The sequence below is a fragment of the Buchnera aphidicola (Cinara piceae) genome (assembly GCF_900699035.1).
Classification (GTDB): domain Bacteria; phylum Pseudomonadota; class Gammaproteobacteria; order Enterobacterales; family Enterobacteriaceae; genus Buchnera_F; species Buchnera_F aphidicola_AV.
Window position 1 is genome coordinate 346,028 of sequence record NZ_LR217739.1, and the last position, 57,671, is coordinate 403,698.

Genomic DNA, 57,671 nt, shown 5'->3' on the forward strand with positions numbered 1-57,671 from the left:
ATTTATAATTTTTTTATGCATAGACATATGTTTATTTTCTACTTTTTTTATAATTTTTCGAGAAATAAAATATCCTTTATCAATTATAAATGATATAAGTAAAATACTATACAATATTCCAATTATTGAAAAAAAAACTAACCACCAAATATGCCATATCATAGAAAAACCAAAAATTGTAGCAAAAAAACTAATTAATACACCATAATAGGAATTATTAGGCATATGAATATATTTAGGAATATCTTTTTGTATATTATATTTTTTATTTACTTTTTTATACCAAAAATCATCTATTTTTTTTACAATCGGTATACTTGAAAAATTATATATAGGAGGTGGTGATGAAACAGACCATTCTAATGTTCTCCCGTTCCAAGGATCTCCATTATTATCTTTGTACTCATGAGTATGACGATTTTTAATAGAAATAAATAATTGAATCAATTGAGAAATAATACCTAAAAAAATGAAAAAAATACCAATAGTAGCTATTGTTAATAAATAATGATATTCATAATTAATATTTTGACTCAATCTACGAGTCATTCCCATAAAACCTAATATATATAAAGGAATAAAAGCTATAAAAAAACCGATTATCCAAAATATAAATGCACATTTTCCCCAATATTCATTTAATTTAAAACCAAACATCTTTGGAAACCAATAAGTAATTCCAGCAAAACACCCAAAAACTACCCCCCCAATAATAACATTATGAAAATGAGCAACTAAAAATAAACTATTATGTAATATAAAATCTACTGGAGGTATAGATAATAATACTCCCGCCATTCCACCTATAGTAAAACTTATTAAAAAACCGATAGTCCATAACATTGAAGAGTGAAAAATAATACGACCGCGAAACATAGTAAATAACCAATTAAATATTTTTACACCAGTAGGAATCGCAATAACCATTGTAGTAATGCTAAAAAAAGAATTTACATCAGGTCCAGCACCCATAGTAAAGAAATGATGTAACCATACAAGAAAAGATAATATTGTAATAACGATAGTTGCCCATATTAAAGAAATATAACCAAATAATGATTTTCTTGAAAAAGTAGAAACTATTTCAGAAAAAACACCAAATATTGGTAATATTAATATATAAACTTCTGGATGCCCCCATATCCAAATTAAGTTAACATACATCATCATATTTCCACCTAAATCATTAGTGAAAAAATGAAATCCAAAATATCTATCAAGAGATAAAAGTAACAAAGTAACAAATAAAACAGGAAAAGATATTAATATAAGAATATTAGTACATAATGTTGTCCATGTAAAAACAGGCAATTTAAACATTGACATACCTGGTGCACGTAAATTAATAATAGTTACTATAAAATTAATAGAAGTTAAAATAGTACCTAATCCTGAAATTTGTAAAATCCAAATCCAATAATCTACACCAACTCCAGGGCTATATTCAATCCCAGATAATGGCGGATATCCTAACCAACCTGTTTTAGCGAATTCACCTACTCCTAAAGATAACATCATTAAAATAACTGAACTTACTGTTAACCAAAAACTTAAATTGTTTAACATAGGAAAAGCTAAATCTCTAGAACCTATTTGTAAAGGAATAACAAAATTCATTAATCCAACAACTAAAGGCATAGCAACTAGAAAAATCATAATAACACCATGAGCAGTAAATATCTGATCATAATGATTAGCTGGTAAAATATTTATATGATTTGGTAAAGAAGAAAAAAATTGTTGGAGTCGCATCATTATTGCGTCTGAAAAACCTCGAAAAAACATCAAAAAAGCTAATATAAAATACATAATAGCAATTTTTTTATGATCAACTGATGTAAACCACTCATTCCATAAATATAACCATTTTTTAAAATATGTAATATATGCAAAAACTAGAAAAGAAAATAAAAAAATTAAAATATATGTTACTAAAATAATTGGTTCATTGTATGGGATTGAATTAAAAGTCAATTTTCCAAACACTATCATTTATCCTTAAAATATTGAATATATATAAAAGATTACTGATTTTTTATTGATATAAATATAACCGTTAAACATTATGTAAAACATTAAACATATCAATTATTTTATAAAATAATAAAGGATCAACATATGAAAAATATTGTATATGATGCTGTTTACTATTACGTGATAAATTCAAAAATTGTTCTTTAGAAAATAAAACATTTTTTTTTGATTTTATTTTTTTTATCCATTTATGAAAATTATGCATATCATTTTGTACATATACTTTAAATTTCATATTAGAAAAACCATAACCACTATAATTCGATGAAATACCTTGATAAATACCACTATTTATTGCAATTAAATTTAAATTAGTTTTCATTCCAGCCATAGTATAAATTTGACTACCTAAATTAGGAATAAAAAAAGAATTCATAACAGATTGAGAAGTAATATTAAAATGTATAGTAACATTTTTAGGAAAAGATATTTCATTAATAGTAGCAATTTTATAATCAGGGTAAATAAATAACCAACGCCAATTTAAAGATACTACTTCAATAGTAATTGGTTTATTAGAATTAAATTTTAATGATTTACTAGGATCTAATTTATGTGTAGTTATCCATGACAAATTTGCTAAAAAAAATATTATTATAACTGGTATTAACCAGCATATGATTTCTAAAAAATATGAATGTTTCCAATTAGGTTTATAGGTTGCAAAAACATTAGACTGATGATAGTAACAAACTATAAATATAATTAAAAAAATTACAGGAAGAACAATAATTAACATAAATTTAAAAGCTATTAATACTAATTTAAGTTCTTCTCTTAATATATATCCATGAGAATGTATACATATTTTATTACTTAAATAAAATATGAATAATATTATCATGAAAATAAAAGAAAAAAATAAAAATTTAAATATATTATATTTATTAAATATTTTCATTATTTTTAAACCTATATAAAAAAATATATTTATTTTGTATTTTTTATTTTAAAAAATATAATAAAAAATACATTAAAAATAAGAATAAAAATTCTATGATATTTATAAAAATCATATTGCTGTTAAAAACAGCAAAAATATATAAAATATATTTTTATTCAATATAACTATTATAGTTAATATATTTAATAATTCTAAATTGACAGAAACAATAATTATATTGTATATTAAAAATAAAATTATTTTTATTTATACTAATTTTTTTTAAAGAAAAATTCATAATATTTATTAAATTTTATTTTCAATAATATAAAGATATAGACGTTTATATAAAAAAATAAATATTTTAAATATTAATAAATTTTTAAAATAAAAAAAATAATTTTAATTACAAAATCGAAATATAAACATCATTAAAAATAAAATAAATTTCATATTTAATGTTTTATATCTAAGAACAATAATAATAATAATTTATATTAAACTATAAGGATTAAATAATTATTAGTATTAATATACTACTAAATGTATCAATTTAATAATCTATCTTCATTAAAATAATACAAATATAATTTATAAAATATCCTTTAAATATGCTTCTAAAAATTATTTAATGTTATATGTATAATACATTTTATTATAATAAAATAAAAAAAATATTTTTTAAATATAAAATATACATAAAAAATATCTATTTTATTAAAAATTGTCATATCTACATATATATCTCATAACTATTAAATACTCTTTAAAAATAAATATATATTCACATATAAAAAAAGTATAATTATTTTTCATAAAAAATAACAATATAAAAAATTAATATTTATTAAAAAAATAACAGAGCTAATTATAATAATTACTATTTTCTATCTTTATAGAATATTGATTACTATATACTATTATTTTGAGTAATTTTATATTTATAAAAATTTATTTTTTTTAAACATAAATTATTATTAAATTTAAATTTAAATATTTTTATATATAAACTACAAAAAATATAACATACAATACCATATCCATAATAGATTATTATATTAATCTATATATATTATAGACATAATTATCATTTTATAATTTAAATAATTAAAAAAAATAAAATCAATAATATCAATATAAATAAAAAATAATTATTTTTTAAAAAAAGGATAATAAAATGACATTGGTTCAAAAAATAAAAAAAAATATTTCTTTAATACCTTTTGTAATTGATAAAGATTCTCAAGGAGAAAGATCATATGATATTTTTTCACGTTTATTAAAAGATAGAATTATTTTTATAACTGGAACAATTAATGATCATCTTGCTAGTAATGTTGTATCTCAAATATTATTTCTAGAATCAGAAAACAAAAAAAAAGATATTTTTTTATATATTAACTCACCTGGAGGAATAATTACTTCTGGTTTATCTATTTATGATACTATGCAATTCGTTCAACCTAATATCAATACAATATGTCTAGGACAAGCTTGTTCAATGGCCGCTATATTATTATGTGCTGGAAAAAAAGGCAAACGTTTTTGTTTACCTCATGCAAGGGTTATGCTGCATCAACCATTAGGTGGATTTCAAGGACAGGCTTCAGATATTATAATACATGCAAAAGAAATAAAAAAAGTAAAAAAAATAATCAATAAATTATTGTCCTACCACACTAATATACCTATTAAAAAAATAATAAAAGATACAGAAAGAGATTTTTTCTTTTCTCCTAAAGAAGCTATTAAATATGGACTCATAGACTCAATTTTAAAAAATAGATAATAATATTTACTATAAATTATATAAAAAAATTATAATAGAGAAAAATATGGATAATACTATAAATAAGAAAAAAATTATATTTTGTTCTTTTTGTAAAAAAAAAGAAAACAAAGTAAAAAAAATAATTAGCGGATTTTCAGGGAATATTTGTGATCAATGTATTTTATTATGTAATGATATTTTAAATAAATATAATTTTCAAAAAAATAATCAAATAATTCCATTAAAAACGCCAAAAGAAATAAAAAAATATTTAGATAAATTTATAATAGGCCAAAAAAAAGCTAAAAAAATAATTTCAGTTGCAGTATATAATCATTACAAAAAATTAAATTATTTATTACAGGATGATCATAATATCAAATTAGAAAAAAGTAATATTTTATTAATTGGACCAACCGGTACGGGAAAAACATTAATTGCTGAAACATTAGCAAAATATTTAAAAGTACCATTTTCTATTGCTGATGCTACAACATTAACAGAAGCTGGTTATGTTGGAGAAGATGTAGAAAATATTTTAAGAAGATTAATAGAAAATAGTAATTATAATGTTAAACAAGCAGAAAAAGGAATTATATATATTGATGAAATAGATAAAATTACAAAAAAATCAGAAAATATTTCCATTACTCGTGATGTATCAGGAGAAGGTGTACAACAATCTTTATTAAAAATAATAGAGGGAAAAATAGCTTCTGTACCTATTAAAGGCGGGAGAAAACATCCTGAACAAGAAACCTGGAAAATTGACACTTCAAAAATTCTATTTATATGTGGAGGAGCATTTTTTGGATTAGAAAATATTATATCTAATCGTATATATAATAAATATAAAATTGGATTTAATATAAAAAATAAAAAAAATATTCATAAAAAAGAAAAATTTAATCACACGAGTTCTCTACAACCTACAGATTTAATTAAATATGGTTTAATACCAGAATTTGTTGGTAGATTACCAATAACTGTTATGCTTAAAAATTTAACAAAAATAGATTTAATTAACATACTTTATAAACCAAAGAACGCTTTAATAAATCAATATAAAAAGTTATTTTCTTTAGACAATATTAAATTAAAAATTGATAAATCAGCTCTAACGGAAATAGCAAAACAAGCAATTAAAAAAAAAACTGGAGCAAGAGGATTACGGTCAATTTTAGAATCAATTTTGTTAGATACAATGTATAAAATACCTACGTTGAAAAATGTAACTAGTATTTATATCAATAAATCTGTCGTACAACGAAATAGTTCGCCGAAATTATTTTTTTTAGAAAAAAAAACAGATAAAAACATATGATATGATAATCTATTATGAGAAATAAATATAAAATAAAAAAATATTCACTATATATGAATACTATGATTAAAAAAAGATAATTATAAAAATTTTTGTATATTAAAAAACTAAAAAGAGAGATATATATGAATTCTGGGTATTCAGAAAATATTAGTATTCCAATACTACCCTTACGTGATATTGTAGTGTACCCGTATATGGTTACCCCTTTATTTATCGGTCGAAAAAATTCCATTAAATGTATAGAATTTTCTATGAAAAGTGATAGAAAAATACTCCTAATTACACAAAAAGAAGCAAAAACGGAAAATCCAAAAAAAAATGATTTATTTAACATTGGAACGGTTGCAAAAATTTTACAAATTTTACATTTACCAGACGGAACAATCAAAATAGTTATTGAAGGAAAAAAAAGAGCAAAAATAAAAAATATAAAAAAAAATGATAATTACTATTTAGCTAAAATTAAATATATAAAACCTAAAAAAATAAAAGAAATAGAAAAGAAAGTATTAATTAAAACTACCATCAATCAATTTAAAAGATATATTGAGTTAAATAAAAAAATACCAATAGAAATTTTTGATTCATTAAAAAAAATTAATAATATAGAAAAATTAAGTGATATTTTAGCATATCATATGCCTTTAAAAATAAATGAAAAACAAACATTATTAGAAATGTCATATACCAAAAAACGTTTAGAATTTTTAATAGGAATAATGGAATCTGAAATTGATTTATTAAAAATAGAAAAAAACATAAGAAATAGAATAAAACAACAAACGGAAAAAAATCAAAGAGAATATTTTTTAACGGAACAAATTAAAGCAATTCAAAAAGAATTGGGTGATTCAGAAAGTTCTATTGATGAAAATGAAAAATTAAAAAAAAAAATAAAGTTAGCAAAAATGCCTAAAGAAGCAAGAAAAAAAACACAAGCAGAATTAAAAAAACTACAAATGATGTCACCTATGTCAGCTGAAGCTACAGTTGTTAGAAACTATGTAGAATGGATGATACAAGTTCCATGGAATAAAAAAAGTAAAATTAAGAAAAATATTCAAACTGCTCATAAAATTTTAAATATTGATCATTTTGGATTAGATGATGTAAAAGAACATATTTTAGAATATTTAGCAGTTCAAAATAGAATAAGAAAAATTAAAGGTCCAATTTTATGTCTAGTAGGCCCACCAGGAATTGGAAAAACTTCACTAGGAAAATCAATTGCTAGAGCAACAGGCAGAAAATATATTCGTATGGCATTAGGAGGAATAAGAGATGAAGCTGAAATAAGAGGACATAGAAGAACATATATTGGATCTATGCCTGGAAAGTTAATGCAAAAAATAACAAAATCAGGTGTAAAAAATCCTCTTTTCTTATTAGATGAAATTGATAAAATGGCATTTGATATACGTATAGATCCAGCAGCTGCTTTATTGGAAGCGTTAGACCCTGAACAAAATAATTCTTTTAATGATCATTATTTAGAAATAGATTATGACTTATCAGAAGTAATGTTTATTGCTACTTCTAATTCGATGAATATACCCGCTCCTTTATTAGATAGAATGGAAGTTATTAGATTATCTGGATATACTGAAGAAGAAAAAATAAATATCGCAAAAAAATACTTACAACCAAAACAAATGAAAGAAAATGCTTTAAAAAAAACAGAATTGTCTATCCAAGATAATGCATTAATAAATATAATACGGTATTATACAAGAGAATCAGGAGTTAGAAATCTTGAAAGGTCTATATCAAAAATTTGTAGGAAATCTGTTAAAAAAATTTTATTAGATAAAAACAGTAATAATATTATTATTAATCAAAAAAACTTAAAAAATTATTTAGGTATTAAAAAATATACATATGGAAAAATAAATAAAAATAATCAAATTGGGCAAGTAATAGGATTAGCTTGGACAGAAATGGGAGGTGATTTATTAACTATTGAATGCACATGTGTTCCAGGTAAAGGTAAACTACTATATACTGGATCTCTCGGAAAAGTTATGCAAGAATCTATCCAAACTGCTTTAACAGTCGTTCGATCACAAGCTAAAAAATTAGGTATTCATAAAGATTTTTATCATAAAAATGATATTCATGTACATGTTCCGGAAGGCGCTACACCAAAAGACGGGCCTAGTGCAGGGGTAACTATGTGTACAGCAATAGTATCTTGTTTAACAAATAATCCAGTTAAATCTGATATTTCTATGACCGGTGAAATTACTTTACGAGGTCAAGTATTAAATATAGGCGGTTTAAAAGAAAAATTAATAGCAGCGCATAGAGGGGGGGTTAAAAAAGTTTTAATTCCTTATGGAAATAAAAGAGATTTATCAGAAATACCTAAAAATATTCTTTCTAATTTAGATATATGTCCTATAAAAAACATAGAAGAAATATTAATACTTTCTTTAGAAAGAAATCCTTATATTCATAATAAAAATAAATAAAAAAATGTGAAAAAAAATTTGAATAAAGTTGTAATATCTATAATATAGCTAGAAGAATCTTATATTCTTACTAGCTAAGAAAAATATTAAACAATAAAAAAATGTCTATAATCAATAAATGATATAATTAAAAGGTTAATGTTACTATGTCTTTATCAAACAGTTTTTATAAAAAAAATATTTTAATAACTATTACTACTATCATTATATCATCTATAATATTAAGTAATATTGCTGGAATTCTTATAAATAAAAAAGAATTACCTTTTATCACTATTAATAAAGAAAAAATATATTATAAAATATTACAATTAAGTTATAATATTATTAAAAAAAAAACAACCGCTGATATTAAAAATATTCTACACGACCAAATAAAAAAAAAAGAATATAAACAATATGTTCTTCAACAAATAATTATAAAAATAATTAATGAAGTTCTTTTAAAACAATATGTAAATCTTATTAATCTAAATATGTTAGAAAAGTATGCAAAAGATATAATTTTTTCTTCAAAATATTTTAATATTAATAATTCTTTTAATTATAAAAAATATGTGAAGTTTATTAATTTTATTATGCATTCACATAGTCAATATATTAATGCACTAAAAAAGAAAATAGCAGTTCAATATTTGATAAAATTATTATTAAAATCAATTATAATTTTAAAAGAAGATATAAAAAATAAATTTAAAAAAATAATTAATAAAAAAAATATACAAATTATTAATTTTAAAATTGATTTAAAAAAAATAGAAAAAAAAAATAATATTAATGATATTGAAAAATATTTTCATTTAAATAAAGAAAAATTTTACAAACCTGAGTCTAAAATTATTAAAGTAACTCACTTAAAAAAAAAACAACATATAAAAAATAATAGTACACAATTAACTTTAAAATATATAAAAAAAAAAATAAAAAAACAAAAATATAATTTTAATTTAATTAAAATTAATTGTTTAAAAATAAAAAATTTTTTTTTAAACATGCTTCAAAAAAAAAAAATATATACAGCAATAAAAAATAAAATATTTAAAAAAAAAAATAAAAAAATACGTTTAGGATGGATTCAATTTAAAAATATACCTAAAATTATAAAAAAATTTCAATTAAAAAAAATAGGAGATTATACTAAAATAATATTTTATAAAAATAATTTTTTTATTTTTAAGTTAAATTCTGTAAAAAAAATAAATAATAAAAATATGTGTATGATTAAAAATCATATTATAAAAAAAAATAAACACCAAAAAAATGTTTTCAAAAATATTATTTTAAATAATATGTTGTCTATTCTATTAAATGAAAATAATTTAAAATTAAAAAACTTATTACCAAAAAATTCTATAAAAACATATACAAAAAAAATAATTCAATCTTCTCGAAAAATTAAAAATGACTACTTAAATACATTTAATAAATATATAAAAAAAATTTTTTTCTCTAAAAAAAAATCAAGTATTAATCAAAAAATACAAACATATACAAATAAAAAAAAACATATTTATTTACTACAAATGAAATCATATATTACAAAATCTTTACCAGAAAAAAAAATAATTTATAAAAAAATATTAAATAATTTTGCTTTAAAAAAAATGTATAAAAAAAATTATATATATATAAAAAATTTATTACTCGAAAATTACAATAAAAAAAATTTTTTTTTCAATAAAAATCCTATATATACTTATAATCCTCAAACATTATTATTTAATAATAATAATGAAATAAAACAAATCATCAAACAACTACCACCTATAAAAAATAATAAGTGTATATATATTTTTTTTAAAACACCTAAACAACAAAACTATCTAATAGTTTTTAAAAAAGAATTTTTTGAAAAAATTGATAAAACAGAAAAATACTTAATTTATCCACAAATTAAACAACATTTAAAAATAAAAGTAATAACAACAATTTTACAAAATTTATATAAAAAATCTAAAATTACATTTAATTCTAATTAAAAAGAAAATATTTTAAAAAAATATACATTAAATAAAAATAATAAAATAATTATTTATATATCTTATTTTATATAATAAAATATTATTTTATTTTTTCAAAAACTATCCTATTTATCATATAAAACAAGGTAATTTTGTGGACTTATTTAAAGAATTAAAATGGTATTTTATAAATGAATGGAAAAGATATGTAGGAACGTTTCTTCTACTAATAATAATCACATTACTACAGTTACTACCTACACATATTATAGGCTCTACTATTGATTTAATTTTAAACAATCAAACTTCTAATCAAGAGATATTAATTAAAACAACACAAATAATTTTAATATCTGTAATTATTTATATACTAAAATATTTTTGGAAAATTTTATTATTTAGTTCATCATATCAACTAGTTTCTCAATTAAGAATAAAATTTTGTTCTGCTTTATTAAAAAAAAATTCAATATTTTATTCAGAATATAATAATGGAGATCTAATCTCTAGAGCTACAAATGATATTGAAAGAGTAGTTTTCTCTATAGGAGAGGGAGTATTAACACTAGCAGATTCTTTCATTACAGGACTTTCAATTTTTATTGTTATGTGTATACATATCAATTGGAAGCTATCTTGTTTTTCATTAATTCCAATGCCAATTATGGCTATAATTATTAAAAAATGTGGAAATCAATTATATTTAAAATTTCAAAAATCACAAAAATATTTTTCTATTTTAAATAATCAAGCTCAAAATAGTTTAAATAATATACATATGATACGAAATTTTAAATTAGAAATAACAGAAATAAAAAAATTTTCTACTGCCGTAGAAAATTCCGGAAAAAAGGAATTTCAAGTATCAAAAATAGATGCTCAATTTAATCCAATTATTCATATATCAATTGCTATATCTAATTTATTTGCAATATTAGGTGGGAGCTTTCTAATTACTACAGAACAAATAACTTTTGGACAATTGACAAGTTTTATTTTATATTTAGGGTCTATGATTTGGCCTATACTAGCATTTGCATGGATGTTTAATATTTTAGAAAGAGGTAATGTATCCTGGAGGAGAATACAAGAAATTATAATAAATAACAAAAAAGTAGATAAAAATAATAAAATTAACAAAATAAATATAAAAAATAATATCTTTATAAATATAAACAAATTCTCTTATCCTAATAGAAAAAAAAAATCATTAAAAAATATAAAATTAACTATACCAAATAATTCAACAATTGGTATTTGCGGGCCCACAGGATCAGGAAAAACCACTTTAATACGCTTAATTCAAAAACACTTTGAAATCTCTTCAGGATTTATAAAACATAATGAAAATGATATAAAGGATATATGTATAAAAAGATGGAGAAAAACAATATCAGTAGTTAATCAAACACCATTTTTATTTTCTGATAGTATTTTAAATAATATTAGATTTGGAAAACCAGAATCTTCAATACAAGAAATTAAAAATGCAGCAAAATTAGCATGTATACATAATGATATAAAAAAATTATCTCAAGGATATAATACTCAAGTTGGAGAAAAGGGGGTTAAATTATCAGGAGGGCAAAAACAACGCATTACAATTGCAAGAGCTTTTTTAATTCAATCGAAAATTTTTATTTTAGATGACCCATTATCATCTGTTGATCATGATACAGAACATAAAATTATTAAAAATATTCAAAAATATACTAAAGAACATAAAATAACAACCATTGTAGTTACTCATAGATTGTCTATATTAGAAAAATTTAATAATATTCTTGTTTTAAAAAAAGGAATAATTTTACAACAAGGTACACATAAAAAATTATTGTCTGAAAAAAATTGGTACCATAAAATGTATAATTATCAAAAATTTAAATAATAAAATATACATTTTTATGTATTTTAATTAAAAATAGGAAAAAAAATGGAAGATCAACAATATTCTTCATGGAAGATAATAAAACGATTATTATCTTATTATAAAAAAAAAAAATATTTATTATTAATATCATGTATATTAATTTTATTAGCAACAGTAACAGAAATTGCTTGCCCTATTATACTTAGTAATTTTATTAATAATGTTTTAAAATATCATGTATTAAAGATGAAAAAAAATTTATATTTAATAAGTTTCTTTATAATCTTACAAATATTATCATCATTGTTTAATTATCTTTATACTATATATTTTAGTAAAATATCTACTGAAATTATTCAAGAATTACGAATAAACATTATGAATATTGCATTAAAACAACCAATGCAAGTTTTTGATCAAAAACCAATAAATTCAATAATTACTAAAATAACAAATGATACAGAATCAGTAAAAGAGTTTTATGAGACAATTTTATCATCTTTTTTAAAAAATTTTATATTATTTAGTATAATCTTAACATCTATGTTTCTATTAGAGTGGAGAATGGCTTTAATTAGTTCTTTAATGATACCTATCATTTCTATTATTGTTATGATTCATCAATATTATAGTAAACCTATTATTAAAAAAATAAAATCATCTTTATCTAATTTAAATAATATAATTAATGAAATTATTAATGGAATTACTATTATTCAGCAATTTAATCAAGAAAAAAGATTTATTGAAAAAATTAATTATATCAATAATAAAAATTACTTAAATAGAATAAAAACATTAAAAATAGATAATTTATTATTACGGCCATTACTAAACTTAATATCCTCTATTGTTTTATCTTGTATAATTGTAACATTAAAATTATTTCCAATAGCAATTATCAAAATAAGTATCATACATACTTTTATAAATTATTTAAGACATTTAAATGAACCTATTATTGCTATTACAGGTCAACAATCACTATTGCAACAAGCTATTGTTTCCGCAGAAAGAATTTTTAAATTTATTGATTCTCCCATAAAACAATATGGAAATGATCTTGCATTATTAAGAAGTGGAGAAATAAAATTTAAAAATGTATGTTTCACTTATCCAGGGACAGAAAAAAAAATTTTACACAATATTAACATAAATATTCCAGATAAAAGTTGTGTAGCATTAGTCGGGAAAACAGGAAGTGGAAAAACTACATTATCTAATTTAATTTTAGGGCATTATACTGTCACACAAGGAAAAATATATATAGATAAAAAATCCATAAACACCCTATCAAATAATACATTACGTGAAAATATTTCTATCGTTCAACAGGAACCTACTATTTTATATGATAATTTAATTAATAATATATCACTTAATAGGAAAATAGAAGAAAAAAAAGTTATTAATGCATTATATAAAAGTCAATTAAAACAACTGATTGAAACATTACCAAATGGATATATGTCAATAATTGGACAAAATAGTGATTCTCTTTCTCAAGGGCAAAAACAATTAATAGGTATTGCTAGAATATTAGTTTCTAATCCTAAAATACTAATTTTTGATGAAGCGACAGCTAGTATTGATTCTGAATCTGAACAAAAAATACAAAAAATATTATCTTCTATTCAAAAAAAATCTACAGTAATAATTATAGCTCATAGATTATCTACAATAATAAATTGTAATATAATTATAGTTTTAGAAAAAGGGAAAATAATTGAAATAGGAAATCATCAACAATTATTACAAAAAAAAGGATTATACTATAAAATGTTTACATATCAACATGATTATAAAAATATTTAATTATATGATTATTAAAATAAATAATTCAAAAAAATAATTTTGCTATCACCTGTTAGAAGATATTATAAAACCTATATCGTTTAATTTGGCTGCTTCTTTCCAGATCTGACCAGTTGATTAATTGAATAGAATTATAATTATATCCTAACAGGAGAATATTAATAATTAAAAACAATTATTAATCAAAATAAAATTTATTTCAACAATAATTTTTATTAATATATCATATATATTTTAAAAAATATATATTTTTAACATAAAAATTTTTAAATGAAAAAGTTTAATATGGAGAAAAATGAAATATAAAATTTTATCTAATAAATGGAGACCTCAAGATTTTAATCATATTATAGGGCATAAATATGTTATACGTATTATAAAAAATAGTCTTGATTTAAATAGAATTCATCAATCTTGGTTATTTTCAGGAATACATGGAACTGGGAAAACAACTATAGCTAGAATACTAGCTAAGAGTTTAAATTGTAAAATCGGAATTACATCTCAACCATGTAGAAAATGTTCACATTGTCTTTCAATCGAAAAAGGAAAATTTTTAGATTTTATAGAATTAGATGCAGCCTCTAAGACAAAAGTAGAGGATATTAAAAGCGTATTAGATACAACAAAATATCCACCAATAGAAGGGAGATTTAAAATTTATTTAATTGATGAAATACAGATGTTATCTAAACATAGTTTTAATGCTTTATTAAAAATATTAGAAGAACCACCAAAATATATTAAATTTATTTTAGCTACTACACATTTAAATAAAATACCTGAAACTATTATTTCACGGTGTCTTCATATACATCTTCCATATATAACATCTAAAAATATATTTAATTATTTAAAAAAAAAATTAAAAAAAGAAAATATAAATATTAACAAAGAAACTTTAAGTATAATATCAAATTCTGCGCGTGGAAGTATAAGAAATGCTCTTAATACTCTTGAATTAGCTATTTGTTCCACTGCAGATAAAATGATAAACACAAAAAATATCAATAAATTATTAGGTATTTTTAATAAAAAAAAAATATTTATACTAGCAGAAAATATTATTAATAATAATATCAATAATATATTAAATATATTAGATGATGCGGAAATAATAGGAATATCATATAATAATATTATATCATCATTAATTAATTTTTTTCACAATTTATCTATAATAAAAATTACTATATCTGAAAAAAATTATATAATACATAAATTATCAAAATATGATAAAAATACTTATATTTTATCTAAAAAAATTTCCTTTAAAGATATACAAATTTATTGTAAAATTCTTCTTCAAGGGGAAAAATATATAAAATATGCGCCAAATCCAAGAATCGGGGTTGAAATAATATTATTTCAAATATATCAATATATAACAGAAAAAAAAATATCTAATAATCATTTACTTATACATAAATAATAATATCAAATATAAATACTTTTGATTTAAAAAATAATATATCACGTTATTTAATAAATCATTAATTTCTAATAAAAAGTTTTACTCAAAAAAAGAAAAAAAAATGAATACAAATAAAAAAATTAATGACATATTCAAACAAGCACAAAAAATGCAAGAAAAAATGGAAAAAATACAAAAAGATATCAGTATGACAAATATTACTGGAAAATCAGGAGTCAATTTAGTAACAATAATTATGAATGGAAATTATAATTGTAAATGTGTTAAAATAAATAATGAACTTTGGAATGAAAACAATAAACAATTGCTACAAGACTTAATTGCATCTGCAATTAATAATGCGGTTATGCAAATAACAAAAATGCAAAAAAAAAAATTATCACTAGAATCTAGTTTTATCAATCCAGTTAATAAATAAAGTAAAATACTATTATTATAATATATAAATACGTTATAATATATTCAAATACAATAATCTCTATAAAATAGAGATATTAATTTAATAAATAAAGATAGGATTTAAAATGAAAGATAAGCAAAAAAAAACTCATGTTTTTCAATCAGAAGTAAAAGAATTACTGCATCTAATGATTCATTCGTTATATTCAAATAAAGAAATATTTTTAAGAGAATTAATATCTAATGCATCTGATGCAATAGAAAAAATTAGATTCGAAAAATTATATAACGCAGAAAAATATTCACAGAATGAATATATACCTAAAATACAAATTTCAATTAAAAAAACAGAAAAACAAATTATAATTTCAGATAATGGTATTGGAATGACTTATGATGAAGTTATAAAAAATCTAGGTACAATTGCTAAATCTGGAACAAAGTCATTTTTAAAAAAAATTGATAATATAGAAAAAAAAGAAAAAAATGAATTTATTGGTCAATTTGGAGTAGGATTTTATTCGTCTTTTATAGTTTCCGAAACTGTTTCAGTTTACACAAAACACGCATCAAATCAAGAAAAAAATGGAACATTATGGATTTCAAATGGAAAAGGGGAATATTCAGTAGAAACTACACCAATGAAAGAATATGGGACAAAAATTGTTTTATCATTAAAAAATTCAGAACAAGAATTTTTAGAAATATGGAAACTGAAGCAAATCATAAAAAAATATTCTGATCATCTTGCTATACCTATTGAAATAGAAAATTACGATATAAAAACTAAAACTTTTTCTTGGGAAAAAATTAATGAAGCTCAATCTCTATGGACTCAAAACAAAAACAATATAACAAAAGAAGCTTATCAAAAATTTTATACATATATTTCACATGATTCTACAAAACCACTAATATGGAGTCATAATAAAGTTGAAGGAAATCAAGAATATATTAATTTATTATATATTCCTAAAAAAGCAGCATGGGATATGTGGCACAAAGAAAATAAACATGGTTTAAAATTATATGTAAAACATGTATTTATTATGGATGAATCTACACAATTTCTCCCAAATTATTTACGTTTTGTAAAAGGTATAATCGATTCTCAAGATCTGCCTCTTAATATTTCTAGAGAAATTCTACAAGATAGCTCTATTACTCAAGTTTTACGTAAATCATTAACAAAACGTGTTTTAAAAATGTTAGATACATTATCAATCACAAATGAGAAAAAATACCAAGAATTTTGGAATATATTTGGCTTAGTTATGAAAGAAGGTTTGGCAGAAGACTCTGAAAATCAAAAAACAATTTCAAAATTGTTAAGATTTTCTTCGATTCAAACACAAACAAAAGAACAAACATTATCACTAAATAAATATGTTAAGAATATGATAGAAGGACAAAAAAAAATTTATTTTATTACTTCTGATAGTTACAAATCAGCTTTAAGTAGTCCTCACTTAGAAATATTTAAAGAAAAAAATATTGATGTTTTATTATTATCAGATAAAATCGATGAATGGATGATGAATTATCTAATTGAATTTAATAATATTCAATTTCAATCAGTAAGTAAAGCAGATACGTCTCTTGATGATTTAGTATCAAATCAAAAAATTAATACTAATGAAAATAAATTTGATGATTTTATTAAAAGAATAAAAATAATACTAGACAATAAAGTGAAAGATGTACGTATAACATATCGTTTAAAAAATACACCAGCGATGGTATTAACAGATTCAAATGATATGAGCACTCAAATGGCGAAAATATTTAGTGCTGCTGGACAACCAGTTCCAAAAATAAAATATATTTTAGAAATAAATCCTATACATCCTCTTATTAAAAAAATAAAAAAAATAGAAAATAATAAAAAATTTGCTGATTGGGTCGAAGTATTATTTGAACAATCTATTTTAGCGGAGAAAGGTAGTTTAGATAATCCTCATGCATTTATTAATAGAATTAATAATTTATTTTTATTATAAAAATTTATTTTTATTAAATTCAAAAAAACATCATTTATACAGTGAGATCATTTTTTTTAAAGGACATCTTATTATGATACGTATTATTATGCTTGGAGCTCCGGGAAGTGGAAAAGGAACACAAGCACAATTATTATCCAAATACTTTTTGATACCTTTTATTTCTGCTGGAGAAATATTACGTCAAGAAATTAAAAAAAATGACAAAACAAAAAACTATATACAAAACACTATAAATAAAGGAAAATTAGTAAAAAATTCTTTTATTATACAATTAATTAAAAAAAAAATAAAAAAAAAAAAATATTGTAATGGTTTTATACTGGACGGGTTCCCAAGAACTATTGAACAAGCAGAATCATTAAAAAAAAACATTAACATACAATATATAATATATTTAAAAATTAAACATGATTCGATCATAAATAGAATTCAAGGCAGGTTAATTCATGAACCTTCAGGAAGAACCTATCATAAAATTTTTAATCCACCTAAACAAAAAAATAAAGATGATATAACAGGTGAATTATTACATAAAAGAAAAGATGATAATAAAAAAATTATTCTAACTAGATTAAAAGAATATGAAAAATACACTAAACCATTAATAAAATGGTTTAGAAAAGAAATCAAAAAAAATAAGATAAAACTTTTAGAAATTAATTCTAATAAATCTATTACAGATATAAATAAAAAAATAATTCATTATATTAATAATTTTAAAAAATAATTAATTTTTTTTGCGCTCTACGGGATTCGAACCTGTAACCTACAGCTTAGAAGGCTGTTGCTCTATCCAAATTGAGCTAAGAGCGCAAAGAAAAAATAAGTTTATTATCTTAAAGATATAAAATAAATATAAATATTCTATTTATAGAAATAAAAATTATTCTTATAATTATAAAATATAAATATATTAAATATAAATATTTAAAAAAATAATTTTTAATTATATATTAACAAAATTAAAATATTTTGTATATTAAATCATATTGATATATTACCATATATACTAATAAATAAAAAATTAAATAAATTATTAATTTATAAATCTATATGTTGAATGATTTAAATTATCTTCAATAATAACTCCTAAAGTAAATAATTTTTTTCTAACAATATCAGCTAAATTCCATTGTTTATTTAAACGATAAAAATTACGCATTTTCACTAAATTATCAATGATATTTATTTGACCGTCCGGTATATAATAACGATTAGATAAAAAATCTTTTGGATTATGATATAACAAACCTAAAACATTACCTAATTTAACAAGATCAGTTGCTAATATATTCGCTAAATAAATATTACTATTTTTAATTTTAGTTATATATTGCGATAATTTCTGTAATACTAAACATGCTTGAGGAGTATTAAAGTCATCATTCATAGCGTGATAAAATTTATCTTTAAACATATTACGTAATTTAATTTCATAATCTGTTTGAATATACATATCAGTTATACAATTTAACAAAGATATATATATTTTTTCTAAAATATTTTTAAACAGACATAAATTTTTTTCTAAAAAATATAATGGGTGTCGATAATGAGTAGATAAAAAATACAATCTAATTACTTCAGAATCATATTTTTTTAATAAAGAACGTATTGTGATTGTATTTGATAAAGATTTAGACATTTTATAGTTATTTAAAATAACCATACCTGCATGCATCCAAAATTGAACAGAGAAATAATCTTTAAAACTTTTTAACTGAGCAAATTCATTTTCATGATGAGGGAATAATAAATCAATTCCACCTCCATGAATATTAACTTCATGTTTAAAAAATTTATTAATTATAGCTGAACATTCAATATGCCATCCAGGACGCCCAGGACCCCAAGGAGAGAACCAAAATGGATCAACATGATTACTACTATGTTTCCACAAAACAAAATCTTTAGAAGATTCAAAATTTAAATTATTATTATTTTTATTATCATGAAAACAACAATTATTAATTCTTCGAGATAATGAACCATAATTTTTATATTGAGAAATAGGAAATAATATATCATTATTACATGCAATATAAGCATAATTTTTTTTTAATAAACTATCTATTAGAAAAATAATATCTGAGATACATTCAGTAACTCTAGGCTCTTGATTTGGAAATAATAAATTCAAACATAAAAAATCTTCATGCATTAATTTAATCATACGTTTTACAAAAAAACTAACGGATTCTTTTTTTTTTTTTGCTCGATTAATTATTTTATCATCAATATCCGTAATATTTCTTATATAATAAGTATTATAACCTAAATTCTGTAAATAACGTATGATTACATCAAAAATAATAAATGTACGTGCATGACCAATATGACATAAATCATATACTGTTACTCCACATACATAAATATTTATTCTTTTTGTAAAAGAATACTCAAATATTTCTTTTTTTTTTGTTAAAGTATTAAAAATTTTTAACATATTAACGCTCTTAAAAATATAAATAAAATTTATATTATTAACAAATTAATTTATTATATAAATATAAAAAATATTTTATTTATATAAATTATTTTATTTGATTGTAAAATACAATATAATATATAAATAAAAATTTAATGAAAATAATTTTATATAAAAATATAAATTGATATATTATAGAAGAATTTTTAAAAAAGAGATAAAATCAATTGTATAACTTCAATAAATAAAATTGATAAGAGAAAAAAAATGAAAAGCCAATTAGAAAAAATTTTAAAATTTCCCTGTACATTTACATACAAAGTAATAGGATTAGCTCAACCAGAACTAACAAATAATATTATTAAAATAATACAAAATCATATTCCAGGGGATTATGCTCCTCAAATAAAATCTAGTAACAAAGGAACATATCTATCTATTTCTATAACTATTTGTGCTAAAAATTTTAAACAAATAAAAAATCTATACATCGAACTTAGTAAAATTCACTTAGTTAGAATGGTACTATAAATAATTTTGCGATGCGAGATAATTAACCTTCGCACCGCAAAAGTACTACTAATGATAAATATAAATAAAATTTTTTTTATTTAAAAAAAATTTTATAAACTAACAACATTAGCAGCTGACGGCCCTTTTGCGCCTTCGGTAATTTCGAATTCAACACTTTGACCTTCTGCCAAAGTTTTAAATCCGTTGCTTTGGATAGCAGAAAAATGAACAAATACATCTTTGCTTCCATCTTCAGGAGTAATGAAACCAAAACCTTTTGATTCATTAAACCATTTTACATTACCTTTAATCTTGGACATCTATATGTTACCTTAGAGTGAAAAATTTAAACTAAAACTTATACCTACAGTTAATGCATTATTTATTATAATAAATAAACCTAATATAGATTAACAATATTTTAAATAAAATACAAAAACTTTACTAATAAAGTATTTCAATTAAATTAAAAAATTTAAAAAAAATAGATATAAATAAGAATATAAAAATTTTAAAAAATATGATAGAAAATTAAATAAAAAAAACAATACCTGGCAATGTCCTACTCTCACACAAGGAGACCTTGCACTACCATTGGCGTTGATACGTTTCACTTCTGAGTTCGAAATGGATTCAGGTGGTACCATAACACTATTATTGCCAGGTTTTATTTTTTTTAGAAAAACACCTCTGGTGTTGTAAGGTCAAGCCTATTGGGTCATTAGTACTAGTTAGCTGAACATATTGCTATGCTTACACACCTAGCCTATCTACGTCGTAGTCTCCAACGTCCCTTCAGTAAATATAATTTTTAAATATATTTAACAGGGAAAACTAATCTTGAGGCAAGTTTCGTGTTTAGATGCTTTCAGCACTTATCTCTTCCGTATTTAGCTACCGGGCAATGCCATTGGCATGACAACCCGAACACCAGAGATACGTCCACTTCGGTCCTCTCGTACTAGAAGTAGCCCCTCTCAATTTTCCTACGCCCACGGCAGATAGGGACCGAACTGTCTCACGACGTTCTAAACCCAGCTCGCGTACCACTTTAAATGGCGAACAGCCATACCCTTGGGACCTGCTTCAGCCCCAGGATGTGATGAGCCGACATCGAGGTGCCAAACACCGCCGTCGATATGAACTCTTGGGCGGTATAAGCCTGTTATCCCCGGAGTACCTTTTATTTGTTGAGCGATGGCCTTTCCATACAGAAACCACCGGATCACTAAGACCTGCTTTCGCATCTGCTCGCATTATCACGCTCGCAGTTAAACTGGCTTATGCCTTTGCACTAACCTTACGATGTCCAACCGTAATTAGCCAATCTTTGTGCTCCTCCGTTACTCTTTGGGAGGAGACCGCCCCAGTCAAACTACCCACCAGACACTGTCTCTATATCGGATAACGATATAAGGTTAGAAAATCAATGTTTATAGGGTGGTATTTCAAGGTTGACTCCATTAATACTAGCGCACTAATTTCTATGTCTCCCACCTATCCTACACAATAAAAATCAATTCTCAATGTCAAGCTATAGTAAAGGTTCACGGGGTCTTTCCGTCTTGCCGCGGGTACACTGCATCTTCACAGCAAATTCAATTTCACTGAGTCCTGGATGGAGACAGCCTGGCCATCATTACGCCATTCGTGCAGGTCGGAACTTACCCGACAAGGAATTTCGCTACCTTAGGACCGTTATAGTTACGGCCGCCGTTTACCGGGGCTTCACTCAAAAGCTTTAGGTTTCCCTTAACTTCATCAATTAACCTTCCGGCACCGGGCAGGCGTCACACCGTATACGTCCACTTTCGTGTTTGCACAGTGCTGTGTTTTTAATAAACAGTTGCAGCCAGCTGGTATCTGCGACTAACTTAAGCTTCAAAAGTAAATTTTTACACTTATATGTTAGCGTGCCTTCTCCCGAAGTTACGGCACTATTTTGCCTAGTTCCTTCATCCAGGTTCTCTCAAGCGCCTTAGTATACTCTACCTAACCACCTGTGTCGGTTTCGGGTACGATTTATTTTTACCTATAAGCTTAGAGGATTTTCTTGGAAGCGTGGTATTAGTTACTTCATTATTTACATAATTCGTATTCGTATCTTAGATTTTATATAGAAAATCGGATTTTCCTAACTTTCCATCCTACATACTTAAACCGAGACTACCAACACCCGGATAACCTAACCTTCTCCGTCCCCCCTTCGCAGTAAAAATAAGTACTAGAATATTAACTAGTTTCCCATCGACTACGCCTATCGGCCTCACCTTAGGGGTCGACTTACCCTGCCTCGATTAACGTTGGACAGGAACCCTTGGTTTTTCGGCGAGCAGGTTTTTTACCTGCTTTATCGTTACTCATGTCAGCATTCGCACTTCTGATACCTCCAATGTTTTTTACAAAACATCTTCACAGGCTTACAGAACGCTCCCCTACCCAATAAAAAAAATCTTTATTGCCGTAGCTTCGGTACATAATTTAGCCCCGTTATATCTTCCGCGCAGGCCGACTAGACCAGTGAGCTATTACGCTTTCTTTAAATGATGGCTGCTTCTAAGCCAACATCCTGGCTGTTTATGCCTTCCCACATCGTTTCCCACTTAATTATGATTTAGGGACCTTAGCTGACGGTCTGGGTTGTTTCCCTTTCCACAACGAACGTTAGCACCCGCTGTGTGTCTCCCGTGATAACATTCTTCGGTATTCGGAGTTTGCGTTGATTTGGTAGGCCGGGATGGCCCCCTAGTCAAAACAGTGCTCTACCCCCGAAGATGAGTTCACGAGGCGCTACCTAAATAGCTTTCGGGGAGAACCAGCTATCTCCCGGTTTGATTGGCCTTTCACCCCTAACCACAAGTCATCCGCTGATTTTTCAACATCAGTCGGTTCGGTCCTCCAGTTGGTTTTACCCAACCTTCAACCTGCTCATGGATAGATCACCGGGTTTCGGGTCTGTATCTTGCAACTATAAAAATAAATCGCCCATTTAAGACTCGGTTTCCCTACGGCTCCCTAAAATAAGTTAACCTTGCTACAAAATACAAGTCGCTGACCCATTATACAAAAGGTACGCAGTCACTTTTCAAATATTTAAAAGCTCCTACTGATTGTACGTATTTGGTTTCAGGATCTATTTCACTCCCCTAACCGGGGTTCTTTTCGCCTTTCCCTTACGGTACTAGTTCACTATCGGTCATTCAGGAGTATTTAGCCTTAGAGGATGGTCCCCCTATCTTCAAACAAGATTTCTCGTGTCCCGTTCTACTTTTTGAATTCCAGAACAAAAATATTTCATATACAGGACTATCACCTTGTATCGTTAATTTTTCCAAATTATTCTACTATATTTTTATTCCTTTATAATTCTAGGCTTTTCCCATTTCGCTCGCCACTACTCAGGGAATCTCAATTGATTTCTTTTCCTCAAGGTACTTAGATGTTTCAGTTCCCTTGGTTTGCTTTATTAATCTATTAATTCAATTAATAATGATGTTTTGAACATCGGGTTTCCCCATTCGGAAATCATCGGATTATAACGCTTCATATCAGCTTACCGACGCTTATCGCAGATTAGCACGTCCTTCATCGCCTCTGAATGCCAAGGCATCCACCAAACACGCTTATTCTGCTTAACCTTACAACCCACAGGTGTTTTTCTAAATTTTCAATCATATCCAAATTTTTAAAGAACATTAAAATCAATCTTTTTTTTTATTACAAAATAATTATATCATATATTTTTTTTTAGTATACAAAAATATTTTTAATTTTTGTCCCCTAGGGGATTTGAACCCCTGTTGCCGCCGTGAAAGGGCGATGTCCTAACCACTAGACGAAGAGGACTCTAAAAAATAAATAAAATAATCATTAATTTTTAATGTTACAGAATGAATTAAAAGTGTCAAGTATTTTTTATGTTTTTTTAAAAAAAAAACATAAAAAAATAAATTTTACTTTAATTGTAATCTATTTTATTAAATAAAAAATATATATTTTTAAAAAATTATTTTTAATTTTATTACATATCTACAAGGTAGAACTTAATATATCAATATTTTTTTTAATATCAGGTAATATGTTAAACCATAAATAACATGAATATGCCGCTTGAGCTACTAACATACCTAACCCGTCAGAATAATATTGACTACCTAAATATTTACAAAATGATAAAAAAGGAGTTAATACATTTTTTTTCGAATAAGAAATATCATAACATTTCGTATGAGGAAAAATTAGTTTTTTTGGAAAAAAAGGAGATTGATGACTTAATCCACAAGAAGTAGCATTAATAATGATATCAAAATGATTTTCATATAAATAATCTGAAAAAATAAAAATTTTTCCAAAACATTTAAATTTTTTTACTAATCTAATAGAATTAATCATTGTTCTATTTAAAACAAAAATACAACATTTTTCCTTCAATAAATGATATACAATAGAATAAGCTACACCACCAGAACCTAGCAATAATACTACAGTATTTTTTTTCTTTAAATATTTTAAACGCTTTAAATCATATATTAAACCAATACCATCTGTGTTATCACCTAAAAAATTATTATCTTCAATTTTTACTAAAGTATTTATAGAACCAGAAATATATGCTTTTTCACTATATTGATCAGGGATATTAAATGCATCTTTTTTAAAAGGTACTGTAATATTACATCCATGACCACCTGAATTCAAAAATTCTATTACATTTTTAAAAAAATTTGATTTTTTACATGAAAAAGTACTATAATTGTAGTTTATTTTTATCTCTTTAGAAAAATTTTTATGAATAACAGGAGATAAAGAATGCTTTACTGGGTTACCAAATAATAAAATATATTTTATTTTTTTTTTTAATGTTTCTTTTTTCATACTATTTCCTAAACTTTTTAAAATAAATTTTTATAAAAATATAAAATATTTAAAAAAATAAAATTTTATAATTATAGAATTTTACTTGTCTTTTTAAGACATTTCATTATACAAATTTAAATATACATTTAACTGATATATATAAATAATATCTATGTCTATACGTAAAATTTTAAAATTTCCAGATTATCGTTTACGATTAAAATCAAAACCAATTAAAACAATCAATTATAAAATAATAAAAACTATAAATGATATGTTTGATACAATGTATGCTAATAATGGAATTGGATTAGCTGCACCACAAATAAATATATTAAAAAGAATTATCGTAATTAGTTCACTAACACCTAATCAATCAGAATTAATTTTAATAAATCCTATTATTTTAAAAAAAAATCACAAATATATTCGTACAAAAGAGGGTTGTTTATCAATTCCTAAAAAAACAGCTATAATTAATAGAGCAAGCTATATTAAAATAAAAGCAATTAATCATCTCGGACAATTATTTATATTAGAAGCGAGATCATTATTATCTGTTTGTATCCAACATGAAATGGATCATTTAATCGGGAAACTATTTATAGATTATATTAATTAATAATATATTTTTTATAAAATAATCTATTTATATTAAAATATGTCAAAAAAAATATTAAAAATTATTTTCGCAGGTAGCAATGATTTTTCATTAGCTCACTTATATTCATTATTTTATTCAAAATATGTTATATCAGCTATAATAACTAAACCAGATAACATATATTGTAAAAAAAAAAATAATCCTTTTTCATCTATCAAAAAATTTGCAATTAAAAATAATATAAAAATATTACAACCAAATGATTTATTTGAAAAAAAATTTTATAAATCTATTCTTGATATACAAGCAAATATATTAATTGTATCATCTTATGGATCTATAATACCTAAAAAAATTTTAAAATTATTTCCTTTAGGTGGCATTAATATACACGCATCGCTATTGCCAAGATGGAAAGGAGCAGCTCCTGTCCAATGGGCAATATTATCAGGAGATAAACAAACAGGAATTAGTGTAATAAAAATGAATTCTAATATTGATTCTGGAAAAATAATTTATACATTAACTTGTCCTATTAATTCAACTGATACTACTACAACATTATGCGCAAAATTAATTCCAATCTCATTACAATGTATGTATCAATCTCTAAATATAATAAATAATCCAAATATAAAAAAATATTACAAACAAGATAAAAATCTTGAAACTAAAGCACCAAAAATAAAAAAAAGAGATTCAAGAATTTCTTGGTCTCTCTCAGTTATACAGATTGATCGATTAATTCGAGCTTTCACTCCATGGCCATGTTGTCAATTTTTTATTAATGGTTATTTTATAAAAATAAAAAAACACTCAATTATATCGTTTAATAAAAAAAATTTTTATTGCGGGGAAATTATTAAAATCAATAAAAAAGGAATACAAATAAATACTAAAAAAGGAATATTAAATATAGAAAAAATACAAATACCAGGTAAAAAAACCATACACATAAGTCAAATTATACATACAAATAAAAAACTATTTATTAAACATTCTATATTAAAATAATCTTTAATACTTTTAAAGTATAAAAATTATTACAAAGAACGGCATAAAAATGCCGTTTTTTATTAAAATTATAAATTTAAAAATTCATTAAAACCTATTTAATAATTTTTAAAAATTTCGACCAACTAATTCTACATATGCTATAGTAGCATTGTCACCTTTTCGAAAACCACACTTTAATATACGTAAATAACCACCTGGTCTAGAATAAAAATAAGGCCCTAACTCATGAAATAATTTCTTTACTGTAAAAATATTACAAATACGAGAAAATACTAATCTTCGATTAACTATCGTATCATATTTTGACAGCGTAATAATTGGTTCAACAAAACGACGTAACTCTTTTGCTTTGGATAAAGTAGTTTTAATATACTCGTATTTAATTAATGAACATGTCATGTTTTTTAACATAGATTGTAAATGACTACGTGTTCTATTTAATAATCGTCCCGTTTTTCTATGTCTCATAACATTATATCCCGTAAAAAAATTGAAAAATTTTTAATTTATATATCAAAAAATATTGATTTTAAAAAAATTTAATCTTCTATAAGAATTTTAGGAGGCCAATTATCTAACTTCATTCCTAATGATAAACCCTTAATTGCTAATATATCCTTAATTTCAGTTAATGACTTTTTTCCTAGATTAGGAGTTTTTAATAATTCCACTTCAGTTTTCTGCACTAAATCACCAATATAATGAATGCTTTCAGCTTTCAAACAATTAGCGGATCGAACTGTTAATTCTAAATCGTCTACAGGACGCAATAAAATCGGTTCAAACTCAGGTTTTTCTTCTTTAATTTCAGGTTCACGAATACCTCTTAAATCTACAAAAGATTCTAACTGTTCAGCTAAAATAGTAGCTGCTTTTCTAATTGCTTCCTCTGGATCAATAGTCCCATTTGTTTCCATTTCTATAATTAACTTATCTAAATCAGTTCTTTGTTTAACTCTTGCAGCTTCAACATGATAAATAATACGTTCTATAGGACTATAGGATACATCCAGAAATAATTTACCAATAATTTGATTATTTTTATTTAAATCTTTACTAGATTCAGCAGTTATATATCCTCTTCCTCTTACTACTTTCATTCGAATCTCAATAGAAACATCGGGGCAGGTTAAATGACATATAGTATGTTTTAAATTTACAATTTCAGTAGAAGAATCATAATCAATGTCTGCCGCAATAACTGGCCCTACACCGCTTTTTTTTAAATGTAATATTACTTCATCTTTTCCAAATAATTTTATTGATAAACCTTTTAAATTTAATAATATATCTAATATATCTTCTTGAACTCCTTCTTTATGTGTATATTCATGCAAGATACCATTAATTTCAACTTCTGTAACAGCACATCCAGATATTGAAGATAATAAAATTCTCCGTAAAGCATTTCCTAGTGTATGACCAAACCCACGTTCTAATGGCTCCAAAGTAATCTTGGCTTGAGTAGAACTAATTTGTTGAATATCTACTAATCTCGGTTTTAAAAAATCTTCTACAAAATCCCCCATTACTCTCCTCTCTAAATATTAGTAATCTATATTATTTAGAATATAACTCTACAATTAAATGTTCATTAATGTCAGAAGATAAATCATCACGTTCTATTGTACGTAATAAAAAACCTTCCATTTTTTTATAATTTACATCTAACCAAGCAGATTTCTCACGTTGATTCATAATCTCTACAGCAGCTTTAATTCGTAATTGATTTTGTGATTTTTTCAAAATAGATATTTTATCATTTATAGAAACTTGAAAAGAAGGAATATTTACAATTTTACTGTTAACACAAACAGACTTATGACTAATTAATTGACGTGATTCTGCACGTGTAGCACTAAAACCCATACGATATACAATATTATCAAGACGCTTCTCTAATAAAAAAAGCAAATTCTGCCCAGTATTTCCCTTTAATTTAGAAGCTTTTTTATAGTAATTATGAAATTGTCGTTCTAATATTCCGTATAAACGACGTAATTTTTGTTTTTCTCTTAATTGTTTTGCATATTCAGATAATCGCAATTTTCGAGATCCATGTTGACCAGGAGCTTGGTCAATATTACATTTAGATTCAATGGAACGCACACCAGATTTTAAAAATAAATCTGAACTTTCTCGTCGACTTAATTTTAATTTTGGACCTAAATATTTTGCCATATTTATATTTCTCTTTTTTTTAAATAAAATTAAACTCTACGTTTTTTAGGTGGTCGACATCCATTATGAGGAATAGGAGTAATATCTTTAATACTTGTAATACGAAAACCTGAAGCATTTAAAGATCTAATTGTTGATTCTCGACCTGGTCCTGGGCCTTTAACCATTATTTCTAAATTTTTTATCCCATAATCTTTTACACGATCTGCACATTTTTCTGCTGCTACTTGAGCAGCAAAAGGAGTCGATTTCCTTGAACCTCTAAAACCAGATCCTCCAGAAGTTGCCCAACCTAATGTATTACCTTTACGATCAGTAATAGTAACAATTGTATTATTAAAAGAGGCATGAATATATGCAATACCGTCTAAAATTTGTTTTTTTACACGTTTTTTAGAATTACTTGCTATTTTTTTTGACATAATAAAATATTTTCCTATTATCTACTTTTTATTAACTTTCTCGGTCCTTTACATGTACGCGCATTTGTTTTTGTTCTTTGTCCACGAACTGGAAGATGTTTACGATGACGAAGTCCTCGATAACAACCAATATCCATTAATCTTTTTATATTAATTGTTTTTTCTCTACGTAAATCACCTTCAACAAGAAATTTAGATATTATTGAACGTAATATTTCAATTTGATTATCTTTTAATTCACTAACTTTTATATTATATGGTATACCTGAAGTACAACAAATTTTTTTAGATAATGATAAACCAATTCCATAAATTCTAGTTAATGCTATTAATATATGTTTATAATCAGGAATATTTATTCCAGCAATTCTTGTCACAAATATTTTTCCTTATTAAAATAATTTAATAATAAAATATTTTTTACTATTAAAATATAAGTTTAATATATAATTAATTTATATATTTTAAAATATATAAAATTATTCTAATTACCCTTGTCTTTGTTTATGTTTTGGATCATTACTACAAATTACACGAACTATATTTTTTCTGCGTATAATTTTACAACTTCTACAAATCTTTTTAACAGATGCACGTACTTTCATTATTTCTCCAAAAATAAATATTCATTCATGCTATTTTAGCTTTTTAAATATAAATTGGCTTTTTTAAGTATTTTTTTATATTTAGTAGACATCATTAATGTTTGTATTTGTATAATAAATTCTATTAATACTACTACAACAATTAATAAAGAAGTACCACCAAAATAAAAAGGAACTTTTAAGTATACTTGCATGATATCAGGAATCAAACATATAAATACTGTATAAATAGAACCAATTGTTGTTAATTTCAAAACAATTTTTTTAATGTATTGTGATGTACGTATACCTGGTCGAATTCCAGGAATAAATGCGCTAGATTTTTTTAAATTTATAGCTGTATCTCGAACATCAAAAATTATACTGGTATAAAAAAAACAAAAAAATATTATTAATGTTATATTGATTAATAAATAAATACTATGATTATATTTAAAATAATTAAAAAACTGTATCAAATAAAAAAAATTATGAAAAATATAACGAAAATAAGTTATAATAATAGATGGAAATAAAATTAAACTAGAAGAAAAAATCACCGGAACTACCCCAGCCATATTTAATTTCAAAGGTAAATAACTATTATGTGCAGAATGCATACGTTGACCTTGTTGACGGCGAGCATAGCATACAGTAATTTTACGCTGACTTTTCTCTATAAATACTACAATAAAAACAACAAAGATCATTATAAAAGCAATTAATAATATATATAAAAAATTAAACTGATTAATTTTCATAACTTTTAATGTTTGTATAGCTGAAGATGGTAAACTAGAAACTATTCCTGAAAAAATAATCAAAGAAACACCATTACCTAAACCTTTTTCAGTTATAAATTCTCCCAGCCACATTAAAAACATTGTACCAGTAACTAAACTTATAACGGAAATAACATAAAAATAACGATCAGCACAAATGACAAGATTATTCATTCCAGGAAGAAAGGGTAATCCAGAAACTACACTAATAGACTGAATTATTGATAATAATAAAGTTACATATTTAGTATATTGATTAATTTTTTTTCTTCCCAGTTCTCCTTCTTTTTTTAAATGCTTTAAATGCGGAACTAAAAATGTTAACAACTGAATTATTATAGAAGAAGAAATATAAGGCATAACACCTAATGCAAATATTGATGCTCTATTTAAAGAACCGCCGGAAAACATATTAAATATTGTTAATAAAGAACTATTTTTATGAAAAAAAAATTGTTCTAAAACATTGATATCAATACCTGGGATAGGAATAAAAGAACCTATACGAAATATTATAATTGCCATAAAAACAAGAATAATTCTTTTTTTTAGATTATATAATGTAGACATAATGTATTTTCTATTAATAAAAAATGGTTTAATAGTATTATTATATATTTAATTATTAATTTTTCCTCCTGCTGACTCAATACATAAACGAGCTCCTTTAGTAACAAATAGACCAGAAACTACAATAGGCCTGTTAATGTTACCTACTTTAATAATTTTAACATATTTAATATTTTTTTTAATTAAATTTGTTTTTTTTAAAACAGATAAATCTATAACTGAAATATCAGATAAATTATCTAATTCAAATAATCTGATTTCATCAACAAATATTTTTTTTTTAGAAACAAAACCAAATTTTGGAATTCTTCTATATAATGGTGTTTGACCCCCTTCAAAACCTTTACGAATTTTTCCACCAGATCTTGATGTTTGACCTTTATGTCCTCTTCCTCCGGTTTTTCCTAAACCAGAACCAATACCTCTACATATACGTTTTCTTTTTCTATTTTTATATATAGAATTAGATATAGTATTTAAATACATAATTTATTTCCTTCTTTTATATTTATCATATAAAAAACCTGGTTTATCATACCTCTAATAGCAGCAGTATCTTCTCTTTCTACAGTATCACCGACATAACGTAAACCTAATCCTTTCATAGTTGCAATATGTTTCGGCAAGCGACCAATTTGACTTTTTATCTGTGTTATAACAATCGTTTTCATAAGGATTAATACACCATATATTTAAAATTTAGTAATAGATTTACCTAATTTTTTTTCAATCATCTCAGGTGATCTAATTTTTTTTAAACCATCTATAGTTGCACGTACTACATTAATTGGATTAGTAGATCCATAAATCTTAGCTAAAATATTATGAATACCTACAACTTCTAATATTAATCTCATTGCACCTCCAGCAATAATACCTGTACCTGCAGAAGCAGGTTTCATAAATATTTTAGAGCCAGTATGTGAACCATATACAGAATGTTGTATAGTATGTTTAAATAAAGGGATAGAGATCATATTCTTACGTGCTTTTTCCATAGCTTTCTGAATAGCTGAAGGTACTTCCCTCGCTTTTCCATATCCAAATCCCACTTTTCCATTACCATTACCTACTACTGTTAAAGCAGTAAAAGAAAAAATTCTTCCACCTTTTACTGTTTTTGAAACCCTATTTACAGAAATTAATTTTTCTTTTAATTCTGTTGATAATTTTTTATCAAAATGCATATATACTATCCTTTTTATTAAAAAACTAAACCAGTAATACGCGCTGATTCAGCTAACTCTTTTATCCTACCATGATATTTAAAACCAGAACGATCAAAAGAAATTGTTTTTATTCCCTTTTTTAAAGCTCTTTGAGCAATTAACTCTCCTATTAATTTTGCGGAAACTTTATTACCGGTATATATATTTTGTATTTTTAACTTTTTAAATTCTAAAGTAGATGCACAAACAGCAATAATAGAAGTATTATATGAAATAATTTGTGCATAAATATGTCTTGAAGTACGATGTACAACTAAACGAAAAGAACAATTACTTTGTATTTTTTTTCGTATTTTTGTATAACGTCTAATACGAGAATATTTTTTATTTATCTTTCCTTTCATATTACTTCTTTTTAGCCTCTTTAATACGAACTACTTCATTTAAATAACGAATACCCTTTCCTTTATATGGTTCAGGAATACGATAGGATCGTATATTTGCTGCTACTTGTCCTACAAGTTGTTTATCTATTCCCGTTAAAACAATTTCATTTTGAGGCAATAATACTACTTTTATTGAAGGTGGAAGTTTATAAAAAATAGGATGTGAAAAACCTAAATATAATTTTAAAATATTATTTTTTTCTATTGTAGCACGATAACCAATACCAAATAAATTTAATTGTTTTTTAAAACCAATAGTCACACCTATAATCATCATATAAACTAACGAACGATAGGTACCAGCTTGCATCCAGCCATATGATTCAGAAGAGTGATCGTGTGAAAAAAATAAACAATCATTTTTCTGAACAACTTTTACGCATATATTCATTATACGTTTCAATGAACCTAACGGCCCACTAACTAAAATTTCCAAATTATTTAAAATAATAGTTACATTTTTAGGGATAACAATAGGTGATTTTGCTACACGAGACATTTTTTAAATTCCTTTATTGATATAAATTAATAATATTAATTTACGTAACATATAATTTCTCCGCCTAACCCTTTCTCTTTTGCAATACGATTAGTCATTACTCCTCGTGAAGTAGAAATAATAGCAATACCTAAATTATTCATTACTACAGGTAAATTATATTTATTACAATACTTACGTAAACCTGGACGACTTACTCTAGAAATACGTTCAATAACAGATTTTCCGTTATAATATTTTAAAAAAATCTTTAATTCTGAATTATTATTTTTCTTTATTATATAATTATAAATATATCCTTCATATTTTAATACCCTTATAATATTTTTTTTTATTTTAGAAAACGGTACTGTTATAAAAATTTTGTTTGAATTTTGACCGTTACGAATACAAGTTAACATATCTGATATTGGATCTTGCATACTCATTACAATGCTCCTATTAATAAATAACCAAAAATAATTAAAAAATAATTCATTACCAACTAGCTTTAGTTAAACCTGGTATTTCTCCTCTCATAGCCGATTCACGTAATTTCATACGACTTAATCCAAATTTTCTTAAAAAAGCATGTGGACGTCCGGTTTGTCGACAACGATTACGTTGTCGAGAAGGACTCGAATCTCTAGGTAAAGATTGTAGCTTTAACATAGCATTCCAGCGATCTTTATCTAAAGAATTCTTAGATTTAATAATATTTTTTAATTTAGATCGTATAGCATAGTATTTCACTGCTAACTTAGTTCTTTTAATTTCTCTTGCTTTCATAGATTGCTTAGCCATATAATTTTACCGTTATAATTTTATTTTTGAAAAGGAAAGTTAAAAGCAGAAAGCAAAGATTCAGCTTCCAGATTAGATTTAGCATTAGTTGTAATTGTAATATTCATACCTCTAATAGAGTCAATTTTCTCATAATTAATTTCAGGAAAAATAATTTGTTCACGAATACCTAAACTATAATTACCTTGTCCATCAAATGACTTACGAGACATACCTCTAAAATCGCGTATGCGAGGTATTGCAATAGTAATTAGTTTATCAAAAAAATCCCATTTTCTCCTACCTCGTAAAGTAACTTTACATCCTACTGGATATCCTTTACGAATTTTAAAATTTGCAATAGATTTTTTAGCAACAGTAATGATTGGTTTTTGACCAGAAATTTGAGTTAAATCATTTACCGCATAATCTAATATTTTTTTATCTGTAACTGATTTTCCTACACCCATATTTAAAGTAATTTTTTTAATTTTAGGGACAGCCATTACTGTAGAATAATGAAATTGATTCATTAATTTTGGAATAATATCAGTAATATAAAAATTTTGTAATCTGCACATAGTGTATATACCTAGATCTAGTTAAAATAATTCCCGGTTAGATTTATATCGACGCATTTTTTTTCCCGAAGAAAAAAAAAATTCTACTTTGTCTGCTTTATTAATTTTTTTATTAAAAATAGATAAATTAGAAAGATGAATAGTAGATTCTTTCAAAATAATACCACCCATCTGTTTTTTTTCTGGTATAGATTTTTGATGTTTTTTAACCATGTTGATCCCACTAACAATTGCTATATTAGTATCACGATAAACTTTTTTTACTATACCTGTTTTACCTTTATCTTTTCCAGTTAAAACAATCACTAAATCATTAGAACGTATTTTCGAAGCCATTCTTAATTTCCTTTTTATAAAACTTCTGGTGCTAAAGAAATAATTTTCATAAATGATTCTGTTCTTAATTCTCGTGTTACAGGGCCAAATATACGCGTCCCTATAGGCTGACCTGTAGTATCATTTAAAATAACACATGCATTATTATCAAAACAAAGCATAGATCCATCTGATCTACGAATACCTTTTTTAGTACGAACAATTACTGCTTTCATAACATCACCTTTCTTAACTTTACTTCGAGGAATTGCTTCTTTTACAGCTACTTTTATTATATCACCAATATAAGCATAACGCCGACGAGAACCACCCAAAACTTTTATACACATAACTAAACGTGCACCAGAATTATCGGCAACATGTAAAATTGTTTGTACTTGAATCATAATATACAACCTTTAAATGTTATAATTATTTAATAAAATATTTAAAATATAAATAGTATGAATTACTACTCAATTAATAGAAGACATGAAACTTAACCATAAATGCAATTGTCATGCCTTCCGGTTATAAAATAAAAAACTTTTAAATTATAGCTTTGTCTAAGATTTTTAATAAAATCCAAGATTTTGTTTTAGATATAGGTCGACATTCACAAATCTCTACTAAATCACCAATATTACAAATATTTTTCTCATCATGCACACATAATTTAGTTCTTTTTTTTATAAATTTTCCGTAAATAGAATGTTTAATTCTGCGATTTACAACAATAATAATAGATTTTTGCATCTTATTACTAATGACACGACCTTGTAAAATATTTTTTTTCTGATTCATAATTTATTATTGATCCGATCCATTAATAGAGTTTTAATACGTGCAATATCTTTTCTTACTTTTCGAATTAAATGTGTCTTTTTTAACTTTCCCGAAGCTAATTGAAGTCGAATATTAAATTGTTCTTTTAATAATCCTAATAATTTTTCTTCTAAATCTTTTTGTAAAATATTTTTTTCTATTATCATATTCATAATTACATTACCGTTTTAGATACAAAAATAGTTTTAATAGGTAATTTTGATGAAGCAAGTTTAAAGGCTGAACGAGATTCTATTTCTGAAATACCTTCAATTTCATATAATATTTTACCTGGTTGTACTAAAGCCACCCAATATTCAACATTACCTTTACCTTTACCCATACGAACTTCTAAAGGCTTTTGCGTAATGGGTTTATCCGGAAAAATACGAATCCACATTTTACCTTGACGCTTTACAAATCGTGTAATAGTTCTACGAGCTGATTCAATTTGTCTTGAAGTTAATCTTCCTCTAGTCAGAGCCTTTAAACCATACGTTCCAAAACTGATTTTATTATCAATAGACAAACCACGATTTTTTCCTTTATGCATTTTTCGAAATTTTGTACGTTTTGGTTGTAACATATATACAAATCTCCATCATTTATCTTCTATATCTTCGAGAATTTTTTTTTACTGAACTAAATTTTTTTTTATCTTTCTTTTTAGAAAAAACCATTCCATCTAATATTTCACCTTTAAAAATCCATACTTTTACTCCAATTATTCCATATGTAGTATGAGCTTCTGAAGTATCATATTCAATATTTGCTCTTAAAGTATGTAGAGGAACCCTTCCTTCTCGATACCACTCTCTACGCGCAATTTCTACCCCTCCTAAACGTCCACTTACTTCTACTTTAATTCCTTTTGCCCCTTGCCTAATAGCATTTTGAACAGAACGTTTCATAGCTCGTCGAAACATGATTCTTCTTTCTAATTGAGATGCAATATTATCTGCTACTAATTTAGCATCTAATTCTGGTTTACGAATTTCTGAAATATTTATTTGAGCTGAAACATTAGTTAATTTAGAAATATCTATACGTAATTTTTCAACATCCTCACCTTTTTTTCCAATTACAATACCAGGTCTTGCTGTATATATAGTTAATTTAATACTCTTTGAAAGGCGCTCGATAATCACTTTAGATACTGAAGCTTTTATTAATTTTTTCATTATAAAACTACGTACTCTAAAATCACTATCTATATAATTTGAAAATTCTTTTTTACTGGCAAACCAAAAAGAATTCCATGATTTAATAACACCTAATCGCATTCCATTAGGATGTACTTTTTGACCCATTACTTTCCTCCGGTATAAATAACATCTGACAAAATAATTGTAAGATGACTTGTTCTCTTTAAAATTCTATCCGCCCTACCTTTTGCTCGAGGCATCATGCGTTTCATACTACTTCCGCAATTAACAAAAATTTCTGAAATAATTAATATTTTTTTATCACAACCATAATTATGTTCAGCATTAGATAAAGCTGAATGTAATAATTTTTTAACTAAAACAGCTGATTTTTTATTTAAATTTGATAAAATCTGTAATGATGATAATGCATTTTTACCTCGAATAATATTTGCAATTAAACGTATTTTTTGAGCAGAAGAACGAATTTGATTATATTTAGCTAATATATTCATATAATTTTCTTTATAGTTTTTTTTAAATAGTTTTTTTAATTTTTTTGTCTGCGACGGTATGTCCTCTATAAGTTCTTGTAATAGAGAATTCTCCTAATTTATGACCAACCATTTCTTCAGTAATAAATACCGGAATATGTTTATGACCATTATGTACTAAAATTGTTAATCCAATCATATTAGGAAAAATAGTAGAACGTCTAGACCAGGTACGAACTGATTTTTTCTTTTTTTCTTTTAGTGACTTTTGAATCTTTTTTAATAGATGAGCATCAATAAAAGGACCTTTTCTCAGAGATCGAGGCATATACTTTATCCTATATAGTTATTTATTTCTATGGCGTACAATAAATTTCTCAGTTCTTTTATTTCTTCTTGTTTTTTTACCTTTAGTTTTCATACCCCAAGGACTCACGGGATGTTTACCAAAATTTCTACCTTCACCACCTCCGTGAGGATGATCCACAGGGTTCATTGCTGTACCACGAACGGTAGGTCTAATTCCATAACGACGAGAACCACCTGCTTTACCTAAAACACGTAACATATGTTCTGAATTACCAACTTCTCCTATAGTAGCGCGACATTCAACATGAATTTTTCTTAACTCCCCAGATCGCAATCGTATAATAGTATATTTGTTTTCTTTAGAAATTAACTGAGCATAATTTCCTGCAGATCGAGCAATTTGACCTCCTTTTCCTATTTTTATTTCAATATTGTGTATAATAGTACCAATCGGAATATTTTTTAAAGGTAAAGCATTTCCTAAACGAATAGATACTAAATTTCCAGATTCAATAATATCACCTACTTGAATACCCTTAGGTTCTAGAATATAACTTCTACTACCATCTCGATATAATATTAATGCAATATTAGATGATCTATTTGGATCGTATTCAATTCGTTTGACTGAACCTTTAATATTATCTTTACATCTCTTAAAATCAACATAACGATATAATTGTTTATGCCCTCCACCAATATGACGAGTTGTAATACGACCATAATTATTTCTACCGCCTGTTTTTGTCTTTTTTTGTAATAAAGGCGCATATGGTCGACCTTTATATAAATTAGAATGAACTACTTTTATTGCATGTCGTCTACCTGGAGATGTTGGTTTACATTTTATAATTGCCACATAACCTCCTTATCATTATTATTCTGAATTACCTAAAAATTTTAAATTTTGACCGGACTTTAAAATTACATATGCTTTTTTCCAATCGTTATGTTTACAAATTTTATTTTTCTGACGTTTTCTTTTTCCTTTTACTATTAAAGTATTAATTTTATATACCTGAACTTGAAAAAATTTTTCAATTGCAGATTTAATATCATATTTAGTAGAATTCTTTAATACTTTCAATACTACAGTATTATTTTTTTTCATATTATCTGATGTTTTTTCAGAAACATGTGGAGATAAAAGCACTTTTAATAATTTTTCCGTATAAATCATTGCAACATAACCTCAATTTTTTTAATTGCTGAATTAGTAATTAATACGTTATCATATGATACTAAACTAATAGGATTAATAGATTGCACATTTAAAACACATACAGAATACAAATTTCTAGAGGCAAATAATAAATTTTTATTTATATTATCAGTAATAATTAAAACACGAAAAAAATTCATTAATTTTAATTTTTTCAATAATATTTTTGTTTTTGGTGATTCAATTAAAAAATCTTTAAATAAAAATAAACGATTTTGTCGAATTAATTCTGAAAAAATACTCTGCATAGCACCTTTATACATTTTTTTATTTATTTTCAAAAAATATTTTTTCGGTTTTGCTGCAAAAGTAACTCCTCCTGATCTCCATATAGGACTTCTTAAAGAACCTGAACGCGCTCTACCAGTACCTTTTTGCTTCCACGGTTTTTTTCCTGATCCAGATACTTCCGATCTACTTTTTTGAGCTTTACTCCCTTGTCTTTTACGGGCTAGGTATGCTACCATAACTTGATGAACAAGAGGTTCATTAAAAGATACATTGAAAATATGTTCTGGTAAACTATACATTTCATCTGTACCTTGAAATATTAATTCCATCTCTTTATTCTCCTTTATTGATCCTTCACTGCAGGTTTAATTAATAAATCACTGCCAATACAACCTGGAACAGATCCTTTAATTAATATTATTTTTTTCAATTCATCTATTTTAATAACATATAAATTTTGAATTGTAATACGTTTATTACCTAAATGTCCCGACATTTTTTTACCTTTAAATACATGACCAGGGGTTTGATTTTGACCAATGGAACCTGGAACACGATGAGATAAAGAGTTTCCATGAGTAGCATCTTGCATACTAAAATTCCAACGTTTAACTGTACCAGCAAAACCTTTTCCTTTAGAAATACCTGTAACATCTACTTTTTTTATTTTTTTAAATAAACGTATAGTTATTTTTTGACCACATTTAAATTTTAATGAATTCTTGCATCTAAATTCCCATAACCCCCTACCCACCGGTACTTTAGATTTTATAAAATGACCTATTTCAGGTTTCAAAATACTATTTTTTTTTTTAATTCCAGTAGTGACTTGAATAGATTCATATTGATCTTTTTTTAACGATTTAATTTGTATAATAATATTATCAAGAACTTCAATTGCAGTTACAGGAATGGATGAATTATCATCCATAAAAATACGTGTTATTCCTAATTTTCTACCAACAAGACCTATCATTACTTATCCGCCTTTCTTAATGAAAAAATTAATTTTATACAATAATTTTTATGTTAATCTAAGCTAATTTGTACATCAACTCCCGCGGCCAAATCTAAACGCATTAAAGCATCAACAGTTTTTTCTGTAGGTTGTACAATATCAATTAATCTTTTATGAGTTCTAATTTCATATTGATCACGAGCATCTTTATTGACATGTGGGGAAACCAAAATAGTAAATCGCTCTTTTCGAGTTGGTAAAGGAATCGGCCCCAATACTTTAGCTCCAGTACGTTTTGCTGTATCTACAATTTCCGCTGTAGATAAATCAATCAAGCGATAATCAAAAGCTTTCAAACGAATACGAATTCTTTGATTCTGCATAAATACAGAACTCCTTGTATAAGTAAATTTTACTCTTATTAATCTAATTTAATTAATAATATTATACTAATAATAATTTATTTTTTTAAAAAAATAAAAATAAATTAAATATTTTTATATTAAAATAATATAAAAAATAACAATAAATTATAATAATAAAAATTACATAATTTTTATATTATATGTCAAGAAAAGAGCGAAACTCTATTCTTGACAAAATGTCAAAATATTGATATATAATAAAATTTATATTAATATTATTCAATTATTTTTGCAACTACACCAGCTCCAACTGTTTTTCCACCTTCACGAATTGCAAAACGTAATCCTACCGCCATAGCAATCGGGTGGATTAATGTAACTACCATTTTTATATTATCTCCCGGCATAACCATTTCAACATCATCAGGCAGTTCAATAGATCCAGTAACATCGGTTGTTCTAAAATAAAACTGAGGGCGATAACCTTTAAAAAATGGAGTATGTCTTCCACCTTCTTCTTTAGATAAAACATAAACTTCTGATTCAAATTTTAAATGAGGATGAATAGTTCCAGGTTTAGCTAAAACTTGCCCGCGTTCAATATCTTCACGTTTTGTTCCGCGCAGTAAAATACCAACATTTTCTCCCGCACGACCTTCATCTAATAACTTACGAAACATTTCTACTCCAGTACATATAGTTTTGGTGGTAGATTTAATTCCAACAATTTCAATTTCTTCACCAACTTTAACAATACCGCGCTCAATACGACCCGTTACAACAGTACCACGACCAGAAATAGAAAAAACATCTTCAATTGGCAATAAAAATGGTTCATCAACTGCTCTAATAGGTACGGGAATATATTTATCTAAATAATTTGCTAATTCAATAATTTTATCTTCCCAAACTTTATCACCTTCTAAAGCTTTTAAAGCAGAACCACGTACAATTGGAATATCATCTCCCGGGAAATCATATTGCGTTAACAAATCACGTACTTCCATTTCAACTAATTCTAATAATTCTTCATCATCTACCATATCACATTTATTTAAAAAAACGATAATATGCGGAACACCAACTTGCCTTCCTAATAAAATATGTTCTCTAGTTTGCGGCATGGGACCGTCTGTAGCTGCTACTACTAAAATTGCTCCATCCATTTGAGCGGCTCCAGTAATCATATTTTTTATGTAATCCGCATGCCCGGGACAATCAACATGAGCGTAATGACGAACCTCGGTATCATATTCAACATGTGAAGTATTAATAGTAATTCCTCTAGCTTTTTCTTCTGGAGCATTATCTATTTGTTCAAAAGCGCAGGCTTTTCCACCAAATCTTTTTGATAAAACAGTAGTGATAGCTGCTGTTAAAGTAGTTTTTCCATGATCAACATGACCAATAGTTCCAACATTAATATGCGGTTTTGAACGATTAAACTTTTCTTTTGACATGATTTTTTTTTCCTTCATTGATAAAATTATTTTTAAATCTTTAAAAATATATAAAAAAATTATTAATTTTTTCTCTTAGAGATAATAGTATCACAAATTGAACTTGGAGCTTCTGTATACTTTATAAATTCCATAGAATAAGAAGCCCTTCCTTGAGTTTGAGATCTTAGATCAGTAGCATATCCAAACATTTCAGATAAAGGAACATATGCTTTAATATTTTTTCCACCTATTAAATCATCCACCATTCCTTCAATTATTCCTCTACGGCGATTAATATCACCAATTACATCCCCCATATATTCTTCTGGAGTTTCTACCTCAACTTGCATAATCGGTTCTAATAAAATTGGATGTGCTTGTTTAAATGCTGATTTAAACGCATATGAAGCAGCTAACTTAAAAGCAAGTTCTGAAGAATCAACATCATGGTAAGAACCATCGTGTAAACGTATTCCAATATCAACAACAGGATATCCAGCTAAAGGACCAGATTTTAATTGCTCTTGAATACCTTTATCAATAGAAGAAATATATTCTCCGGGAATTACTCCACCTTTAATATCATTAACAAAAGAATAACCTGATTTATCTGGTTTTAAAGGAAATATATCAATTACAACATGTCCATACTGACCTCTACCACCAGATTGCTTAATATGCTTACCTTCAACATCTATTACTTTAGTTAAAATTGTTTCACGATAAGCGACTTGAGGTTGACCTATATTGGCATCAACATTAAATTCACGTCTCATACGATCAATAATAATTTCTAAATGAAGCTCACCCATACCCGCTATAATCGTTTGATTGGATTCATTATCAGTCCACACTCTAAAAGAAGGATCTTCTTTAGCTAATCTATTTAAAGCTAAACCCATTTTTTCTTGATCTGCTTTTGTTTTAGGTTCTACTGCAATAGAAATAACAGGTTCAGGGAAATCCATTTTTTCTAAAATAATTGGATTATTTACATCGCATAATGTATCACCAGTAGTAACATTCTTTAAACCAATTGCAGCTGCAATATCACCTGCTCTAACTTCTTTGATTTCTTCTCGCTTATTAGCGTGCATTTGTACAATTCTACCAAATCTTTCAGTATGAGATTTTACAGAATTTAATACTACGTCACCTGATCGAACAATACCTGAATAAACACGAAAAAAAGTCAAATTTCCAACAAAAGCATCTGATGCAATTTTAAAAGCAAGAGCAGAAAACGGCTGTTTGTCATCTGCACTTCTATATGAATGAATCTGTTTTTTATTTTTTATAAAATTTTTAGTTTCATCAATATCTTTCGGAGAAGGTAAATATTCAATAATAGCGTCTAATAAAGCTTGTACACCTTTATTTTTAAATGCTGAACCGCAAGTTATTAAAGTAATTTCATTATTTAAAGCTCTTTTTCTTAATCCTTTTTTAATATCCTGTTCATCTAGATCTTCATTTTGTAAATATTTTTCCATTAAATCATCATCTGCTTCAGCAGCAATTTCAACTAAATTTATGTGCCATTTTGTAGAAATAGATAATAATTCTTTCGGAATCTCATAATATTTAAATGTTATACCTTGATCTTGTTTCGACCATTTGATTGCTTTCATTTTTACTAAATCAACAATACCTAAAAAATTTTCTTCAGAACCAATAGACAATTGAATTGGAACAGCTATAGTATGTAAACGTGTGTGGATTTGATTAACAACTTTTAAAAAATCAGCTCCCATTCGATCCATCTTATTTACAAAAGCAATTCTTGGTACTTTATATTTATTTGCTTGTCTCCATACCGTTTCTGATTGCGGTTGAACTCCACCGACAGCACAATAAATCATTACTACTCCATCTAATATTCTCATTGATCTTTCAACTTCAATTGTAAAATCAACATGACCTGGAGTATCAATAATATTAATTCGATGTGGTAAAAATTGATTAGCCATTCCTGACCAAAAAGTAGTAGTTGCAGCTGAAGTAATAGTTATTCCTCTTTCTTGTTCTTGTACCATCCAATCCATAGTAGCGGCACCATCATGCACTTCCCCAATTTTATGATTAATGCCAGTATAAAACAATATACGTTCAGTTGTAGTTGTTTTACCTGCATCAATATGCGCACTAATACCAATATTTCTATATTGAGTAACAGGTGTTATACGTACCATAAACATCCTCTTATTAAAATATTTTTTATAATCAAATTATTTCATATATTTATATACATAAAAATATTTTTATAAATAAAATTACCAACGATAATGTGCAAATGCTTTATTTGCATCAGCCATTTTATGCACTTCTTCACGTTTACGTACAGCTGAACCTTTATTTTCTATAGCATCTGCTAATTCATTAATTAAACGAATTGACATAGATTTGTCAGTACGCTTACGAGCAGCTTCTACTATCCATCTCATAGCTAAAGCATTTCTTCTTACTGGTCGAACTTCAACTGGAACTTGATATGTAGATCCACCAACACGGCGTGATTTTACTTCCACAATAGGTTTAACGTTATCAAGTGCCAATATAAAAATGTCTAATTCTTTTTTTCGTATTCGTTTAGATAACACAGATAAAGCTGAATAAACAATGTCTTCAGCAATAGATTTTTTACCGTTAATCATTAATATATTAATAAATTTAGCTAATAACTCTGAAGAAAATTTAGGATCAGGTAAGATCTTACGCTGTCCTATTATACGACGACGTGGCATATATAAACTCCTTTAAAATATCTATACTTTTAATTTTTTCACACCATATTTTGATCGACCTTTTTTTCGATCTTTAACACCAGAACAATCTAAAGCACCTCTAACTACATGATATCGTACACCCGGTAAATCCTTTACTCTTCCTCCTCGAATTAAAATAACTGAATGTTCTTGTAAATTATGACCTTCTCCCCCAATATAAGCTGTTACTTCATAACCATTTGTTAATCTAACACGACAAACTTTTCTTAATGCAGAATTTGGTTTTTTAGGTGTGGTAGTATATACTCTAATACAAACACCTCTCTTTTGCGGACAACTAGATAAAGCTGGTACATTACTTTTGACTAATTTTCGTATTCTAGACGAACGAACAAGCTGATTAATAGTAGACATATAATCTCCGAGTATTCTCTATTTAATATAGAAATAATTAAAAATATTATACTAAATTAAATAGTATAATAAACACTATTCAATCTAAATCATATTGATTTTAATTTTAAAAATAATTACCAAGTCATATTTCTATTATGACTAGATGTTAATAACACAAAATCACAATAATTAATAATAATTAAATTATTTTTTTTAGCCGCTGTTAATAAACCTCTAGCAGATAAATCATCTTTTAAAAAATAAATCAAATTAAAATTTTTATATAATTTTTCTACATAACTATTATTTATAACACTTAATATCACACCATCCTGGATACAAATTAAATCATCACAAACAGAACTAAAAGATAACAAAGATGATATAGATATGACATATGGGGAATTTAATAAAATATGTAACATAAATTGTTCATTATCACCATTTAAAAATAAAATCAAATTTATTAATTTTTTTTCTAATACAAGAACTATTTAAAAATATTACTGGTAATAAAAAATCATTATTTTCTTTTAAACCTCTCTGATGAGCTGATTTTTTACAAAAAAAAAATCCTTTATATCATATAATGATAAAATTTTAAAAGAAAGAGAATAATTATATAATTTAATTAACTCTGGTTTTTGATGTTTCATTAATTGAAATACACCATCATCAATAAAAAACAAAGCAATTTTATTACTAAAAACGGAAAAAGATAAAATCAAATCAAGACCTTCTCTACTTATACTATTTCCATGTGGAGCGCTAGAAAAAACAAAAGCAATAGATTTCATAGAATTCAACTTTATTTACAATTAAAATTGTATAATACGATCACAATTATTTATAGAATATGAGAATTCATTTAAACTTGTTAATTTAAATGAAGACGAACAAATACCTTGAATATCTTTATATTTTATAGTAGATTTATTACTTGATAATATTCCTCTTCTATAGGCTGATCCTGGGCAAATACATAATTCAAGATTATATTTTTTTTTCAAATGCATCCATCCATTTAATATATTAAATTCATTTATCGGTGGAGAAATCATAATACTAGCATTGTATACACCCGAAGCATAAAAAAAAATTTTTTTTATATGATGATTTAATAAAAGAATAGATCTAACAAACAAAAAAGCAGTTATAGAATTTTGAGTTCCATAAGGTGGACCAGTAACAAAAAGAATATAATTCATAGTATGACCACAATAAAAAAATTCTTAAAATAATAAAATATCTGATTATATAAAAATATAATATTTTATTTTTGTAAATACATTAATATTAATCATATAAATATAAATTTTCTATTAAAAATAAAAAAGAATATTAATAAAATATGAATTATTATTTATCTATAAAAAAAATAAAATATTCTAATTTTTTTTATACAATATTATAATATTTATTACATTAAATGTAATAGATTAAACACTTTTTTTAAATTTTTTTTACTAATATCTAATGCAATATTTTTTCCTGATTGTAAAATACCAACTAAATAATCTTCATTTTTTCTAAAATACATATAGGACTGTTGTATTTTAAAAATTGTATCACAAATAATATCTGATAATTTTTTTTTAAATTTAGAATATTGATAAAATTTAAATTCCTTTTCTAAAAGAGAAATATCAATATTTGTAAGACATGAAAAGATTGATAATAAATTAGAAATACCTGGTTTTTTTTGAGGGTTAAATATAATTTGAGACGGGTTATCAGAATCAGTTAATGCATTCTTTATCTTTAAACGTATAGAATCAATACTATCCAATAAAAAGATTGTATTATTAATATTTGTATCAGATTTTGACATTTTTTTTTTAGGATCTTGCAAAGCCATAATTTTACATCCCATTGTATCTATTAAAATGTCTGGTATCATAAAAATATTTCCATATATAGAATTAAAACGAAGAGCAATTTTTTTAACTAATTCTATATGCTGTTTTTGATCTAAACCAATAGAAACAAAATTAGTATAATATAATAAAATATCAGCAGCCATTAAAATAGGATAGGAAAATAAAGACAAATTAATTTTTTTGTTATTATGTGATAATCTTTTTTTAAACTGAGTCATACGAGATAACTCACCAAAATAAACAAAATTACTTAAAATCCAATATAATTGACTATGTGTATATACTTGTGATTGTAAGAAAATTACACTATTTTTTGGATTTACTCCACATGTTAAATATAACGCTACCATATCTAAAATATCAGAAGAAAAATTATTTTTTAAATAATCTTTTTTAATCGTTGTTAAAGAATGTAAATCAGCAATACAAAAAAAACATTGATAATATTTCTGTATTTTTTTCCAACTACACATAGTTCCACAATAATTACCTAAAGTAAGTAAACCTGTAGGTTGAATACCTGTAAACATAATATCTTTTTTTTTACAATCTAACATATATAAAGAACCCTTCAACAATATTTTTTAAAAAATGTATAATAAATATATTTATATTAACTATAAAATTAAATAAAAATCTTTTTAAAGTCTTGTATGGTTTGTACATAATCATTAGAATCAAAAATAGCCGATCCAATCACTACAATATCAGCACCAGCGTTTATTACGCTTGAAAAATTTGATAAATTAATTCCACCATCAACTGATAATAAAATACTTCTTTTTCTTTTATTAATTAAATAACGTATATACTTAATTTTTTTTAAAATATGTTTTAAAAAAATCTGCCCGCCAAAACCCGGATTTACTGTCATTACGAGTATTAAATCTAATTCGTCAAATATATAATCTAAACAATTTAGAGGGGTTGCTGGGTTTATAGCAATACCAACGCCACAACCAATTTTTTTAATAAGTCGTATAGTTTTATCTAAATGATTAGTAGTTTCAGGATGAATAGTAATAAATTTTACATTTAAATTAGAAAATAAAAAAATCAACGAATCTACTGGAGATGCCATTAAATGTACATCAATCTGTACTGGAATTTTATTATCTTTTATAGATTGTAAGATTATTGGGCCCATTGTAAGATTGGGAACATAATGATTATCCATTACATCAAAATGAATAAGATTACAGCCAGCACATAAAATCTTTCGTATATCACTCTCTAGATTACAAAAATTAGCAGATAAAATAGACGGTACAATTAAAAATTTTTTCATAAATTTCCTATAATATAATCAATATATTATTTTTAATAAAAAAAATATTTATAGAAATATAATTGTAAATTGTAATACATTATTATAAATAATATAATCAAGAATTAAAAAAATATATTTTTTTTTGAAATTTTTTAATAGCATTTAACAATATATTTTTATCAATAGAGGAAAAAATTTTTACTTTACCTATAGAAATTGGTAAAATGAAACGCATAATTCCATTCAGTACTTTTTTATCTCTTGACATTAATATAAGATAATCATTTGGTTTCATATGTTTAGGTCCTTTTATTGGCAAGCCAATATTATAAAAAATATTTATTATTTTAAATAAATCATCTTTCTTTAAAATACCTAACTGAAAAGATAAATATGAAGCCATGACAATACCAACAGAAACAGCATTACCATGTAACCATTTCCCGTAACCAGAATATGTTTCAATTGCATGAGCAAAACTATGCCCTAAATTTAAAAAAGCTCGTGAACCATTTTCTTTTTCATCATTTTCAATGATAGACGCTTTCAATTCACAACATTTTTTTATACAAAATAATAATTTATTTTCCTCTAATTGTAATATTTTTAATAAATTTTTCTCTAACCACATAAAAAAATTATTATCAAAAATAATAGCATATTTAATAATTTCAGCTATACCGGAAATAAAATGTTTTTTAGGTAAAGTAGAAAGAAAATTAATATCAATTAATACGCCTTTAGGTTGCCAAAAAGAACCAATCATATTTTTTCCTAATGCATGATTAATTCCGGTTTTTCCGCCTATAGAAGCATCAACTTGAGCCAGTAAAGTTGTAGGAATCTGAAAAAAATTAATACCTCTTTGATATATAGATGCAACAAATCCTGTAATATCACCAACCACTCCTCCCCCTAAAGCTATTAATGATAAATCACGTCCATATTGTTGATTTAATAAAAAAGATATTATTGATTCAACGGTTTTAAAATTTTTATAATATTCTCCATCTTGAATTAAAAAAAATTTTATATCTTTAATATAATTATAAAAATTACTATTTGCTTTATTTTTTAACAAAATATTATATATAGTTTCATTTGTAACTATAACACTATTTTTATGATTTAAAAAAACAGATGAAATTGATATATCATCTAATAATTGATTACCAATATATATATTATAACTATTTAAATTCAAATTTACGTGTATTTTCTCTATCATAGTACTAAACTCTTATTTAGTGTATATAATTAAAATTATATAATTAATTAAATGAATTACTGCAATGTATATAACGAATAATATCGGATACAATTAATTTGATTCCTTTATTATAAGTATCTATAATGAAATGAGAAACATTCTTATATAGAGGATCACGCACTTGAAATAAATTGTATAATATTTTTTTATTTTTATTATTATCGTGTGATAATAAAGGTCTTTTTTTATCAATTTTAGTTCTAATTAATTGTTCATTAATAGTGGCTCTTAAATATACAACAATGCCTCTAGAATTTAATAAGTCTCTTGATTTAAATGATAAAATTGATCCTCCTCCTGTAGCTAATATTATACCTTTTTTATTAGTTAATTCATTAATAATTTTTTCTTCTCGCGCACGAAACTCTGATTCACCTTCTACTTCAAAAACCCAGTCTATATCTGCTCCTGTTCTTTTTTCAATTTCAATATCAGAATCATAAAACTGCATGTTTAATGATTTAGATAAAAAACGACCAATTGTACTTTTTCCTGCTCCCATAGGACCAACTAAAAAAATATTTTTTTTTTTGTCTTTTAACATAAATATCCCTAAACTTATTAACAATAATTAAATATAATTATATATTTATTAAAAATATCAAAAATTTTTATAATTAAAATTAAAATTTATAAAAATGGAATCTAAAAAGAATTGAAATATATTTAATAATATAATAAAAAACTTGATTTTAAAAATACTTTTTACTACTATACATAATGATTATAAATAATTTATTTTATTATATATCAAGGTGAGATGTCTGAGCGGTTTAAGGAGCATGCCTGGAAAGCGTGTATATTATAAAAAGTATCAAGGGTTCGAATCCCTTTCTCACCATAAAAATGCAATAAAATAATACTAATATAATTCTTATTTAATTTATTTAAATACTAAAAAATTAATAATATGAATGTTGACCTGAAATATGATTAGTAATATCACTAACACCAGATATCTCTGGAAAATGTTTTATTAATTTTTTTTCTATTCCTACCTTTAAAGTACTATCTATCATTGCACACCCATTACAACCACCAGAAAATTTTATAATTGCTATACCAGTATCACTAATTTCAATTAAAATAACTGAACCGCCATGTAATAAAAGTTTTGGGTTAATTTTATCAGATAAAAAATTTTTTACATTAAGTTCTAATTGATAAAATTTTTTTGATTTGTTCAATAATTTTGCATATGGTGCTTTTATAGTAATTTGTGTACCTAAATCATTTGTAATGATATCTATTGTAGCATTTTTTAAAAATGGGAGTATAGATTTAGAAAGATAAATATTAAATTCATTAAAAGATATTTTTTTATCATTTTTCTTATCAACATCTTGATAACCACAATAAGCCATACCACATTCAGCATACATGGTACCTGGGGAATTCACAAAAATCCTAATATTTGTTCCAACCTTTTTCTTAGATAATAATTTAATAATATATTTTTTAGCTGAATCAGAAATTGTAATCATAGAATTACTCTTTATAATATGTTATGGTATATTAATATAAATAAATATATTTATATTAACAAAAATATAAAAATATATAAATTTTTTATTAATGATATTATTTAAAATTATTTATTAAAAACAATAAACTTTATGAATAAAATGAAAAAAAAAATATTTTGGTCTATTATAGGAAAAGGAGAAATAAATATAGTTTTTTTTCATGGATGGGGGTTAAATTCTATTGTTTGGGGGAATATAATTCCTATATTAAAACCATATTTTACATTACATATTATTGATTTACCGGGATTTGGAAAAAGTATTAATTGTTCTATTATGAATTTTAAAGAAATATCTATTTATTTATTAAAAAAAATAAAATATAAAGTAATATGGTTAGGATGGTCTATGGGGGGACTAATTGCACATTATTTAAGTTTTAATTATCCGCACTATACTATAGCGGTTATTTATATAACAACATCACCATATTTTATAAAACAAAAACAATGGCCAGGTACAACAAAAAAAATATTAAAATCAATAAAAAAAGATATATTTGAAAATTATAATAAATTTTTAAAACAATTTATTATATTGCACGTTCTAAATAAAAAAATGATAACTACATCAATAAATCATTTTTTTTTCAAAAAATATCCTAATCCAAAAAAAAAAGCTATTGAAATAGGATATCAATGGTTAACAAAAATTGATCAAAGAAATGAAATATTATCGAATAACATCCCTATATTAAGAATATATGGTGAGTTAGATAATCTTGTACCTCAAGAAATATGCCATAAAATGGATGATATTGGAAAAAATAGTAATTCTATTATAATTAAAGGTGCTAGACATGCTCCTTTTTTATCACACCCTAATACATTTTGTAATATTTTAAAAGAATTTATCAGAAAAAAAAATTTGTATAATTAAAATTTTGAATATATTTACAATCATAATAATTTTAATAAATTTTTTTAATACAAAACTAAAAAGGAATGTCCTCATCATCAAAATCAATTTTCGATGTTGTATCTACTAAATGTGATTTATTTTGATATTCTGAAGTAATATCATCATTATTAGATAATTTATTTATTCCAATAGATTTATTTTTATCATTTGATATATCTTGAATTTTATCAACAACTGTATGTGATGCATTATTTATATTACGAGAACCTAACATCTGCATCGATCCAGTAACACTAACAATAACTTCTGTAGTATAACGATCTAATCCATTTTGATCCTTCCATTTACGAGTTTGTAAAGATCCTTCAATATAAACTTGAGATCCCTTTTTTAAATATTGACCAGAAATTTCAGCAATTTTACCAAATAAAACTACTCTATGCCATTCAGTTTTTTCTTTTGTTTCACCTGTATTTTTATCTTTCCATACATCAGAAGTAGCAATTGTAATATTTACTACCGCTCCACCATTAGGCATATAACGAACATCCGGATCTTGTCCTAAATAACCGATTAAAATAACTTTGTTAATACCTCTACTAGCCATAACATTTAACCTAAATGTAATTAATAAAAATATATAAATATTAAAAATTATATCATAAAATATAAAGATATTTTCATAATCCTAACTATTTTAGTTAAATTAAATATATATAAATAAAAATATATTTTTAAAACAAAGATATATAATAAATTATTTAACTAATTTTTTATATTTTAAAATAAAAAAATATAACTTTTATATCAAAAATAATATTATCTCTAATATAGAGATATAACATATTAAATATAACATATGAAAAATAATTACTTTAATAAATTTTCTGTTGCTCCAATGTTAAAACGCACAGATAGACATTGTCTATTTTTTTATCGACAATTGACAAAAAATACTCTTTTATATACTGAAATGATCACGACGCAACAAATGCTATATTCCCAACAATTATTTCAAAAAAAACAAATAAAATATAATAATCCTATAGCTATACAATTAGCCGGGAATAACCCGAAACATATTACTAAATGTGCACAAATTGCATATTCAATGGGTTTTAATGAAATAAATTTAAATATTGGTTGCCCATCTAAACATGCGCAATTAGGTAATTTTGGTGTATGTTTAATGTATAAACCTGTTTTAGTATATCAATTAATTAAATCCATATATTTAACAGTTCCACTTCCAATTAGCGTTAAAATTAGAATAGGAACAAACAAAAAAAATAATTATAAATTTCTAAAAGATTTTATTCAAAAAGTATCAAAAAATAAGTATTGTATAAAATTTATTATTCATGCAAGAATCGCTGATTTAAAAATAAAAAGTCCTAAAAAAAATCGTAATATACCGGAATTAAATTATGAATATGTTTATCAAATAAAGAGAGAGCTACCACACTTAATAATTATTATTAATGGAGGAATAAAATCTATTTTAGAGATAAAAAAACATTTAAAAAATGTAGATGGAGTTATGATGGGGAGAGAGATATATAAAAATCCATTATTACTATGTAAAATTGAAAAAGAAATATTTGCTTATAAAAAAGATTTTAATTTAAAAAAATGTTTAAAAAAAATGTTGATATATATTAATAAAGAAGTCAAAAATGGAAATAAAATTATTCATATAATGAAACACATGTTAAATATTTTTTACAATTATCCAGATGCTAAAAAATGGAGATTATATATTCAATATTGTATACATAATAAAAAAAATATATATAATTTATTTAAAAAAATAAGTAAAATTTTTAATAAAAAAATATAAAAATTTTCTATAAAAAATTTATTTTATCAAAAAATAAAAATATATTAAAAAAGATATTTTATTCAAAATTTACTATATATTTTTTTTAATTCCAGATACATTAAAAAAAGTAAATAATTATATAAAAAAATAAAAACTATTCCTAAAATAGAAATATCAAATATTAAAATTATTATTTATATAATAACAAAAAATAAAAATTTATATAAGAGAAACAATTATTTATGATAGAATTAAAAGAAAAAATAAATAAATTAAAAATACCACCTCACTCACTAGAAGCAGAACAATCCGTCTTAGGCGGGCTAATGTTAGATAATCAACAATGGGATATTATTTCAGAATATATTGTTACTGAAGATTTTTATAATAGACAACACCAATTAATTTTCTGTGAAATGAAAAACTTAATTGAAAAAGGCTCTCCAATAGATTTAATTACATTATCAGAATCATTAGAACAGAAAGGAGAACTGAATAATGTAGGAAGGTTTTCTTATTTAGCAGAAATTTCTAAAAATACACCTAGTATTACTAATATAATTGCATATGCTGAAATAATAAGAGAAAGAGCAATTATACGTGAAATTATTTTAACAGCACATAATATTGCATATTCCGGATATTATCCAAAAGGCAGAAAAAGTACTGAATTATTAGATTATGCTGAATCCAGCATATTTAAAATATCTGAAATGCGTAAAAAAAATAATACAGGACCAAAAAATATAGAAACAATTTTAGATAGTACTATTCAATCTATTGAAAAACTTTTAAAAAAACCTAATAATGGGATTACGGGATTAAATACTGGATATCACGATTTAAATAAAAAAACATTTGGTTTGCAACAATCAGAATTAATTATTATTGCTGCTCGACCATCAATGGGGAAAACAACATTCGCTATGAATTTATGTGAAAATACTGCAATGTTATATGAAAAACCAATTTTAATTTTTAGTTTAGAAATGCCCGGTGAACAAATTATGATTCGTATGCTTGCTTCACTATCAAGAGTAAATCAATCAAAAATTAGAACCGGAAAATTAAATAACGAAGAATGGAGTAGAATATCCAGTACAATCAATATTTTATTGAAAAAAAAAAACATATATATTGATGATTCTTCTGGTCTAACACCAAATGAAGTTCGTTCACGATCAAGAAAAATATATCGAGAAAATAATGGATTAAGTTTAATTATGATTGATTATTTGCAATTAATAAAAATACCATCATTATCAGGAAATAGAACATTAGAAATAGCTGAAATCTCCAGAACATTAAAAGCTCTTGCAAAAGAACTTAATATTCCTATTATAGCTCTATCACAATTAAATAGATCACTAGAACAAAGATCAGATAAAAGACCGGTAAATTCAGATTTAAGAGAATCTGGTTCTTTAGAGCAAGACGCTGATTTAATTTTATTTATTTATAGGGATGAATTATATCATGAAAATAGTGAATTAAAAGGAATAGCAGAAATTATTATAGGAAAACAAAGAAATGGACCTACAGGAACAATTCGATTAACATTTAATGGGCAATGGTCACGATTTGATAACTATTATAATCAAAAATATCATTTTTAAAAAATAAAAAATAAAAATTATATTTATATCTTAAAATATATTAAACATGATATATCTAAACAATTATTTAATTCATATAAATAAATAATCTATATTATTAATATAATTATATTATCTAATTAAATTAGATAATATTTCTATAGATATAGAAAAATATTTATATTTATGATATAAATATCATATTCAAAAAATAATTTGAAATACTTAAATAAATAAAAATATAGTAAATACTTCTCAATTAATTCATAATTATTAATATGATTATTTTATCTTTCGACTATGGTAGTAAAATTATTGGTGTAGCTATATCTGAAACTAAATTAAACTATTCTTTTCCCATCCAATCTATTATAAATGATAAAAAAAATATTTTTTGGGAAAAAATTGATAATATCATTAAATATTGGAATCCAATATACATTATTATAGGTTATCCATATAAAATTAAAAAAAATATCAATAAAAAAATAAAAAATTTTAGTAAAAAAATAAAAAAACGTTTTAAAAAAAATATTTATTTACATGATGAAAATTATTCAACAACAGAAGCTAAATTATTTTCTAAAAACAAAAAAATTAAAAATAAAAAATCATACTGTATACATTCTATTTCAGCAAAAATAATTCTTGATAGTTGGTTAGAAATCAATAAAGATTTATTTTAAAAAAAATTATATTTTTTTTTATAAAAATAAATTCTTTATATAAAAAATATAATTATTCTTTTTAAATAATTCACATTATCATTAAAATCTTATGTATAAGAAAAAAAAATATATTTTACCACCAATTAGTTTATATATTCATATACCTTGGTGTATAAAAAAATGTCCTTATTGTGATTTTCATTCATATAAATATTCTAAAAAAATATCAGAAGACAAATATATATATCATATAATTAAAGACTTAAAAAAAGATATAAAAATTATTGAAAATAGAGAAATTAAATCAATTTTTATTGGAGGGGGAACTCCAAGTTTATTAAAAAGTAATACAATAAAATTACTAATTTTAAAAATTAAAAAAATTATGCATATTTCAAAAAAAATAGAGATTTCTATAGAAATCAATCCGGATGATCATCAAAAAAAAAAAATAATAGAATATCATAATGCGGGGGTGAATAGATTTTCAATTGGAGTACAAACTTTTAAAAATAATTTATTAAAAAAAATTGAAAGAAACTATGAAAAAAAATCAGTAATTAAGTTAATTAATGTTACTAAAAATATAGAAAATAGAAATTTAAATATAGATATTATGTATGGATTACCCCAGCAAACTATTCAAGATGCTCTTGATGATTTAATACAAACTATAAATTTAAAACCAGAACATATCTCATGGTATCAACTAGATATTGAACCAAATACTCAATTTTATACAAAAAATATTTCATTACCATCTATTGTAGATATAAAGAAAATTAGTTCAAGAGGGAAAAGAATACTAAAAAAATCAGGATATAAACAATATGAAATATCAGCCTTTTCAAGAGAAAAAAAATATCAATGTATACATAATCTTAACTATTGGAATTTTGGTGATTATATAGGAATTGGATGTGGTGCACATGGAAAAATTACTCAATTAAATAAAAAAATTATTCGA

The 57,671-nt window shown here is 24.4% G+C and carries 63 protein-coding genes, 3 tRNA genes, 2 rRNA genes, 1 other RNA gene and 1 pseudogene (2 of these 70 running past the window's edge); 19 read left to right on the plus strand and 51 right to left on the minus strand.

The genetic code is table 11. The features are described 5' to 3' along the window. Positions 1 to 1,986 carry the 5' portion of a cytochrome o ubiquinol oxidase subunit I gene (cyoB, locus tag BUCIPICE3303_RS01520; RefSeq protein WP_154049445.1) on the minus strand. It extends 21 nt beyond the left edge of the window, so only the first 1,986 of its 2,007 coding nucleotides appear in the window; it begins with the start codon at positions 1,984 to 1,986; its stop codon lies beyond the left edge, outside the window. Between the two features lie 70 nt (positions 1,987 to 2,056). Continuing rightward, positions 2,057 to 2,878: a ubiquinol oxidase subunit II gene (cyoA, locus tag BUCIPICE3303_RS01525; protein WP_232512961.1), complete on the minus strand. Its 822-nt coding sequence runs from the start codon at positions 2,876 to 2,878 to the stop codon at positions 2,057 to 2,059. 1,216 nt (positions 2,879 to 4,094) lie between these two features. Here cyoA and BUCIPICE3303_RS01530 point away from each other — a divergent pair. The 6 genes from BUCIPICE3303_RS01530 (at position 4,095) to BUCIPICE3303_RS01555 (ending at position 14,132) form a co-directional block, all read left to right on the plus strand. Then, positions 4,095 to 4,706 carry an ATP-dependent Clp protease proteolytic subunit gene (locus tag BUCIPICE3303_RS01530; protein ID WP_154049352.1) on the plus strand — a complete coding sequence of 204 codons (612 nt, stop codon included), beginning with the start codon at positions 4,095 to 4,097 and terminating at the stop codon, positions 4,704 to 4,706. 31 nt (positions 4,707 to 4,737) lie between these two features. Then, a complete protein-coding gene (clpX, locus tag BUCIPICE3303_RS01535; RefSeq protein ID WP_269772952.1) occupies positions 4,738 to 6,012 on the plus strand; it encodes an ATP-dependent Clp protease ATP-binding subunit ClpX in 1,275 nt (424 codons plus the stop codon). 125 nt (positions 6,013 to 6,137) lie between these two features. Then, positions 6,138 to 8,486, plus strand: coding sequence for an endopeptidase La (gene lon / locus BUCIPICE3303_RS01540; RefSeq protein ID WP_154049354.1), 2,349 nt, complete (start codon positions 6,138 to 6,140; stop codon positions 8,484 to 8,486). Positions 8,487 to 8,632: 146 nt separating this feature from the next. After that, entirely contained in the window at positions 8,633 to 10,465 is a 1,833-nt protein-coding gene (locus BUCIPICE3303_RS01545; protein WP_154049355.1) for a SurA N-terminal domain-containing protein, read from the plus strand. A gap of 136 nt (positions 10,466 to 10,601) precedes the next feature. Continuing rightward, positions 10,602 to 12,335: an ABC transporter transmembrane domain-containing protein gene (locus tag BUCIPICE3303_RS01550; protein ID WP_154049356.1), complete on the plus strand. Its 1,734-nt coding sequence runs from the start codon at positions 10,602 to 10,604 to the stop codon at positions 12,333 to 12,335. Between the two features lie 45 nt (positions 12,336 to 12,380). Further along, a complete protein-coding gene (locus BUCIPICE3303_RS01555) occupies positions 12,381 to 14,132 on the plus strand; it encodes an ABC transporter transmembrane domain-containing protein (protein ID WP_154049357.1) in 1,752 nt (583 codons plus the stop codon). A gap of 55 nt (positions 14,133 to 14,187) precedes the next feature. Here BUCIPICE3303_RS01555 and ffs read toward each other — a convergent pair. Then, an RNA gene (gene ffs, locus BUCIPICE3303_RS01560) (signal recognition particle sRNA small type) lies at positions 14,188 to 14,273 on the minus strand. 154 nt (positions 14,274 to 14,427) lie between these two features. On the opposite strand from ffs, the gene dnaX reads away from it, so the two are divergent. The 4 genes from dnaX to BUCIPICE3303_RS01580 all read left to right on the plus strand — a co-directional run bounded on the left by dnaX (position 14,428) and on the right by BUCIPICE3303_RS01580 (position 18,696). Beyond that, on the plus strand, positions 14,428 to 15,564 hold the full coding sequence (dnaX, locus tag BUCIPICE3303_RS01565; protein WP_154049358.1) for a DNA polymerase III subunit gamma/tau: 1,137 nt from the start codon (positions 14,428 to 14,430) through the stop codon (positions 15,562 to 15,564). A gap of 103 nt (positions 15,565 to 15,667) precedes the next feature. After that, entirely contained in the window at positions 15,668 to 15,985 is a 318-nt protein-coding gene (locus BUCIPICE3303_RS01570) for a YbaB/EbfC family nucleoid-associated protein (RefSeq protein ID WP_154049359.1), read from the plus strand. A 106-nt stretch (positions 15,986 to 16,091) separates the two neighbouring features. Next, positions 16,092 to 17,966 carry a molecular chaperone HtpG gene (htpG, locus tag BUCIPICE3303_RS01575; RefSeq protein ID WP_154049360.1) on the plus strand — a complete coding sequence of 625 codons (1,875 nt, stop codon included), beginning with the start codon at positions 16,092 to 16,094 and terminating at the stop codon, positions 17,964 to 17,966. 73 nt (positions 17,967 to 18,039) lie between these two features. After that, positions 18,040 to 18,696, plus strand: coding sequence for an adenylate kinase family protein (locus BUCIPICE3303_RS01580; protein ID WP_232512962.1), 657 nt, complete (start codon positions 18,040 to 18,042; stop codon positions 18,694 to 18,696). Between the two features lie 11 nt (positions 18,697 to 18,707). Here the strand turns inward: BUCIPICE3303_RS01580 and BUCIPICE3303_RS01585 are convergent. Together BUCIPICE3303_RS01585 and cysS are read right to left on the minus strand one after the other, a co-directional pair. Then, positions 18,708 to 18,782, minus strand: a tRNA-Arg gene (locus BUCIPICE3303_RS01585). A gap of 223 nt (positions 18,783 to 19,005) precedes the next feature. Continuing rightward, positions 19,006 to 20,415 (minus strand): cysteine--tRNA ligase, encoded by a 1,410-nt coding sequence (gene cysS / locus BUCIPICE3303_RS01590; RefSeq protein WP_154049361.1) that lies wholly within the window; start codon positions 20,413 to 20,415, stop codon positions 19,006 to 19,008. Positions 20,416 to 20,664: 249 nt separating this feature from the next. Between cysS and ybeD the strand changes: the two genes are divergently transcribed. Next, positions 20,665 to 20,928: a DUF493 family protein YbeD gene (ybeD, locus tag BUCIPICE3303_RS01595; protein WP_154049362.1), complete on the plus strand. Its 264-nt coding sequence runs from the start codon at positions 20,665 to 20,667 to the stop codon at positions 20,926 to 20,928. Positions 20,929 to 21,020: 92 nt separating this feature from the next. On the opposite strand, the gene cspE is transcribed toward ybeD, so the two are convergent. The 5 genes from cspE to aroE all read right to left on the minus strand — a co-directional run bounded on the left by cspE (position 21,021) and on the right by aroE (position 25,785). Continuing rightward, entirely contained in the window at positions 21,021 to 21,230 is a 210-nt protein-coding gene (gene cspE, locus BUCIPICE3303_RS01600; protein ID WP_025369112.1) for a transcription antiterminator/RNA stability regulator CspE, read from the minus strand. Between the two features lie 229 nt (positions 21,231 to 21,459). After that, a 5S ribosomal RNA gene (gene rrf, locus BUCIPICE3303_RS01605) occupies positions 21,460 to 21,575 on the minus strand. A 35-nt stretch (positions 21,576 to 21,610) separates the two neighbouring features. Continuing rightward, a 23S ribosomal RNA gene (locus BUCIPICE3303_RS01610) occupies positions 21,611 to 24,548 on the minus strand. A gap of 136 nt (positions 24,549 to 24,684) precedes the next feature. After that, positions 24,685 to 24,756, minus strand: a tRNA-Glu gene (locus BUCIPICE3303_RS01615). Positions 24,757 to 24,939: 183 nt separating this feature from the next. Further along, on the minus strand, positions 24,940 to 25,785 hold the full coding sequence (gene aroE / locus BUCIPICE3303_RS01620) for a shikimate dehydrogenase (RefSeq protein ID WP_154049363.1): 846 nt from the start codon (positions 25,783 to 25,785) through the stop codon (positions 24,940 to 24,942). Positions 25,786 to 25,939: 154 nt separating this feature from the next. Here aroE and def point away from each other — a divergent pair, with 154 nt between their 5' ends. Both def and fmt read left to right on the plus strand, forming a co-directional pair. Further along, the gene (gene def, locus BUCIPICE3303_RS01625) at positions 25,940 to 26,389 is read left to right on the plus strand and encodes a peptide deformylase (RefSeq protein WP_154049364.1); all 450 of its coding nucleotides are present in this window, start codon (positions 25,940 to 25,942) and stop codon (positions 26,387 to 26,389) included. A gap of 39 nt (positions 26,390 to 26,428) precedes the next feature. Continuing rightward, positions 26,429 to 27,385, plus strand: coding sequence for a methionyl-tRNA formyltransferase (gene fmt / locus BUCIPICE3303_RS01630; protein ID WP_154049365.1), 957 nt, complete (start codon positions 26,429 to 26,431; stop codon positions 27,383 to 27,385). A gap of 108 nt (positions 27,386 to 27,493) precedes the next feature. On the opposite strand, the gene rplQ is transcribed toward fmt, so the two are convergent. The 39 genes and pseudogenes from rplQ to aroK all read right to left on the minus strand — a co-directional run bounded on the left by rplQ (position 27,494) and on the right by aroK (position 50,776). Further along, the gene (gene rplQ / locus BUCIPICE3303_RS01635; RefSeq protein WP_154049366.1) at positions 27,494 to 27,856 is read right to left on the minus strand and encodes a 50S ribosomal protein L17; all 363 of its coding nucleotides are present in this window, start codon (positions 27,854 to 27,856) and stop codon (positions 27,494 to 27,496) included. A 71-nt stretch (positions 27,857 to 27,927) separates the two neighbouring features. Further along, a complete protein-coding gene (locus tag BUCIPICE3303_RS01640; RefSeq protein WP_154049367.1) occupies positions 27,928 to 28,917 on the minus strand; it encodes a DNA-directed RNA polymerase subunit alpha in 990 nt (329 codons plus the stop codon). A gap of 31 nt (positions 28,918 to 28,948) precedes the next feature. Then, positions 28,949 to 29,569 carry a 30S ribosomal protein S4 gene (gene rpsD, locus BUCIPICE3303_RS01645; protein ID WP_154049368.1) on the minus strand — a complete coding sequence of 207 codons (621 nt, stop codon included), beginning with the start codon at positions 29,567 to 29,569 and terminating at the stop codon, positions 28,949 to 28,951. A 29-nt stretch (positions 29,570 to 29,598) separates the two neighbouring features. Next, positions 29,599 to 29,991: a 30S ribosomal protein S11 gene (rpsK, locus tag BUCIPICE3303_RS01650; protein ID WP_154049369.1), complete on the minus strand. Its 393-nt coding sequence runs from the start codon at positions 29,989 to 29,991 to the stop codon at positions 29,599 to 29,601. A 17-nt stretch (positions 29,992 to 30,008) separates the two neighbouring features. Further along, the gene (rpsM, locus tag BUCIPICE3303_RS01655) at positions 30,009 to 30,368 is read right to left on the minus strand and encodes a 30S ribosomal protein S13 (protein WP_154049370.1); all 360 of its coding nucleotides are present in this window, start codon (positions 30,366 to 30,368) and stop codon (positions 30,009 to 30,011) included. A 111-nt stretch (positions 30,369 to 30,479) separates the two neighbouring features. Beyond that, complete coding sequence (gene rpmJ / locus BUCIPICE3303_RS01660) at positions 30,480 to 30,596, minus strand: 50S ribosomal protein L36 (protein ID WP_154049371.1); 117 nt, start codon at positions 30,594 to 30,596, stop codon at positions 30,480 to 30,482. 35 nt (positions 30,597 to 30,631) lie between these two features. Continuing rightward, complete coding sequence (gene secY / locus BUCIPICE3303_RS01665; protein ID WP_154049372.1) at positions 30,632 to 31,927, minus strand: preprotein translocase subunit SecY; 1,296 nt, start codon at positions 31,925 to 31,927, stop codon at positions 30,632 to 30,634. A gap of 48 nt (positions 31,928 to 31,975) precedes the next feature. Further along, entirely contained in the window at positions 31,976 to 32,413 is a 438-nt protein-coding gene (gene rplO / locus BUCIPICE3303_RS01670; protein ID WP_154049373.1) for a 50S ribosomal protein L15, read from the minus strand. Then, a complete protein-coding gene (gene rpmD / locus BUCIPICE3303_RS01675) occupies positions 32,404 to 32,598 on the minus strand; it encodes a 50S ribosomal protein L30 (RefSeq protein ID WP_154049374.1) in 195 nt (64 codons plus the stop codon). The genes rplO and rpmD overlap by 10 nt, the downstream gene beginning before the upstream one ends. Before the next feature lie 21 nt (positions 32,599 to 32,619). Next, the gene (rpsE, locus tag BUCIPICE3303_RS01680) at positions 32,620 to 33,114 is read right to left on the minus strand and encodes a 30S ribosomal protein S5 (RefSeq protein WP_154049375.1); all 495 of its coding nucleotides are present in this window, start codon (positions 33,112 to 33,114) and stop codon (positions 32,620 to 32,622) included. Between the two features lie 17 nt (positions 33,115 to 33,131). Beyond that, on the minus strand, positions 33,132 to 33,500 hold the full coding sequence (gene rplR / locus BUCIPICE3303_RS01685; protein WP_154049376.1) for a 50S ribosomal protein L18: 369 nt from the start codon (positions 33,498 to 33,500) through the stop codon (positions 33,132 to 33,134). Between the two features lies 1 nt (position 33,501). Continuing rightward, complete coding sequence (gene rplF / locus BUCIPICE3303_RS01690) at positions 33,502 to 34,041, minus strand: 50S ribosomal protein L6 (protein WP_154049377.1); 540 nt, start codon at positions 34,039 to 34,041, stop codon at positions 33,502 to 33,504. A 35-nt stretch (positions 34,042 to 34,076) separates the two neighbouring features. After that, positions 34,077 to 34,469 (minus strand): 30S ribosomal protein S8, encoded by a 393-nt coding sequence (gene rpsH / locus BUCIPICE3303_RS01695; RefSeq protein ID WP_154049378.1) that lies wholly within the window; start codon positions 34,467 to 34,469, stop codon positions 34,077 to 34,079. 49 nt (positions 34,470 to 34,518) lie between these two features. Continuing rightward, positions 34,519 to 34,824, minus strand: coding sequence for a 30S ribosomal protein S14 (gene rpsN / locus BUCIPICE3303_RS01700; RefSeq protein WP_154049379.1), 306 nt, complete (start codon positions 34,822 to 34,824; stop codon positions 34,519 to 34,521). A 20-nt stretch (positions 34,825 to 34,844) separates the two neighbouring features. Beyond that, the gene (gene rplE, locus BUCIPICE3303_RS01705; RefSeq protein ID WP_154049380.1) at positions 34,845 to 35,384 is read right to left on the minus strand and encodes a 50S ribosomal protein L5; all 540 of its coding nucleotides are present in this window, start codon (positions 35,382 to 35,384) and stop codon (positions 34,845 to 34,847) included. A 21-nt stretch (positions 35,385 to 35,405) separates the two neighbouring features. Further along, positions 35,406 to 35,720, minus strand: a complete 315-nt coding sequence (rplX, locus tag BUCIPICE3303_RS01710; RefSeq protein ID WP_154049381.1) for a 50S ribosomal protein L24 — start codon at positions 35,718 to 35,720, stop codon at positions 35,406 to 35,408. A 14-nt stretch (positions 35,721 to 35,734) separates the two neighbouring features. Beyond that, a complete protein-coding gene (gene rplN, locus BUCIPICE3303_RS01715) occupies positions 35,735 to 36,106 on the minus strand; it encodes a 50S ribosomal protein L14 (protein WP_154049382.1) in 372 nt (123 codons plus the stop codon). Positions 36,107 to 36,248: 142 nt separating this feature from the next. Continuing rightward, entirely contained in the window at positions 36,249 to 36,503 is a 255-nt protein-coding gene (rpsQ, locus tag BUCIPICE3303_RS01720) for a 30S ribosomal protein S17 (protein WP_154049383.1), read from the minus strand. After that, on the minus strand, positions 36,500 to 36,697 hold the full coding sequence (gene rpmC / locus BUCIPICE3303_RS01725; protein WP_154049384.1) for a 50S ribosomal protein L29: 198 nt from the start codon (positions 36,695 to 36,697) through the stop codon (positions 36,500 to 36,502). The genes rpsQ and rpmC overlap by 4 nt, the downstream gene beginning before the upstream one ends. 2 nt (positions 36,698 to 36,699) lie before the next feature. Next, positions 36,700 to 37,110 (minus strand): 50S ribosomal protein L16, encoded by a 411-nt coding sequence (gene rplP, locus BUCIPICE3303_RS01730; protein ID WP_154049385.1) that lies wholly within the window; start codon positions 37,108 to 37,110, stop codon positions 36,700 to 36,702. Positions 37,111 to 37,129: 19 nt separating this feature from the next. After that, positions 37,130 to 37,834, minus strand: a complete 705-nt coding sequence (gene rpsC / locus BUCIPICE3303_RS01735; protein ID WP_154049386.1) for a 30S ribosomal protein S3 — start codon at positions 37,832 to 37,834, stop codon at positions 37,130 to 37,132. Then, a complete protein-coding gene (rplV, locus tag BUCIPICE3303_RS01740) occupies positions 37,834 to 38,184 on the minus strand; it encodes a 50S ribosomal protein L22 (RefSeq protein WP_154049387.1) in 351 nt (116 codons plus the stop codon). Before rplV ends, rpsC begins: the two co-directional genes overlap by 1 nt. A 22-nt stretch (positions 38,185 to 38,206) precedes the next feature. Continuing rightward, positions 38,207 to 38,491: a 30S ribosomal protein S19 gene (rpsS, locus tag BUCIPICE3303_RS01745; protein ID WP_154049388.1), complete on the minus strand. Its 285-nt coding sequence runs from the start codon at positions 38,489 to 38,491 to the stop codon at positions 38,207 to 38,209. A gap of 18 nt (positions 38,492 to 38,509) precedes the next feature. Next, positions 38,510 to 39,331, minus strand: coding sequence for a 50S ribosomal protein L2 (gene rplB, locus BUCIPICE3303_RS01750; protein ID WP_154049389.1), 822 nt, complete (start codon positions 39,329 to 39,331; stop codon positions 38,510 to 38,512). A gap of 18 nt (positions 39,332 to 39,349) precedes the next feature. Then, a complete protein-coding gene (gene rplW, locus BUCIPICE3303_RS01755) occupies positions 39,350 to 39,652 on the minus strand; it encodes a 50S ribosomal protein L23 (RefSeq protein WP_154049390.1) in 303 nt (100 codons plus the stop codon). Next, entirely contained in the window at positions 39,649 to 40,254 is a 606-nt protein-coding gene (rplD, locus tag BUCIPICE3303_RS01760) for a 50S ribosomal protein L4 (protein ID WP_154049391.1), read from the minus strand. Before rplD ends, rplW begins: the two co-directional genes overlap by 4 nt. Before the next feature lie 14 nt (positions 40,255 to 40,268). Further along, positions 40,269 to 40,901 (minus strand): 50S ribosomal protein L3, encoded by a 633-nt coding sequence (gene rplC / locus BUCIPICE3303_RS01765; RefSeq protein WP_154049392.1) that lies wholly within the window; start codon positions 40,899 to 40,901, stop codon positions 40,269 to 40,271. Between the two features lie 53 nt (positions 40,902 to 40,954). Then, positions 40,955 to 41,266, minus strand: a complete 312-nt coding sequence (rpsJ, locus tag BUCIPICE3303_RS01770; protein ID WP_154049393.1) for a 30S ribosomal protein S10 — start codon at positions 41,264 to 41,266, stop codon at positions 40,955 to 40,957. Between the two features lie 257 nt (positions 41,267 to 41,523). After that, positions 41,524 to 42,708, minus strand: coding sequence for an elongation factor Tu (tuf, locus tag BUCIPICE3303_RS01775; RefSeq protein WP_154049394.1), 1,185 nt, complete (start codon positions 42,706 to 42,708; stop codon positions 41,524 to 41,526). Positions 42,709 to 42,770: 62 nt separating this feature from the next. Next, positions 42,771 to 44,882 (minus strand): elongation factor G, encoded by a 2,112-nt coding sequence (gene fusA / locus BUCIPICE3303_RS01780; RefSeq protein ID WP_154049395.1) that lies wholly within the window; start codon positions 44,880 to 44,882, stop codon positions 42,771 to 42,773. Between the two features lie 81 nt (positions 44,883 to 44,963). Further along, on the minus strand, positions 44,964 to 45,434 hold the full coding sequence (gene rpsG, locus BUCIPICE3303_RS01785) for a 30S ribosomal protein S7 (RefSeq protein WP_154049396.1): 471 nt from the start codon (positions 45,432 to 45,434) through the stop codon (positions 44,964 to 44,966). Positions 45,435 to 45,455: 21 nt separating this feature from the next. Continuing rightward, positions 45,456 to 45,830: a 30S ribosomal protein S12 gene (gene rpsL / locus BUCIPICE3303_RS01790; RefSeq protein ID WP_154049397.1), complete on the minus strand. Its 375-nt coding sequence runs from the start codon at positions 45,828 to 45,830 to the stop codon at positions 45,456 to 45,458. A 116-nt stretch (positions 45,831 to 45,946) separates the two neighbouring features. Then, positions 45,947 to 46,237, minus strand: coding sequence for a sulfurtransferase complex subunit TusB (gene tusB, locus BUCIPICE3303_RS01795; protein WP_154049398.1), 291 nt, complete (start codon positions 46,235 to 46,237; stop codon positions 45,947 to 45,949). 13 nt (positions 46,238 to 46,250) lie between these two features. Further along, positions 46,251 to 46,609, minus strand: a pseudogene (tusC, locus tag BUCIPICE3303_RS01800) (sulfurtransferase complex subunit TusC). Between the two features lie 21 nt (positions 46,610 to 46,630). Then, positions 46,631 to 47,020: a sulfurtransferase complex subunit TusD gene (gene tusD, locus BUCIPICE3303_RS01805; RefSeq protein ID WP_154049399.1), complete on the minus strand. Its 390-nt coding sequence runs from the start codon at positions 47,018 to 47,020 to the stop codon at positions 46,631 to 46,633. Positions 47,021 to 47,232: 212 nt separating this feature from the next. Then, positions 47,233 to 48,249, minus strand: a complete 1,017-nt coding sequence (gene trpS, locus BUCIPICE3303_RS01810) for a tryptophan--tRNA ligase (protein WP_154049400.1) — start codon at positions 48,247 to 48,249, stop codon at positions 47,233 to 47,235. Positions 48,250 to 48,317: 68 nt separating this feature from the next. Beyond that, positions 48,318 to 48,980: a ribulose-phosphate 3-epimerase gene (gene rpe / locus BUCIPICE3303_RS01815; RefSeq protein ID WP_154049401.1), complete on the minus strand. Its 663-nt coding sequence runs from the start codon at positions 48,978 to 48,980 to the stop codon at positions 48,318 to 48,320. A 97-nt stretch (positions 48,981 to 49,077) separates the two neighbouring features. Continuing rightward, the gene (gene aroB, locus BUCIPICE3303_RS01820; protein ID WP_154049402.1) at positions 49,078 to 50,190 is read right to left on the minus strand and encodes a 3-dehydroquinate synthase; all 1,113 of its coding nucleotides are present in this window, start codon (positions 50,188 to 50,190) and stop codon (positions 49,078 to 49,080) included. Between the two features lie 43 nt (positions 50,191 to 50,233). Further along, the gene (aroK, locus tag BUCIPICE3303_RS01825; RefSeq protein WP_154049403.1) at positions 50,234 to 50,776 is read right to left on the minus strand and encodes a shikimate kinase AroK; all 543 of its coding nucleotides are present in this window, start codon (positions 50,774 to 50,776) and stop codon (positions 50,234 to 50,236) included. A gap of 210 nt (positions 50,777 to 50,986) precedes the next feature. On the opposite strand from aroK, the gene BUCIPICE3303_RS01830 reads away from it, so the two are divergent. Further along, a tRNA-Ser gene (locus BUCIPICE3303_RS01830) sits at positions 50,987 to 51,073 on the plus strand. A gap of 61 nt (positions 51,074 to 51,134) precedes the next feature. On the opposite strand, the gene BUCIPICE3303_RS01835 is transcribed toward BUCIPICE3303_RS01830, so the two are convergent. Next, positions 51,135 to 51,716 carry an NfuA family Fe-S biogenesis protein gene (locus tag BUCIPICE3303_RS01835; protein WP_154049404.1) on the minus strand — a complete coding sequence of 194 codons (582 nt, stop codon included), beginning with the start codon at positions 51,714 to 51,716 and terminating at the stop codon, positions 51,135 to 51,137. A 141-nt stretch (positions 51,717 to 51,857) separates the two neighbouring features. Here BUCIPICE3303_RS01835 and BUCIPICE3303_RS01840 point away from each other — a divergent pair, with 141 nt between their 5' ends. Next, positions 51,858 to 52,637 carry an alpha/beta fold hydrolase gene (locus tag BUCIPICE3303_RS01840; protein WP_172598708.1) on the plus strand — a complete coding sequence of 260 codons (780 nt, stop codon included), beginning with the start codon at positions 51,858 to 51,860 and terminating at the stop codon, positions 52,635 to 52,637. 55 nt (positions 52,638 to 52,692) lie between these two features. On the opposite strand, the gene ssb is transcribed toward BUCIPICE3303_RS01840, so the two are convergent. Continuing rightward, on the minus strand, positions 52,693 to 53,226 hold the full coding sequence (ssb, locus tag BUCIPICE3303_RS01845) for a single-stranded DNA-binding protein (RefSeq protein ID WP_154049406.1): 534 nt from the start codon (positions 53,224 to 53,226) through the stop codon (positions 52,693 to 52,695). Between the two features lie 252 nt (positions 53,227 to 53,478). On the opposite strand from ssb, the gene dusA reads away from it, so the two are divergent. The 4 genes from dusA to hemW all read left to right on the plus strand — a co-directional run. Then, positions 53,479 to 54,459, plus strand: a complete 981-nt coding sequence (gene dusA / locus BUCIPICE3303_RS01850; protein ID WP_154049407.1) for a tRNA dihydrouridine(20/20a) synthase DusA — start codon at positions 53,479 to 53,481, stop codon at positions 54,457 to 54,459. Between the two features lie 224 nt (positions 54,460 to 54,683). Further along, positions 54,684 to 56,057 (plus strand): replicative DNA helicase, encoded by a 1,374-nt coding sequence (gene dnaB, locus BUCIPICE3303_RS01855; protein WP_154049408.1) that lies wholly within the window; start codon positions 54,684 to 54,686, stop codon positions 56,055 to 56,057. A 257-nt stretch (positions 56,058 to 56,314) separates the two neighbouring features. Continuing rightward, positions 56,315 to 56,722 carry a Holliday junction resolvase RuvX gene (ruvX, locus tag BUCIPICE3303_RS01860; RefSeq protein WP_154049409.1) on the plus strand — a complete coding sequence of 136 codons (408 nt, stop codon included), beginning with the start codon at positions 56,315 to 56,317 and terminating at the stop codon, positions 56,720 to 56,722. A gap of 91 nt (positions 56,723 to 56,813) precedes the next feature. Then, positions 56,814 to 57,671, plus strand: partial view of a radical SAM family heme chaperone HemW gene (gene hemW, locus BUCIPICE3303_RS01865; RefSeq protein ID WP_154049410.1) — the 5' portion only. The gene runs 291 nt beyond the window's last position; 858 of the gene's 1,149 nt are visible here — the first part of the coding sequence; the start codon lies at positions 56,814 to 56,816; its stop codon lies beyond the right edge, outside the window.

Excerpts from the sequence above, each read along its gene's own strand:
- dnaX (WP_154049358.1), top strand. The coding sequence starts at position 14,428 with ATGAAATATAAAATTTTATCTAATAAATGGAGACCTCAAGATTTTAAT.
- tuf (WP_154049394.1), bottom strand. The coding sequence starts at position 42,708 with ATGTCAAAAGAAAAGTTTAATCGTTCAAAACCGCATATTAATGTTGGA.
- def (WP_154049364.1), top strand. The coding sequence starts at position 25,940 with ATGTCTATACGTAAAATTTTAAAATTTCCAGATTATCGTTTACGATTA.
- rplV (WP_154049387.1), bottom strand. The coding sequence starts at position 38,184 with ATGAATATATTAGCTAAATATAATCAAATTCGTTCTTCTGCTCAAAAA.
- secY (WP_154049372.1), bottom strand. The coding sequence starts at position 31,927 with ATGTCTACATTATATAATCTAAAAAAAAGAATTATTCTTGTTTTTATG.
- BUCIPICE3303_RS01570 (WP_154049359.1), top strand. The coding sequence starts at position 15,668 with ATGAATACAAATAAAAAAATTAATGACATATTCAAACAAGCACAAAAA.
- rpmD (WP_154049374.1), bottom strand. The coding sequence starts at position 32,598 with ATGAAAACGATTGTTATAACACAGATAAAAAGTCAAATTGGTCGCTTG.
- rplE (WP_154049380.1), bottom strand. The coding sequence starts at position 35,384 with ATGTGCAGATTACAAAATTTTTATATTACTGATATTATTCCAAAATTA.
- BUCIPICE3303_RS01545 (WP_154049355.1), top strand. The coding sequence starts at position 8,633 with ATGTCTTTATCAAACAGTTTTTATAAAAAAAATATTTTAATAACTATT.
- rpsJ (WP_154049393.1), bottom strand. The coding sequence starts at position 41,266 with ATGCAGAATCAAAGAATTCGTATTCGTTTGAAAGCTTTTGATTATCGC.
- BUCIPICE3303_RS01835 (WP_154049404.1), bottom strand. The coding sequence starts at position 51,716 with ATGATTACAATTTCTGATTCAGCTAAAAAATATATTATTAAATTATTA.
- rpsG (WP_154049396.1), bottom strand. The coding sequence starts at position 45,434 with ATGCCACGTCGTCGTATAATAGGACAGCGTAAGATCTTACCTGATCCT.
- rplP (WP_154049385.1), bottom strand. The coding sequence starts at position 37,110 with ATGTTACAACCAAAACGTACAAAATTTCGAAAAATGCATAAAGGAAAA.
- tusD (WP_154049399.1), bottom strand. The coding sequence starts at position 47,020 with ATGAATTATATTCTTTTTGTTACTGGTCCACCTTATGGAACTCAAAAT.
- htpG (WP_154049360.1), top strand. The coding sequence starts at position 16,092 with ATGAAAGATAAGCAAAAAAAAACTCATGTTTTTCAATCAGAAGTAAAA.
- rpmC (WP_154049384.1), bottom strand. The coding sequence starts at position 36,697 with ATGAATATGATAATAGAAAAAAATATTTTACAAAAAGATTTAGAAGAA.
- trpS (WP_154049400.1), bottom strand. The coding sequence starts at position 48,249 with ATGTTAGATTGTAAAAAAAAAGATATTATGTTTACAGGTATTCAACCT.
- fusA (WP_154049395.1), bottom strand. The coding sequence starts at position 44,882 with ATGGTACGTATAACACCTGTTACTCAATATAGAAATATTGGTATTAGT.
- ybeD (WP_154049362.1), top strand. The coding sequence starts at position 20,665 with ATGAAAAGCCAATTAGAAAAAATTTTAAAATTTCCCTGTACATTTACA.
- lon (WP_154049354.1), top strand. The coding sequence starts at position 6,138 with ATGAATTCTGGGTATTCAGAAAATATTAGTATTCCAATACTACCCTTA.
- rplO (WP_154049373.1), bottom strand. The coding sequence starts at position 32,413 with ATGTATTTAAATACTATATCTAATTCTATATATAAAAATAGAAAAAGA.
- rplC (WP_154049392.1), bottom strand. The coding sequence starts at position 40,901 with ATGATAGGTCTTGTTGGTAGAAAATTAGGAATAACACGTATTTTTATG.
- aroB (WP_154049402.1), bottom strand. The coding sequence starts at position 50,190 with ATGATAGAGAAAATACACGTAAATTTGAATTTAAATAGTTATAATATA.
- rplF (WP_154049377.1), bottom strand. The coding sequence starts at position 34,041 with ATGTCTCGTGTAGCAAAATCACCTATTGTTATCCCTAAAAATGTAACT.
- dusA (WP_154049407.1), top strand. The coding sequence starts at position 53,479 with ATGAAAAATAATTACTTTAATAAATTTTCTGTTGCTCCAATGTTAAAA.
- rpsS (WP_154049388.1), bottom strand. The coding sequence starts at position 38,491 with ATGCCTCGATCTCTGAGAAAAGGTCCTTTTATTGATGCTCATCTATTA.
- aroE (WP_154049363.1), bottom strand. The coding sequence starts at position 25,785 with ATGAAAAAAGAAACATTAAAAAAAAAAATAAAATATATTTTATTATTT.
- cspE (WP_025369112.1), bottom strand. The coding sequence starts at position 21,230 with ATGTCCAAGATTAAAGGTAATGTAAAATGGTTTAATGAATCAAAAGGT.
- rpmJ (WP_154049371.1), bottom strand. The coding sequence starts at position 30,596 with ATGAAAGTACGTGCATCTGTTAAAAAGATTTGTAGAAGTTGTAAAATT.
- BUCIPICE3303_RS01580 (WP_232512962.1), top strand. The coding sequence starts at position 18,040 with ATGATACGTATTATTATGCTTGGAGCTCCGGGAAGTGGAAAAGGAACA.
- ssb (WP_154049406.1), bottom strand. The coding sequence starts at position 53,226 with ATGGCTAGTAGAGGTATTAACAAAGTTATTTTAATCGGTTATTTAGGA.
- BUCIPICE3303_RS01555 (WP_154049357.1), top strand. The coding sequence starts at position 12,381 with ATGGAAGATCAACAATATTCTTCATGGAAGATAATAAAACGATTATTA.
- BUCIPICE3303_RS01530 (WP_154049352.1), top strand. The coding sequence starts at position 4,095 with ATGACATTGGTTCAAAAAATAAAAAAAAATATTTCTTTAATACCTTTT.
- rpsD (WP_154049368.1), bottom strand. The coding sequence starts at position 29,569 with ATGGCAAAATATTTAGGTCCAAAATTAAAATTAAGTCGACGAGAAAGT.
- rplX (WP_154049381.1), bottom strand. The coding sequence starts at position 35,720 with ATGGCTTCGAAAATACGTTCTAATGATTTAGTGATTGTTTTAACTGGA.
- rpsL (WP_154049397.1), bottom strand. The coding sequence starts at position 45,830 with ATGTCTACTATTAATCAGCTTGTTCGTTCGTCTAGAATACGAAAATTA.
- rpsQ (WP_154049383.1), bottom strand. The coding sequence starts at position 36,503 with ATGAATCAGAAAAAAAATATTTTACAAGGTCGTGTCATTAGTAATAAG.
- ruvX (WP_154049409.1), top strand. The coding sequence starts at position 56,315 with ATGATTATTTTATCTTTCGACTATGGTAGTAAAATTATTGGTGTAGCT.
- rpsK (WP_154049369.1), bottom strand. The coding sequence starts at position 29,991 with ATGTCAAAAAAAATAGCAAGTAATTCTAAAAAACGTGTAAAAAAACAA.
- rpsE (WP_154049375.1), bottom strand. The coding sequence starts at position 33,114 with ATGCATTTTGATAAAAAATTATCAACAGAATTAAAAGAAAAATTAATT.
- cyoA (WP_232512961.1), bottom strand. The coding sequence starts at position 2,878 with ATGATAATATTATTCATATTTTATTTAAGTAATAAAATATGTATACAT.
- dnaB (WP_154049408.1), top strand. The coding sequence starts at position 54,684 with ATGATAGAATTAAAAGAAAAAATAAATAAATTAAAAATACCACCTCAC.
- rpsH (WP_154049378.1), bottom strand. The coding sequence starts at position 34,469 with ATGAGTATGCAAGATCCAATATCAGATATGTTAACTTGTATTCGTAAC.
- fmt (WP_154049365.1), top strand. The coding sequence starts at position 26,429 with ATGTCAAAAAAAATATTAAAAATTATTTTCGCAGGTAGCAATGATTTT.
- rpsN (WP_154049379.1), bottom strand. The coding sequence starts at position 34,824 with ATGGCTAAGCAATCTATGAAAGCAAGAGAAATTAAAAGAACTAAGTTA.
- rplQ (WP_154049366.1), bottom strand. The coding sequence starts at position 27,856 with ATGAGACATAGAAAAACGGGACGATTATTAAATAGAACACGTAGTCAT.
- rplD (WP_154049391.1), bottom strand. The coding sequence starts at position 40,254 with ATGGAATTAATATTTCAAGGTACAGATGAAATGTATAGTTTACCAGAA.
- rplR (WP_154049376.1), bottom strand. The coding sequence starts at position 33,500 with ATGAAAGGAAAGATAAATAAAAAATATTCTCGTATTAGACGTTATACA.
- cysS (WP_154049361.1), bottom strand. The coding sequence starts at position 20,415 with ATGTTAAAAATTTTTAATACTTTAACAAAAAAAAAAGAAATATTTGAG.
- rplN (WP_154049382.1), bottom strand. The coding sequence starts at position 36,106 with ATGATTCAAGTACAAACAATTTTACATGTTGCCGATAATTCTGGTGCA.
- rpsC (WP_154049386.1), bottom strand. The coding sequence starts at position 37,834 with ATGGGTCAAAAAGTACATCCTAATGGAATGCGATTAGGTGTTATTAAA.
- tusB (WP_154049398.1), bottom strand. The coding sequence starts at position 46,237 with ATGTTACATATTTTATTAAATTCCCCATATGTCATATCTATATCATCT.
- rpe (WP_154049401.1), bottom strand. The coding sequence starts at position 48,980 with ATGAAAAAATTTTTAATTGTACCGTCTATTTTATCTGCTAATTTTTGT.
- BUCIPICE3303_RS01840 (WP_172598708.1), top strand. The coding sequence starts at position 51,858 with ATGAAAAAAAAAATATTTTGGTCTATTATAGGAAAAGGAGAAATAAAT.
- rplW (WP_154049390.1), bottom strand. The coding sequence starts at position 39,652 with ATGATTTATACGGAAAAATTATTAAAAGTGCTTTTATCTCCACATGTT.
- BUCIPICE3303_RS01640 (WP_154049367.1), bottom strand. The coding sequence starts at position 28,917 with ATGGGGGATTTTGTAGAAGATTTTTTAAAACCGAGATTAGTAGATATT.
- aroK (WP_154049403.1), bottom strand. The coding sequence starts at position 50,776 with ATGTTAAAAGACAAAAAAAAAAATATTTTTTTAGTTGGTCCTATGGGA.